The sequence below is a fragment of the Kitasatospora sp. NPDC048722 genome, assembly GCF_040650235.1.
In the GTDB taxonomy this organism is placed as follows: Bacteria; Actinomycetota; Actinomycetes; order Streptomycetales; family Streptomycetaceae; genus Kitasatospora.
The window spans coordinates 1-43,101 of record NZ_JBEZGX010000069.1; the positions used below are offsets into that span (position 1 = coordinate 1).

The window sequence follows — 43,101 nt, forward strand, 5'->3', positions numbered from 1 at the left end:
CTCGGCGGCTGGACCCTGCCCGAGCTGGCCTTCCTCTACGCCACCGCGACCTTCTCGCTCGGCGTCGCGACAGCCCGGCGGACGGCCCCGGGGTCCGAGCCCGGTGACGCCGTCACCGGGCGGGTCTCACCGGATCCCCTCGACCGCCACCTGCGCCGCCCGGGCCAGTTCCCGTCGGGCGCCCCAGCGGGTGGGCTGCGGCTCGGGGGCCGGGATCGGCGGCAGGAACGTCACCTCGGCGACGAGTCCGCGCACCGCGACCACCCGGGCGAGCGAGGTGAGGAGTCCGTCCTCGCCGACGAAGGCCGGCGCGCTGGTCGGCCGCCCGTCAGCCAGTCGGTAGCGGATCGTCACCGGCTGGACGAAGGCACCGGTGTCCACGGCGGCCTGGAAGAGCGCCGGACGGAACCGCCCGCTCTCCCGTCCGCACCACGTCGACCCCTCCGGGAAGACGATCACCGGGTGGCCGGCGCGCAGCTCGCGGGCGACCGCCCCGACCGTGTCCGGCAGGGTGCGCAGCCGGTCCCGGTCGAGGAACACCGTGCCGCCCCAGGCGACCAGCGGCCCGAGCACCGGCCAGCGCCGGACCTCGGTCTTGGCCAGCGAGCGGCCCGGGCGCCCGGCGGCGATCAGCGGGATGTCCAGCCACGACACGTGGTTGGCGACCACGAGCATCCCGCCGCCGACCGCGCCGGTGGGTTTGTCGAGGCGGACGGTGACGCCGAGCGAGCGCAGCAGCGCGCGGGCCCAGAGCCGGATCATCCGGTCCCGCGGCTCGTGCGGGAGGAAGCGGACCGGCAGGGTGAGCACGACGCCCGCGACCACCGCCGCCAGGCAGAGCGCGAGCCGCAGCGCCCGCCGGAGGCGCGGAACCTCCGGCGAGGTCTCGACGAGGCAGGTCTCCGGGCGGCAGGGCGCGGTCGGCAGCCAGACGCTCATGCGCCCGCCTCTCTCCCCGCCTTGGCGACCGGGAGGTGCCCCCACCGCTCGCTCACTTCGGCCCGGCCGACGGCAGGCCGGGCACGCCGGCGAGGAAGTGCCGCAGGTAGCGCGGGTCGGTGCGCTCCAGGGACAGCAGCACGTAGAGGTCGGCGCAGTCGAAGTCCGGGTCGTGGGCGGGCTCGCCGCAGACCCAGGCGCCGAGGCGCAGGTAGCCGCGGAGCAGCGCCGGCAGGGCGCCGCGCTCGGCGCGGGGCACGCCGGTGGCGTCCCAGCGCCGGTGCGGGGTCACGCGGTACTCCTCGGGGGCCAGGTGCCTGGCGCTGACGGCGTCCCAGACGCGGGCGGCGGTGGCGCCCCGGTCGTCGAGTGGGACGGAGCAGCAGCCCCCGAGCCAGGTGTTGCCGGTCTCGGCCATGTAGCGGGCGATGGCGCCCCACATGAGGTTGATGACGGCGCCGTTGCCGCGGTGCTCGGCGCTTATGCAGGAGCGGCCGACCTCGACCAGGCCGGGGCGGACCGGGGTGAGCGCCGAGAGGTCGAACTCGCCGTCGGAGTAGAGCCGTCCGGCCCGGCGGGCGGCCTCGGGGCGCAGCAGCCGGTAGGTGCCCACGACGGCGCCGTCCTCGCCCTCGCGGACCAGCAGGTGGTCGCAGTACTCGTCGAAGGGGTCGACGTCGAGGCCGGCGACCGGGCTGTGCAGGACGGCGCCGAGCTCGTCGGCGAAGACCTGGTGGCGCAACCGCTGGGCGGCGCGGACGTCGTCCTCGTCGCGGGCGAGGGCGACGGTGTAGACGGGCGCGGGCCGGGGGTCCTGGCGCTGGGCGGGCACCGCCGGGGCGTCGTGGGTGGGGGCGACTGCGGTCGGAGCGTACGTGGGGACGGTGGTCATGGCGGACCCTCCAGGGCAGCACGGGCGGCGGCGCCGCGGTTCTCGTGGCGCCGGCCCGGTCCGCACGCGCTGGGCACGGGCGCGAACCGGTCACCGGTATGTCTGTCCGAGTCGGCTGGAATTCACGTTGCCGTTCGGCGGAGGGCAGATGTGCAGCTGTTGAATGGGACCACCCTTGCCCGGTGGTCATCTGCGGGGCACCTGCGGGTCGTTCGGCGCTCGCCGGGTGGGGGTGGACACGACAGGGCCCCGCCGAGTACGCCCGGCGGGGCCGTCGGTCGGGTGTTCGCGGGCGCGGTCAGTACGCCCGCCAGCCCTCCGGGTCCACGCCGCCGGGGACGGCATCGGCCGGGCCGTACGGTTCGCGGGTGAGCACGAAGGAGCCGAGGTCGAGGTGGCTCACGCTGCCGTCGGCGGTGCGGACGGCGCGCAGGGTCTCGCCGGCGTAGTAGTTGTCGAGCCCGGTCCAGGTGCCGTCCGGCTCGGCGCGGAAGCGCGAGTTGCGGTGGCCGCCGCCGAGCGGGCCGAGTTCGAGGCCGCGGTCGGCGGTGAGCCGCAGGACGTGCGGGGCGGCGCCCCAGTACCAGGGGCCGGTGAGCGCGAGCAGGTCCTGGTCCACCTCGGGCAGCGGGCGCCAGGGCGCCGGGATCCGCGGCTCGTGCTCGGCGGTGATGGCGATCAACTGGGCGGCCAGCAGCGGGGTGTTGGTGCCACTGGTGGCGTTCGCGAGGGCGAGGGCCGCGAGGCCGTCAGGTGCGCTGACCCACAGTCCGGCGGTGAATCCCGGCATCGAGCCGCTGTGTCCGTACAGCACCCGGCCTTCGTGGCGCAGGAGTTGGAGGCCGAGGCCGTAGGCGGTGGTCCAGTCGGGGTTGTCCGGCGCGACGGCGGGGCGGCGCATCTCGGTGATCGTGTCGGCGGCGAGCACCTTGTCGTCGCCGACGGTCAGGAAGGCGGCCCAGCGGGCCAAGTCGGAGGCGGTCGACCAGAGTTGGCCGGCCGGAGCCATGCGCCCGGTGTCGGTGAGGGGCTCGGGGACCATGACGTCGGCCCACGGGTGGACGGCGAAGCCGCCGGCGTGCGGCTGCTCGGGAAGGAGCGTGGTGCGGTCCATGCCGAGCGGGGACAGCACCTCGCGCCGCAGCGCGGCGTACCAGGGCTCGCCGCGCAGCTCCTCCACCAGGGCGCCGAGCAGGGCGTAGCCGGGGTTGGAGTAGTGGTGGCGGCGCCCGGCCGGGTGCTTGAGCGGCTTCTCCGCTTCGAGCAGGTCGCCGAGGGCGGGCCGCAGGGCGCCGTCGGTCCGCTCCCACCAGGGGCCCGGCGTCTCGGCGGCGAGTCCGGCGGAGTGCGCGAGCAGCTGGGCGATCGTGGCGTCGTCGGCAGGAGTGCCGGGCAGGTGGCGGGCGAGCGGGTCGGCGAGGTCGAGCAGGCCCTCGTCGCGCAGCCGTAGCACCAGGACGGCGATCATGGTCTTGGTGAGCGAGCCGATCCGGTACTGGACGTCGAGGGTCGGCGCGTGCCCGTCCACCATGCTGCGGGCCCCGCTCCAGACCGGGCGGCCGTCGCGCACCACCGCGGCGACCAGGGATGGCGTGCGGCCCTCGGCCTGGGCCACGGCGGTGCGGTGGAACAGGGCGCGGCGGGTGGTGGGCAGCAGCCCCTCGGGCAGGTCCGTCATGTGCTCTTCCGGAGTACTCATGATCGGACAGTAGTTCAGTCCGGTGAACCGCTCAGGTGATTAACGGTCGTCCGCGGAGCGGCCGTACCGGTGCTGGAGGCCCTACCTCCACCGGGAGGCGTCCGGCCCGCCCGGCAGCGGCGGGAGTCCGGGCCGGTGCAACCACGCGTCGAAGAGGTCCGTGAGCGACGCCTCGGTGTAGCGGGAGGCGTGCCCGACCAGGTCGGCGGTGGCCACGACGCCGTGCCGGTGGATGCTCAACCAGTCCTTCAGCATCCCGAAGAAGGCGACGTCACCGAGCGCGCACCGCAGCGCGTGCACGGCGAGGCCGCCGCGCTGGTAGAGCCGGTCGTCGAACATGAGCTTCCGGCCCGGGTCGGCGAGCCGCAGGTCCTGCGGGAACCCCGCCAGCAGCGCGTGCGCGGCGGCGGCGTGGGTGGCGGCGGCCGGGCCGCCCGCGTGCTCGGACCAGAGCCACTCCGCGTACTTGGCGAAGCCCTCGTTCAGCCAGATGTGCCGCCAGTCGGCGATCGTGACGCTGTTGCCGAACCACTGGTGCGCGAGCTCGTGCGCGACCAGCCGCTCCCGCTCCCAGCCGCTGCCGAGGTGGTTGGTGCCGAACGTGGCGACGCCCTGCGCCTCCACCGGGACGTCCAGTTCCTCGTCCGCGACGACCACCGCGTACTCGCCGAACGGGTACGGGCCGAACACGTCGGTGAAGTACGCCATCATCGCGGGCTGGCGGCCGAAGTCCCGCGCGAACGAGGCCGCCAGCCGCTCGGGCACGTACCCCGTCTGCGGCACCGCCGGGCGCTCGGTGAGCGGCACCGGCAGGTAGTGGCCGATCGAGACCGTCACCAGGTACGACGAGGTCGGCGCGCTCTGCTCGTACACCCAGGTCGTGCTGGACGCCCGGGTGGTGCGGGTCAGCAGCCGCCCGCTCGCCACCACCGTGAACGGCGACGGCGTGGTGACCGCTATCTGGTAGGTCGCCTTGTCCGCCGGCCGGTCGTTGCACGGGAACCACGAGGGCGCGCCGACCGGCTGGCTGGCCACCAGCGCGCCGTCCGTCAGCTCCTCCCAGCCCAGGCCGCCCCACGGACTGCGCACCGGCCGCGGGTTGCCGCTGTAGTGCACCTCGACCGTGAACGCCGCGCCCGCCGTCAGCGCCTTCGCCGGACGAACCCGCAGCTTGCCGCCGCGATGGGTGTAGCGGGCGGCCTTGCCGTCCACGAGCACCCGGCCGATCCGGAACTCGGCCAGGTCCAGCGCGAACTCGCCGAGCGCCGCGTTCGCGACCGCGCTCAGCCGGGCCGAGCCGCCGAGCCGGTTGGGCCCGGGCCGGTAGTCCAGTGCCAGCTCGTAGCGGTGCACCCGGAAGCGGTGGTCGCCGCTGTTCGGGAAGTACGGGTCCGGTGCCCCGGCGGCCGCCGGGACGTGCTTGGGCTTCACGGGGTCGTGGTGCGCTTCCTGCGGGCCGGGACTGGTGGTCATGACGTGGGCTGCCACGCCTCGATGGGGTTGCCCAGCCACCGCGTGTCGGCGGGGACGGACTCGGCCCGCATCACCAGCGAGGCCGGGCCCAGCGTGCTGCGCTCGCCCACCGTGCTGCCGGGCAGCACGATCCCGCCCGGGCCCAGGGTGGCGCCCTCGCGGAGGACCACAGTATCCATCCGCATGATCCGGTCGTGGAAGAGGTGGGTCTGCACGACGCAGCCCCGGTTGATGCTCACCCCGTCCCCGAGGGTGACCAGGTCGGCCTCCGGCAGCCAGTAGCTCTCGCACCACACGCCGCGTCCGACCCGCGCACCGAGCGCGCGCAGCCACAGGTTGAGCAGCGGCGTGCCCGGGACCGCGCCGACCAGCCACGGCACGGCCAGCACCTCGACGAAGGTGTCGGCGAGCTCGTTGCGCCACACGAAGCCGCTCCAGAGCGGGTGCTCGACCGCCCGGAACCGGCCGACCAGCACCCACTTGGCCAGCACCGCGACCGCGCAGGCCACGCCGCCGGCCGCCAGCAGGACCGGGCCCGACAGCGCCGCGGCCAGCAGTGCCGACGAGCCGGCCAGCCGGGACAGCGCCGCGACGGTCAGCACGCCGAGCGCGCCCGAGGCCAGCACCGGCACCACCCGGGCCAGCTCGACCAGCCCGCGCGCCCACAGCAGCCGGGCCGGCGGCTCGTACGTGAGGCTCTGGTCCGACTCGTCCGCCGAGCGCGGCAGCCGCATCGGCGGCATGCCCAGGTACGAGCCGCCCTTCTTGGCCTTCTCCGGCGTCGCCGACAGCACCCCGACCAGGCCCCGCTTGGGCACGGCCCGCCCGGGCGCCGTCATCCCCGAGTTGCCGAGGAACGCCCGCTCGCCGACCTTCGCCTCGCCCAGGCGCACCCAGCCGCCGCCGAGCTCGTACGGCGCCATCAGGGTGTCGTCCGCGAGGAAGGCCCCGTCGCCGACCGTCGTCAGGCTCGGCAGCGCCAGCACCGTGGACACCTCGGCGCCCCGGCCGACCCGCATCCCGAGCGCCCGCAGCCACAGCGGCGTGACCAGGCCCGCGTACAGCGGGAACAGCACCTCGCGGGCGCGGTCCATCAGCTGGGTGACCGTCCACGCCTGCCAGCCGACCCGGCCGTGCAGGGCGTGCACACCCGGGACGAGACCGGCGCTCAGCAGCCGGACGGCGGCCACCAGCTGCGCCGCGTACACCGCGCCGTACGCCAGGGTCGCGGGCACCAGGCCGAGCAGGGCGCCGCGCACGGCCGCGCCGAGGTCGTCGCCGGGGCGGACGAACAGGGAGAGCAGCGCGAGGGCGGCGGCCGCCGGCAGTACCGGCAGCAGGGTCAGCGCCGCCCCGCTGGCGCCGTACATCGCGGACCAGCGGGCCCGGCGGGCCGGGCGCTCCTTCGGCCACGCGCGCTCCGCGCGGCCCAGCTTGACGGCGGGCGCCCCGCCCCAGAGCTGGCCGGTCGGGACCTGGCCGGTGACGCTGGAACCCGGCACCACCTGGGCGCGCTTGCCGATCCTGGCGCCCGGCAGCAGCGTCGACCGGGTGCCGACCACGGCGCCGGAGCCGACCTTGACCTGGCCGACCTCCAGCCGGTCCCCGTCCAGCCAGTAGCCGCACAGGTCCACCTCGGCCTCGACCGCGCAGCCCCGGCCCAGCTTGAGCATGCCGGTGACCGGTGGCTGCGAGTGCAGGTCCACCTCGGGCGCGACCTTGGCGCCCAGCGCGCGGGCGTAGTGCACCAGCCAGGCCCCGGACAGCTCCGTCGCGCCGCTCGCCTCGGCCAGCCGCTCGGCGGCCCACAGCCGCAGGTGGGTGCTGCCGCCGCGCGGGTAGCTGCCGGGGCGCAGGCCCCGCAGCAGCAGCCGGGCGCCGCCCGCCGCGATCGCGAGCCGGCCCGCCGGGGTGTACAGCACGAGCGCGCCCGCGCCGACCGCCCACCAGGAGGCGGTGGGTGCCCACGGGTGGTCGCCGAGGTGGGTGAGGAGGTTGCCGGCCGCCAGCAGGGCCACCGTCCAGCGCAGGCCGACCACGGTGAACAGCGGGAACATCAGGAGCAGCTGCAGCAGCTTGGCCCTGGTCGGCACCGGGCTGATCGTCCGGGCCTCGCCGCCGTCGGCGGCGGTGCGCTCCAGGTGCCGGGCCAGCTTGCGCAGCGTCGGGTTCTGGTAGATGTCGAGGACGGCCGCGCTCGGGTAGCGGGTGCGCAGCAGCGTCGTGAGCCTGGCCGCGGCCAGGCTGCCGCCGCCGATCGCGAAGAAGTCGTCGCGCGGGCCGCCGACCGTGACCCCGAGGATCTCGGACCACTGCTCGGCCAGCCAGGCCTCGGTGCCGTACAGCTGCTCGGTCGGGCCGGCGGTCTCCAGGTCGGGCAGCGGCCAGGGCAGGGCGTTGCGGTCGACCTTGCCGGACGTCCGGGTGGGCAGCGTGTCGACCGGTGCGAGCAGCGGGACGAGCGCGGCGGGCAACTCGGCGCGCAGGCGCTGGACGGCCTTCTCGCGGTCGAAGGGCTCGTGGGTGTCCTGAGTGTCCTGAGCACCGTCTGTGCCGTGGAGGACCAGGTAGCCGACCAGCAGCTGGTTGCCGCCGCGCGCGGTGCGGACGGCGGCGGCCGCGCCCGCGACGCCCGGCAGCGCCTGGAGCGCCGCGTCGACCTCGCCGAGCTCGATCCGGCGCCCGCCGAGCTTGATCTGCTCGTCGGTGCGGCCGAGGAACAGCAGCCCGGCCGGATCGGCCTGGACGAGGTCCCCGCTGCGGTAGGCGCGCTCCCAGCCCATCGAGGGCAGCGGCGCGTACTTCTCGGCGTCCTTCTCCGGGTCCAGGTACCGGGCCAGGCCGGCGCCGCCGATCACCAGCTGGCCGGTGCCGCCGGGCGCGACCGGCTGCCCGGCCTCGTCGACCACGACGAGGTCCCAGCCGTCCAGCGGCAGGCCGATCCGCACCGGGCCGTCGCCGGTCAGCAGCGCGGCGCAGGCCACCACGGTCGCCTCGGTCGGGCCGTAGGTGTTCCACACCTCGCGGCCCTCGGTGACCAGCCGCTGCACCAGCTCGGGCGGGCAGGCCTCGCCGCCGAAGATCAGCAGCCGTACCTCGTTCAGCGCCTCGGCCGGCCACAGCGCGGCGAGCGTCGGCACGGTGGAGACCACGGTGATCTCCTGGTCCGCCAGCCACGGGCCGAGGTCCGCGCCGCTGCGCACCTGCGAGCGCGGCACCGGCACCAGGCACGCGCCGTGCCGCCAGGCCAGCCACATCTCCTCGCAGGAGGCGTCGAACGCGACGGACAGGCCCGCCATCACGCGGTCGCCCGGGCCGATCGGCTCCTCCTGCAGGAAGAGCGCGGCCTCGGCGTCGACGAACGCGGCGGCGTTGCGGTGGGTGACGGCGACGCCCTTCGGGCGGCCGGTGGAACCCGACGTGAAGATGATCCAGGCGTCGTCGGCCGGGGTGGGACGGCGCTCCGGCGCGGGCGCGCGCTCGGCGGTCGTCGTGAGGACCCGCTCGGCGCCCAGGACGCCGGCGACGGCGGCCTCGCCGAACACCAGCTGCGCGCGCTCGTCCGGGTCCTCGGCGTCCACCGGGACGTAGGCGGCGCCGGCCGCGAGCACGGCCAGGATCGACACGTACAGGTCGTTGGTGCCGGACGGCACGCGCACGCCCACCCGGTCGCCGGGGCCGATCCCGGCGGCGGTCAGGCGGCGGCGCAACTGCTCGACCTCGGCGGCCAGGGCGCGGTAGCTGAGCACCGTGCGGCCGTCGTCCAGGGCGGGCTCGTTCGGATGGCTGCGCACGGTGGCGTCGAGGACGTCCACGAGCGTGCGCGCGGCCGGCGCCGGGCGGCCGGGGAAGACGGCTCGGGCCGAGGTGTCGCGCTGGTCCGGCTGGTTCGGTTCGGCCGGTTGGTTCGGTTCACCTGTCATGGCAGCCCGTGACTCCTTGTCCTCGCCGTTCCACTCCGGGGCTGGAATGGACAACCGACCGATGGTAGCTCGGGGGTGCGGTGGGTGACGGTGGCGCTACTGGCCGGTAGCAGGAGCAACTCGGCTGTCAGTGGCCGCATCTGACTGTGCATCAGTTGCTAACTGATGGGTTGTGGCGTTGATGTGATGGATCGTCAGCCGTTTTGACGGATCGTCAGGTGAAAATCGGCGTCGTGAGGCATGCCACACGGACTGCTGCTCTGTTCGGGTGGCGGGCCCGGGATTTTCGGCCGGATCGGGGGTTTTCCGGCCGCTGCCCGGGCCCGCCGTGGGGTGCGGGTGGCGGAGTGGCGCGGGGCGGGTTAGCGGAAGAGGGGGAGGTGTTCCTCCAGGAAGGCCGGGAGGGTGCGCGGGACGCGCCCGGTCAGGCGGGTGATCGTCGGGTCCGGCTCCTCCTTCCGGAGCACCGCGAGCCGCTGGATCTCCACCACGTGGGTCGCCAGCCACTCCGGCATCCCGGCCCTCGTCACCAGGTGGGCGCGCAGTTCCTCGGGGGACAGGTCGACGTAGTGGACCGGCCGGCCCAGCAGCTCGCCGATCAACCCGGCCAGCTCCGGATGGCTGTACGCCCGTCCGCCGGTGAGCTCGTACGTGCCGCCCGCCAGCTCCGGCCGGGTGAGCACGTCCGCGGCGATGTCCCCGATGTCCCGCACGTCTATGTAGTTGCAGCGCGCCCGTTCCATCGCGCCGTGCACCACCCCGGCCGCGGCTATGCCGGGCGCGAGGAGGAGGAGCTTCTGCATGAACGCGTAGGGCCGCAGGATGGTCGCCGCCATGCCGGAGGCGCGCAGGTGTTCCTCCACCCGGTGGTGTCCGCGCGAGACGGCCACGGGGGACAACGGCTCGGCGGCCGGGGCGGAGATCTTCACGACGTGCTCGACGCCGCACTCCCTGGCGACCCCGATCGTGCGCAGCTCGTGCTCGACCTGGTGCGGGCCGTTGGCCATCGTGAGGAACAGCTGGTGGGCGCCCCTCAGCGCGTTGCGCAGCGACTCCGGGTCGGCCGCGTCGGCGAAGACCGGCTCGACGAGGGGGCGGGAGCTCGCGTCGAGGTCGCGGTCGAGGGAGGTCGTGAGGCGCTCGGGGTCGCGGCTGAGCGCTCGGACCGGCGCGCCCAGGACGGCGAGGCTGCGGAGGGCGGCTCCGCCGGTGGCGCCTGCTGCGCCCATGATGACGATCACGAGGTCTGCCTTTCGGGGTGGCGGGTGGGGTCGTTCCGGTGCTGCGGGGTGCGGTGTGGGCGGCAGGCGCGCCAACGGATGGTGATGAGGGTCGCGGCGATCGCCGAGGACAGCGGCAGGTCGACGGGGAGGCGGCCGGGCCAGGCCTGGTCGGCCAGCGCGGGAATCCGGGGCAGCCAGTGCGCTCCGGCGAGGCCGATGGCCAGGGCCGCGGCGGCTGCGGTGACGGCGAGGACGATCGCGACGGCGGCACGGGGTGCGCGGGCCGCCCAGGCATGGGGCGGGCGGCGGCGCAGGCGGGCTCCGATGAGGGCTGCGACGACGGCCGAGGTGCCGGCGATCGTGGTGACCGCGGCGATCATCAGCTCGGGTCGGTGCGTCGCGGCGCCGCCGACGCCGGCCATCAGGGCGGGCATGACGTAGGCGGTCAGGACTTCTCGACGGAGGACGAACGGCGGGGGTGCGCCGGGGGCCTTCTTGGTCATGGGGTTCCTGTTCTGCGGGGAAGGGCATGTGATTAGGTGGCTAATTATGTGGGCGCGAGATGGTTAGGTAGCTAAGCATTTGGGAATGGGTGTGGGTGGGGCTGGGGGCGGGGGCGGCGTGGAGGTCAGTCGGTGGTGAGCGTGTCGATGCCCTCGACCACGCGGGCCAGGAGGTCGAGGAACGTCGTCCGTTCCTCGACCGAGAGGCCGCCGACCATGGCCTGCATCCGGGCGTAGTGCTCCGGTGCGAGGTCGCGCAGTCGCTGTGCCCCCCGTGCGGTGAGGATCACCACGTTGCGGCGCCCGTCCTCGGTGGACGGCCGGCGGGCCACCAGGCCCTCCCGCTCCAGCCCGTCGACCAGCCCGGTCACCGTCGCCCGCGAGACGCCGAGGCTCTCCGCGAGCTGGGACGGCGACTTCTCGCCGCCGTGGTCCTCCAGGTCGGCCAGCAGCCGGTACCGGCCGGTGGACAGTCCGAATCGGCCGAAGTGCACCTCGCCCGCCTGTCCGAGCCGGGCGCCCGCCGCCATCAGCCTGGCCGCCACCAGTACCGCCTGCGGGTCGGCCGTGAGGCCGTAGCGGGCGATCTGGCGGCGTGCCTGGTCCAGCGTGGGGGCGCCGTGGCTGGCGTCGGGGTGCTGCGTCATGGATTTAATATGGCGGCTAATCAGTTCTCCGGTCAAGCCCGGGCGGGGTGCCTTGCCTCGGTGGCACTACGCGGGGCGTGAGGTGGGGGTGATGCGGGGCGGGGTCCAGTCGGAGTGCTTCAGTACCGTTCGGACCATCGCGCCGGGCGGGGTGAGCCGGATCGCCGCGTTGCGCAGACCGGCGGCGACCGGGCTGGGGCGTTCTCACCGTTGGCAGCCTGAAAATCACCCGTCACGCCCCTCTCCGTGGCCACCCCCTCCGCCACCCCTCCCGCAGTGCACCCTCTCGCTGGGGTGGGTTCGGGGAGGGGGTGGTTGAGGGGGGTGGTGGTGCGGGGGCGTTGGTGTGGGCGCTGGTGTTCGACCGGCTCGTGGGCGGTGGCGAAGTCGGGGAGGACGAGATCCGCGGCCTGGTCACCGCCGCGCTGCGCGCCTGAGGTGTGTCAGGAGGCGGTGACTTCTATCTCGTGGACTTCGTTGCGTGCCCCTGAGGGCGGCTGAACCCGACCGGCGCTGTCGGTCGCCCGGCTGCGGATGCGGTGCGGGCCGGGGGTGAGGTGGTGGGTGAGGGCGAACCGCTGCCAGGTGGGGTGGGTGCCGCGTGGTTCCAGGGTGGCTTGCTGCCACGGGCCTTCGTCCACGGCGATCTCGACGGTGGTGACGTCCGTGTAGCTCCAGGTGCGGCCGGCCAGCTCGGTTGTTCCGGCAGGTACCTGACGGGGGGTCAGCAGTTTGCTGTTGACGTCGATTTCGCGGGCCGGGCGGGGTGCGGTCTCACCCGGCAGGGTGCGGGTGTAGAGGCGCGTGGTGAACAGGTGGTCCGGGCGCTCCGCGGCGAGCACGATGCGGGTCAGCCACTTGACCGAGTTGGTGGTGAACATCCGGGGTGCCACCGCGCGGACCGGGAAGCCGTGCTGGGGCAGAAGCGGTTCGCCGTTCATCCGGTGGGCGACGAGGACTTCGGCGCGTGCCTGCTCCAGAGGGAGGTCCTTGAGGTAGGCGATGTCGTGCTCGTCGGCGAAGCTGCCGGTGTCGGCGCCCTCCAGCCAGATGTGCCTGGCTTCGGGACGTGGGCCCGCCAGGTCCAGCACGGTGGACAGCGGGACTCCGGTCCAGTCCAGGTTCGCGACGGCGCGGGTCGGCACGTCGGGGTGGAGCGGGTTGCCCAGGCACTCGTGGACGGCGGTGAGGTGGGCCTGGGGGAGGGCCAGGAGGGTGGGGAGGTCGAGCTCCAGGGGGCGGTCGACCAGGCCCTCGACCGTCAAGGTCCAGGAGGAGGCGTCCAGTTCGGGGTGCTTGCCGAAGTGCGTGCGGACGAAGACGCGGTCGACCGGGGTGATGAAGCGGTCGGGGGTCGTCGGGTCGACGGGGCGGGTGTGCTGGGTCACGTGTCACGACATCCTTGGTCGGGCGGTTCGAAGGCGCACGTTAACCGAACGGTGAGGGCGCGTCAGGTCATTTCGGCGGCGAAGCCGGCCGGCGGCAGGCGTCGGCCCGATCGAGGAGCGCGGCTGAGCGGATCGAGGACCTCGTCGGGCCGCCCGGCGTGAACGCCGTCCGCCGACCACTCGCCGAGGACGGCTCCCCACGGCCGATCGACGAGTAAACCGACCGTCAAGTCCGGCTATTCACAGAATAATTCGCAGCTGATTTACGGGGCCACAAGGTCTTCACACGGAGATCACGGGCTGACAGGCTGGGGCCGCCCTTGCATCCCGGAGGAGGTTCCTTGTCCCGCATATCCACGCTGGCCGGAGCGGTCACCTGTGCTCTCGCCCTGGTCACCGGCAGCGCCGTGGCCGCGTCCGCCGCGCCGATCGACCCGGCGCCGGGGGCGGCAGAGGCGAAGGTCGACCCCGTCGCCTGGACACCGTGCAACCCCGACCCGACCAAGCCGGACCCGGGCATCTACGACTGTGCCGTCTACCCGGTGCCGCTGGACTACGACAATCCGAACGGCGAGAAGGTCGGCATCGCGATGATGCGCCGTCGGGCGAGTGACCCGTCGAAGCGGATCGGGTCGCTGTTCATGAACCCCGGCGGCCCGGGCGGCAGCGGCTACCTGTGGGCCACCACCACCCGCTTCGGGGCCGAGGTCCAGTCCCGCTTCGACCTGGTGGGCTTCGACCCGCGCGGCGTGGCCCGGAGCAACCCGCTCAAGTGCTTCAAGACGCAGGAGGACGCGGACGCCCTCCAGGCCCGGCTGGTCGGCGTGCCGCTCACCAAGGCCGAGATCAACCAGACCCTGGACGCCGACCAGGACTACACGGACGCCTGCAGCAAGAACGCCGGGCCGCTGATCGAGCACATGTCGACCATCAACGTGGTCCGTGACCTGGACCGGATGCGCCGCGCCGTCGGCGACTCCCAGCTCACCTTCGCCGGCTTCTCGTACGGCACCCTGATCGGCTCCACCTATGCCGCCATGTACCCGAACAAGGTCCGGGCGGTCATCGTCGACGGCAACGTCGACCCGGACCTGCGCCTGAGCGACGGCATGGAGTACGACCGGCAGCGCGCCGGCGGCTTCGAGATCGCCCTGGACGAGTTCCTGAAGCGCTGCCAGACCGCGGGCGCCCCGCGCTGCGCCTTCGGCGAGGGCGACACCCGGGTGAAGTTCGACGGGCTGCGCGACCGCCTGCACAACGGCCCGGTCACGCTGGCCGACGGCAGCAAGGTCACTCTGAGCACCTTCACCGACCAGGTCGCCAACGCGCTGTACTCGCAGTCCCGGCTGGCCGGCCTGGCCAAGCAGCTCCAGGCGCTGTACCAGGCGGTCCAGAAGCCCGCCGCGGCCGCGCTGCTGGCTCCGAAGGCCGCGGGCGAGGGCGACGCGAGCGGGCTCGCGGTGGCCGTGCCGCACGCGCTGCGCGAGGCGCCGGCGGACTCGGAGTACGCCGGCGACGACTCGTACCTGGCCGTCAACTGCCAGGACAAGCCGTACCCGTCGAACGACCGGGCCTTCGCCAACGCGGCCCGGAAGTGGGAGAAGGAGTCGCCCACCTTCGGCCGCTACCAGGCCTTCGACGCGCCGGCGTGCGCGAGCTGGCCGGCCCCGGCGGTCGACGCCGAGCGCTTCGCCGGCCCGTGGGACCGCAAGACCGCGAACACCGTGATGGTGATCGGGAACCTCTACGACCCGGCCACCCAGTACAAGTTCGCGCAGCGGATGCAGCAGGAGCTGGGCAACGCCGTGCTGGTCAGCGTCGACTCGATCGAGCACTGCGCGGTCGGCCGCAGCAAGGCGCTGAACGAGCTGGTCACCCGCTACCTGGTGGACCAGAAGGTGCCGGCGGCCGGTCAGCTGCTGAAGCCGGACCTGGACCCGTTCCCGGCGGTGTGACGACCTGAGCGTGCGGCGGCCGGCGGACATTCTCCGTCGGCCGCCGCATTCGTGCCGGCGGAATCGATTGATTCGTGGGAGGAACGAATCCGGTCGGTCGTGGAAGGGGATTCTTTCCACCGTGCGCAGTCGGTTTTCGCGCCCGGGGGTGATGGACAGGTGGCTGGGAGTGCGGGCGGCGGAGGTGTGGCGCAGGGTCGACGTATGACTGGTGTTGTGGTGATGCTGGAGCTCGAACCGTCCACGGAGGTCCTGGACGCGGGTGAGGTCGACCTGAGTGCGCGGGTGCGGTTCGTCCATGCGGCGGCCGCGGACCCGGACGTGCCCGAGGACCCGGGTCCCGTCACCTTCTGCGGGCTCGACACGGCCGGCCTGGAGCGCGAGCCCTACCGGCCGTCCGGGCCCGGCGAGCCCTGGTACCCGCCGTCCCAGCGGACCCGGCGGTGCCGTGAGTGCGAGGCGGCGCTCCAGGCGCTGTGACGGACTAGTCGGCTTCGACGATCCTTCCGTCGCTCAGCTCGATCACCCGGTCGGCGAGTTCCATCAGCGTCTGGTCGTGGGTGGCCACCAGCACGGTGACGCCCTCGCTGTGGACGACGGCGCGCAGCAGCTGCATGATCGCGCGGCCGGTCTCCGAGTCGAGCTGGCCGGTGGGCTCGTCGGCGATGATCAGGCCGGGTTCGTTGGCGAGGGCGCGGGCGATCGCGACGCGCTGCTGCTGCCCGCCGGAGAGCTCGCCGGGCCGCTGGTTGGCGTGCTCGGCGAGGCCGACGAGCGCGAGCAGGGCACGGGCACGCTCCTCGCGCTCGGCGGGGGCCGTCTTGCGCAGCCGCATCGGCACGCCGACGTTCTCCGCGGCGGTGAGCATGGGGATCAGGCCGAAGGACTGGAAAACGAACCCGATCCGCTCCCGACGCAGTGCCAGCCGGCCGTCCTCGTCGAGTTCGCCGAGGTCGGTGCCGTCGAGGGCGATGGTGCCGCCGGTCGGTGCGTCCAGGCCGCCGACGAGGTTGAGCAGGGTGGTCTTGCCCGAGCCGGAGCGTCCCTTGAGGGCGGTGAGTTCGCCCCGGCGGATCTCGAACGAGACGCCGCGCAGCGCGTGGACCGTCCGCTCGCCACTGCCGAAGCTCCGCCGGAGGTCGGTCACGGCCACCATCGGCGCGGTGGCGGTGACGTCCGGTTGCTGCGTCATGTGACGTCTCCCTTTCGTTATCCGATTGTCGAACCCGCGGTCGCGGTTTGTGCGTTGACGTCCCGCGCGGACCGAATTCCTGAACTGTGCATGGCGTACTGACGATGCATGGAGTCGTGGTGCAAGGAATTTGCTCACTACTTACCTGATTTGCGCAAGTCCCTTCCGTTCCTTGAACGAATCTGACAGCATCGTCCGCTATCCGGCGAGCATGCGCCGTGGACGTACGGGGGAGGAACTCGATGCTCGGCTTCGTCGTGCGCCGGCTGCGCGGACGGCTGCCGCTGGCCGCCGCCGTCCTGCTCACCGTGCTGATCACGACGGCCGTGCTGACGGCGCTCGTCGCGTTCAACCGGAGCGTCGGCGATGCCGGACTGCGACAGACGCTCCAGGGCCCCGGGCACGCCCGGACCACCGTCCTGGTGACCGTCGAGCACGGCCTCGACCGGCAGGCGAAGGACGACCCCGCGCTCGACGCCTACCGCTCCGCGCTCTTCGGCTCCCTGCCCGTGCAGACCCGGGGCATGCTCCGCAGCCGTTCCTACGGCCTGCCGGGGACCGGCGACTCCGACGGCACGGCCAAGGCCGACCTCACCGTCCTCGCCGACCTCGACCGCGGCCGGGTGCGCCTGCTCGCCGGGGCCTGGCCGGCCGCCGCCACGGGGCCGGTCCAGTCCGCGGCCCCGCAGGCGGCCGTCCCGCAGACCACGCTGACCCGCCTCGGCCTCGCCCCCGAGGCCCTGCCCGCCGATGTCAGGCTGGACGACCGCTCCTCGGGCACCCCGTTGACCGTCCGCATCACCGGTGTCTACCGCGCCCTCGACCGGACCGACCCGTACTGGCGCCTCGACCCGCTCGGTGGCCGGGAGGTCGCCACCGGCGGCTTCACCACCTACGGACCGATGCTCGTCGACCGCAGCGCCTTCACCACGGGCGGACTCCCGCAGGACGGTCGCGGCTGGCTGCTCGACGCCGACTTCGCGGGCGCCGACGAGCCCGGCGCGAAGGCCGTCGGCGACCGTGCCCAGGGCCTCGCGGACCGCCTGCGGGACAGCACCGGACTCCAGGCGACCACCGAACTCCCCGACGTGATGCACGAATTGGCCTCCGGCCTGCTGGTCGCCCGGTCCACCCTGCTGATCGGTGCCCTTCAACTGAGCGTCCTCGCCGCCGCGGCCCTGCTGCTCGTCGTCCACCTGATCGCCTCCCGGCAGGAGCACGAGAACGAACTGCTCGCCGCCCGCGGTGCGTCCGGAGGCCGGATCGGTGCCTTCACCGCCGTGGAGTCGCTGCTGCTCGCCCTGCCCGCCGCCGCGCTCGCGCCGCTGCTCACCCCGTTCCTCGTCCGCGCCCTCGCCGGCCGGGTGACCCTTGACACCGGGATCAGCTGGACGCTGTGGCCGATCGCCGCCGCCTGCGCCCTCGCCTGCGTCCTGCTCGCCTCCGTGCCCGGCCTGCTGCGCGGCGCCGGCGCCGCCCTGCGCGCCCGCACCGGCCGCCGCCAGGCGCTCGTCGCCGGCGTCGCCCGCAACGGCGGCGACCTCGCCGTGCTCGCCCTGGCCGTCCTCGCCTACCAGCAACTCGTCCAGTACGGCGGTGGGTTGTCCACCGACTCCAGTGGCCGCCTGGGTGTCGACCTGCTGCTCGTCGCCACCCCGACGCTGGCGCTGTGCGCGGGCACCCTCGTGGTGCTGCGCCTGCTGCCGCTCGTCGCGCGCCTCGGCGCCCGGATCGCCGCGCGCGGCCGGGGCCTCGGCCCCGCCCTGGTCGGCTGGCAGCTCGCCCGCCGGCCCGGGCGGGCCACCGGGCCGGTCCTGCTGCTCGTGATGGCGGTGTCCACCGGCGTCCTGGCGCTCGGCCAGCACGCCACCTGGTCCGCCTCCCAGCGCGACCAGGCCGCCTTCGGCACGGCCGGCGGCCTGCGCATCGCCGACTCGCAGACCTCCCTGATGGGCCAGGCCGGCCGCTACGGCGCTCTGCCCGGCGGCGAGCGGCTCGTCCCGGTGCTCCGCGAGGAACAGCCGCTGCCGAACGGCACCGGCCAGTTCCTCGCGGTGGACAGCTCGGCCTTCGCCGGGCGCGTCCCGGTCCGCACCGACCTGCTCGCCGGGCACTCCCGTCAGGAGCTGTTCGGCCCGCTCGCCCAGCCCGCACCTGGCGGGGTGCAGGCCGGGATCCCGCTGCCGGGCAAGCCGTTGCGGATCGACGCCGAGGTCTCCGTGGGGCAGCAGGACCTGGGGATCCGTCGACCCGACGGGACACCGGTCGACCCGGTCCGCCCCGAGGCGCGGCTGATGCTGCGTGACCGCTACGGGATCACGTACAAGGTCGCGCTCTCCACGCTCCCGCTGCGCGGAGACGTCCGCGCGACGGCCGACCTGAGCAAGCTCGTGGACGCCCCGCTCGGCTCGCCCGCCGCGCCGCTGACCCTGGTCGGTGTGCTCGTGTCCTTCGGCGACCGCACCGAGGGCGAGCTGACGGTCAACCGCCTCGCCGTCTCCGACACCGCCGACGGCCCGGCGGCACCCGTTCCCGTCCCGGCCGGGTTCGGCTGGAGCATGACCGCGCCGAGCGTCGCCAAGGGGTCGGAGAAGCCGGGCCCGGCCGCCGAGCTCGCCGCTGGACCCGCCGGTCCCGCAACGCTGTTCACCGTCCGGTTCCGATTCGCCGGCGGTCACGGCGAGACACTGCGCGCCGCCCTTGCCCCGGCCGGGGCCACCGACCCCACCGACTTGACCGGCGTCGCCACCAAGGCCTACCTGACCGCCGCGGGCGCCTCGGTCGGCGACACCCTCAGGGTGCCGCTGGCCGGGACCGTCCTGCCGGTCAAGGTCACCGCCGCCGTCGACGCGCTCCCGGTCGTCGGATCGAGCGCACTCGCCGTCGACCTCGCGACCGCCTCCCGCCTGCTCGCCGCCCAGGGGCGCGAACTGCCCAACCGCGCCGAATGGTGGTTGCCCGCGACCGGCCCCGGTGACCGCGCCCCCGCCGAGGCCGCCGCCGCGCTGCGCGCCGCCCCCGGCGTCCAGACCGTCCAGCTCTCCGACGAGACCGCCGCCGGCCTGCTGGACGACCCGGTCGGGGCGGCCCCGCAGAGCGCCCTGATCGCCATCGCCGTCGCCACCGCCGTCCTCGCCGCGATCGGGTTCGCCGCCGCCGTGGCCGCCTCCACCCGCGAGCGCTCCCGCGACTCCGCCCTCCTGCTCGCCCTCGGCACCCCGCGCAAGCACGTGACGCGAACCGCGGCCGTCGAGCAGGCCGTCCTGGTCGCCCTCGGCGGGGCCGTCGGGCTCGGCCTCGGCACCCTGCTCGTCCACCTGATCGTGCCGCTGGTGGTGCTCACCCCCGCCGCCCGCCGCCCGATGCCCGAGGCCCTGATCGAGCTGCCGGCCGGCCAGGCCCTCCTGCTCGCGGCCGCCATCGCCCTCGTGCCCCTGCTGTCGGCCTTCCTGGCCGGACGCCGCCGTCGAGACGTGGCCGCCCGGCTGCGCCACGTGGAGGAGATGTGACCACCCAGGCCGGCACGACCGTGCCCCGCCCCCGCGCCGGCCGGCGCCCCGCGCCCTGGGTGCGGACCCGGCTGCGCTCGGCGCCGCTGGCCGCGCTGCTCATGGCCGCGCTCGCCTTCGGCACCGTCCTGCTGGCGGCGGCCTTCCCCCGAGCCGTCGACCGCGGCGCGGACGGCGCGCTCCGCCAGTTCCTGCGCGACCGCGGCATCGCGGACACCAAGGTGCAGGCCGCTTCCGGCCTGCACGGGGGCGAAAGCGCAGCCGAACTCGACCCCGTGATGCGGAAGTTGGCCGACCGGATCGGCCGCGACGTGCCGCTCGCCTCCTCCGGGCGGGTCTACGGCAGCACGGTCCGCGGCCGCGAGATGAAGAACCCGGGCCTGGCCCACCTCAGCGAGGCCAATCCCCAGCTCGACCTGATGTACCTGCACGGAATCACCGACCACGCGACGCTCACCGACGGCGCCTGGCCCGGTCCCCCCGTTGCCGGCCACCCGCTGCCGATCGCGCTCAGCACGGCGGGCGCCGGGACCATCGGGATCAAGGTCGGCGATGTGCTCGACAACGGCGAGAACCTGAACGGGCCGGTCCGCACCCAGGTCGTCGGCCTGTACCGCGCCGACGACGAGGACGACCCGTACTGGGACGGCCTGGCGTGCCCGACCCGGGCCTGCGCGACCGGCGCGGCGTGGCAGACCGGCGGCATCGTCGACGGCTCCGACCTCGACGGGCTCCTCGCCTGGGGCAGCAACGACAAGGAGGCCCGGAACTTCTGGCGCCTGCCCCTCGACACCGGTGGGGTCCGCGCCGACCGGATCGGCGAACTGCGCACCGCCGTCAGCGCGTACGTCACCGGGCGGGGCGCCGGCGAGCTCGTGACCGAGACCGGCCGCGGGGACCTGCGCATCGCGTCCTTCCTGCCCGACGTCCTCACCCGGGCCCAGGCCCGCTACGAGGCCGCCGCGCCGCTCGCCGCGATCGGCCCGGCGGGGGTCGCCGGCGTGGCCACCGTGGTGCTGTGCCTGTCCGCCGCCCTGATGGCCGACCGGCGCGCCGCCGAACTGCGGCTGCTCCGGGCCCGTGGCGGTTCCCGCGGTGGTGTGCTGCTGCGGCTGCTCGGGGAGGGCGCGGCGACCGTCCTGCCCGCCGCCGTGCTCGCCACCACGCTCGCTCTGGTGCTGCTGCCCACCCCGCGCTGGGGCACGGCCGTGCTCGCGGCGACCGTCACGAGCCTGCTGGCCCTGCTGGCGTTCCCGGCCCGGGCCGCGCTGCTGTGGTCCCGGCCGAAGGCCCCCGGCGGCTGGCGCCGGGTGGTCGGTGAGCTCTTCGCCCTCGTGCTCACGGCCGGTGCGGTGGCGGAGGTCCGCCGGCGCGGCGTCGCCCCCGTCGGCACCGGCGTGGACCCGCTGCTGATCGCCGCGCCGCTGCTCCTCGCGCTCTCCGGCGGCGTGCTGCTCGCGCGCATCCAGCCCGTCGTGGTCGGCTGGCTCGCCGGTGCCGCTGCGCGCGGCCGCAGCCTGATCGGCTTCCTCGGTCTGGCCCGCGCGGCCCGCGACAGTTCCGGCCGCCGCCGGCCGTCCGTTCTGCCGCTGCTCGCGGTGCTGATCGCCGTCACCACCGCAGGCTTCGGCGCCACCGTCCTCAGCGACGTGGACGGCGTCCGGACGCACGCCGCCCGGCTCGCGGTCGGCGGGGACGCGTCGCTCACCCTCCCCGTCGGTCCCACCCTCCCGGAGGACTTCCCCCGGGTTGCCGCGGCACTTCCCGGAGTCCGGGCGGGCACCGGGGTCTGGACGGACAGCCAGGCCTTCCTCATCGGCACCCGGGAGGGCTCCGCCCAGGTCAACCTCGTGGTGGCCGAGCCCACGGCGTACGCCGAGATCGCCCGCACCATCGGGGCCGGCACGTTCGACCCGGCCGTCCTGGCCGGCACCCCCGGCGGCACGGACACACCGGTGCCCGCCCTGTTCAGCAGCGCCCTCGTCCCGAAGGTCTCGGACGGCCCGGTCCGGTTGCGGCTGCCGAGCGGCAGCGAGCTGCTCCTGAACGAGGCGGCCGGCGTCGACGCCACCCCCGCCCTCCTGGACTCCTTCAAGCCCTTCGTCGTCGTGCCCGTCGGCCCGGCCGCCGCCCGGCTGCCCGAACTCGGCCGGGTCAACGCCTGGTTCGGCGTCGGCGACATCGACGACGGGCAGTTCACCGCACTGGTCCGCGACAAGGGGGTCACCGGCGCCACCGGCCTCGTCAAGGTGATCCGGGAAGCGGCCGAGGCCGCCGGCCATGACCCGCACGCCCTGCCAGGTGGTTACACCGTGCGCACCAGTGCCGAGGTGGCCGCCCGCCTGGCCGCCGACCCGCTCCAGCGCTCGGCGCAGCGGCTCTTCTGGGCCGCCGTCGCCGCGGCCGCCGGATTCGCCCTGCTCGCCGTCCTGCTCACGCTCTTCCGGGCCGCCCCCGAGCGCGGCGCGATGCTCGCCCGGCTGCGCACCCTGGGCCTGCGGCCGCGCCAGGGGCTCGCGCTGATCCTCGCCGAGGCCCTGCCCCAGACCCTGGCGGCGGCCCTCGGGGGCGCGCTCGTCGCGCTGGCGGCGGTCGGCCTGCTCGGGCCCGCGTTCGACCTGTCGGCCCTGGTCGGCGCGCCCGTCGGGGAGAAGCTGACGCCCGCCCTGCTGCCCGTGCTGCTGCCCACGGCCGGGCTGACGCTGATGGTGTGCGCGGGCGTGGTGGCGGAGACCTTCGTCTCCGGGAGGCGCCAGCTCGCCGCCGAACTGCGGGCGGGGGACCAGCGTTGAACGGGCGTGCACGTGACGTGACCGTCGAGACGATGACGACGACAGGAGACCAGCGGTGAAGAGCACCCCCCAGGAGCGGACGGCCGTCGCGGTCCCCACCCTCCAGGAGCTCCAGCAGCGGGCCCTCGCCGCGGCCTCGCCCACGGCGTACGGCGCCGGCGCGGCCATCGTGTGCGACCGGCTGGTCCGCATCTTCAGCGCCGAGGGGATCGAGGTCCAGGCCCTCCAGGGACTCGAACTCACCATCGCCCAGGGCGATCTGGTGGCCCTCGTCGGTGCCTCCGGCAGCGGCAAGTCCACCCTGCTCACCATCCTGGCCGGCCTCGACGTGCCGACCGCCGGGACGGCCACCGTCGCCGGCTGCGACCTGCTGGAGATGCCCGCGCGCGAACGCCTGCGCTACCGGCGCGAGGTGGTCGGCTTCATCTGGCAGCAGACCGCCCGCAACCTGCTGCCCTTCCTCACCGCCGCCGAGAACATCGCCCTGCCGATGCAGCTGCGCGGCCGTCGCGGGGGCGGGAGCTCCCGGAAACAGGCGGGTCGGGTGGCCGAGTTGATGGAGGCACTGGAGATCGGTGACCTCGCCCACCGCCGCCCCGACGAGCTGTCCGGCGGCCAGCAGCAGCGCGTCGCCATCGCCGTCGCGATGGCCAACAACCCGCCCGTCCTGCTGGCCGACGAGCCCACCGGTGAACTGGACTCCGAGACCGGCGCCGTCATCTTCGAGGCCTTCCGCACCGTCAACCGCGAACTCGGCGCCACCGTCGTGATCGTCACCCACGACCCGATGGTGGCCGGCGAGGTCCGCCGCACCGTCGCCATCCGCGACGGCCGGACCAGCAGCGAGGTGCTGCGCCGCACCGTCACGGACGAGCACGGCGAGGAGTCGGTCAACGAGCGCGAGTACGTGATGCTGGACCGCACCGGGCGGGTCCAGCTGCCCGTCAAGTTCCTGGAGGCGCTGGGCATGGAGCACCGGGTGGCGGTCGACCTCGCGGCCGACCACATCGAGGTCCGGCCGGACGACCTCGCGGGGCACTGACCGACGGACCCGGAAGCCCGTTCCTAGGTCTCGCCGCCGCCCATGCGCTGGAAGAGCCCGCTCCGCTCGGCCTCCTCGCGGAGGTCGGGCGCATCCTCGGCGCGTTCGCCCCGGGCGGCCGCGGTGCAGAGGGCGAAGACGAGCAGGGCGCTGCCGGCCACGGCGAGGATGCCGAGTGCGGTCAGGACGCGGAGCCAGGTCACGGAGGTGCCTCCTGGGGACGGTGCGAGGGAACGCCGCCGGAGATTTATCGGCACATCGGTCCGCACGGACGAGTGTCCACCTGCGGTTGTTCCCGCCGAGCACCGCGCGAGAGGTCGCCCGCGCGGGCGCTCGAAGCATCGAGAGGGCGCGTCACACTCCTTCGCGCGCCCCCAGAACGGCGGACGCGTACCCCGGGGTGCCGTCCACCAGCGCCCGCAGCACCGCCAGGTCCGGCTTGCCCGTCCCCGTCAGCGGGATCTGCGGCAGGACCAGGATCGACGTCGGCGCGCTGAGCGGACCGCTCCGCTCCCGCACCCACCGGTGCAGTTGGTCCTTCGTCACCCGCGCGCCCGGCGCCGTCGTCACCGCCGCGTGCACGCGCTCCAGCAGGTCCGGCCCGGACGTCGCGAACATCACCGCCTCCCGGACGTCCGGGTGCGCGAGCAGCGGCCCCTCGACGTCCCGCGGGTACACGTTGTGCGCGTCCACGATCGCCATCGGCTCGCACCGGCCGGCCACCGTCAGGTAGCCGGCCGCGTCCAGGCTGCCGAGGTCCCCGGTGCGCAGCCAGCCGTCCCGCAGCACCTCGGCGGTGAGCTCCGGGTCCCGCCAGTAGCCCTCCATCGCCGTCGGCGTACGGACGTGGATCTCTCCGGTCCCGCCGGGCGGCAGCGGCGTGCCGTCCTCGTCCAGGACGCGCACCTCGGTGTCCGGGTACGGGCGGCCCGCGGTGCTGAGGAGCCGCGGGTCGAGGTGCTCGTCCGGCGCCAGCCGCGCCACCGGGCCGCACTCCGTCAGGCTGTACGTCTGGTGCAGCACCCGCCCCAGGCGGCGCGTCGCCTCCGCGAGCCGCCGCGGGGCGGCCGGGCCGCCGGTGTACGTGACGCGGCGCAGGCTGCCGACGTCCGTCCGCGACAGCATCGGGTGGTCCAGGACCCGGTACAGCAGGTGCGGCGGCAGGTAGACGCGGGAGACCGCGTGCTCCTCGACGGCGGCCAGGACGTCTTCCGCCGAGAAGCCGTCCTGGAGCACCACCGAACCGCCCGCCGCGAGCGCGAGGTCCGCCGACGTCCCGCCGCCGTGGCCCAGTGGCGTGCACAGCAGGAACACCGACGCGGCAGGCAGCTCGGGCCTCGGCGGGCGGGCGAAACGGCGCACCACGCCCTTCGGCCGTCCCGTCGTGCCGCTCGTGAACCGCACCGCCATGACGTCCTCCGGCCGCCCCCGGGGCGCGAGCGCGGCGGGGGACAGCGGTGCGGCGTGCTCCAGGAGGTCCGTCCCGAGGTCCGTCGGGCCGAGCGCGAACACGCCGGCGGCGGGGAGCGCCCGGGCGATGTGCGCGGCGGCCGTCCCGAAGCGCGCCGGGTCGAACACCAGCGCGTCGGTGCCGGCGAACGCGGCCGTCGCGACCTGCTCGGCCACCGGCCGGTCCAGGTGGAGCGCCGCCACCCGGCAGCCGAGCACGTTGGCGGCCAGCCGCACCAGCACCGTCTCCGGCCGGTTCCCGGCCAGCACCGTCACCCCGTCCCCGCGCCCCAGCCCGGCGCCCTCCAGCGCACGCGCCAGGCGGTGGACGGCGTCGAGGCACTCCTGTCCGGTCAGGGCGCGCTCCCCGCAGCGGATCGCCACCCGCCCCGGATCGCGCGCCAGTCCCGCCAGCACCAGCCCGGTGTACGTCGCGGTCACGTTCGGCCTTCCTGGTTGTCGATGACCGGCTCGTCGGTGACCGGTCGTCGATGATCTGACGCACCATCATGTCGGTAGCCGGCGCCGTGGTGGCGCGCGGGGCTGTTATGGTTCCCGGTCGAGCACGAACGGGGGCCGGATGGGCAGCACGACGGACGGGACGCCGGTGTCGCCGCGCGGAGTGGTCGACCTGCGGGGCGTGGACGGCCCGGGGTTCACGGTGCGGTACCCGGCGGGCGCGGTCGTGGTCGTCTCGGGGCTGCCCGGCGCGGGCAAGAGCACGCTGCTGCGGCGCTGGTCGGCGGCGGGTGCCGTCGCGGTGGTCGATCCGAGGGCCGTCCACGAGGCGTGCGAAGCCGTCATGCCCGCGTGGCTGCCGTACGCCGTCTACCGGCCGTGGGCCCGGCTGCGCCACGGGCTGCTCCTGAGGAACTCCGTCCGGCGGGGCGGCCCGCTGCTCGTGCACGACTGCGGCAGCCGTGCGTGGATGCGGCGCCGGCTCGCGCGCGGCGCCGGCCGCCGGGGGCGCGAGTTGCACGTCGTCCTGCTCGACGTCGGCGCCGCCGCGGCCCTGGACGGCCAGCGTGCCCGGGGCCGGTACGCCTCCGCCCGGGTCTTCGCCCGCCACCTGGTCGGGCTGGCCCGGCTGTCGGCGGCGCTCGACCGCGGCGATCCGATCCCCGAGGCGGCGTCCGTGCTCCGGCTCGACGCGGTCTCGCGCTCGCGCGCCACGGTGGTGCGGTTCGGCGGCCGGGGCCTGTAGCGGAACAGGGCCGGGTGGTCCCCTTCGTCGACTCCGTGCGGGTCCCATCGCATGATCGACGTATCCCGCTGGGGCCGGGCGGGGACGGCCCCTCGGCGGTCGCGGTCGGCTGGTCGGGGTGGAGGCCGAGCGGGCGCAGCGCATCGGCGGGCAGGCGGACGTCGTACCAGCCGTGCCGGCGCCCGTCCGCGTCCCGCCCGCAGATCGGGTTCACGAGGAAGTCCTTCGCCGGCCAGGGCATCCAGTCGATGCCCCGCTCGCGCAGTCAGGCGCGGACGGCCTCCATCGGGTGGGGGCTGTCCGGGAGGTTCTGGTAGGCGACGATGGTGATCCACCGGGGATCGGCTGCGGTCATGCGGTCCAGGGTAGGCTCGTGGGCCTTCGCGGGGGAGGGGATTGCGGGATGGGCGACGGTGGTCGACGGCGCGTGCCGGAGCGGGCGGTGGCAGCCCGGCGGGGGGCTGCTGCGCGCGGGTTCTCGAAGAGCCGTACGTCCGAGGCGGGGCCTCCGTTGGCCGTCGCGGCCGCGGGCGGGCGGGCGGTGTGAGCGCCGGGAGCGGGACGGGCTCGGTCGACGGGCTCCGCCTGTTCCACCTGGCGCACCCCGACCTGGATCCGGCCGAAGTGCCGACCACGCCCACGAGTTCGGTGATCCTGGCCACTCGGAAGGACACTCGCAAGGACCCGAAGGACCGGAAGGAACGAATCCCATGGTGATGATCGAGACGCCCCGCCTGATCCTGCGTCGCTGGCGCGAGGAGGACGTGGCCCCGATGGCGGCCATCAACGCCGACCCCGAGGTGATGCGGTGGATCGCCGACGGCCGGCCGCTGGAGGAGGCGGACACCCGCCGCTTCACCACGCTGGTCGAACAGCGGTGGGAGGAGGAGGGCTTCGGCCTGTTCGCCGTCGAGGTGCGCGGGACCGGCGAGTTGGCGGGCTTCACCGGCCTGGCCGTCCCGCGCTTCCTGCCCGAGGTGCTCCCGGCCGTCGAGGTCGGCTGGCGCCTGGCCCGCACCTTCTGGGGCCGGGGCTTCGCCACCGAGGCGGCGCGGGAGGCCGTCCGCTTCGGCTTCGAGGACTGCGGCCTGGACCGGATCGTCAGCATCGCCCAGGTCGGCAACACGGCGTCGGAGCGCGTGATGGACAAGCTGGGCATGCGCGTGGAACGCGAGACGACCACCCCGGCCACGGGCCGCCGCGTGCGCGTCCACGAGCTGACGCGGGAGGAGTACGACGCCCGCTGAGCGCGGCGAAAACCTCTGGCCGCGGCAGGCCGGCCACCCCTACGCTCCCGTGCGGAAGGCCGAGGACAGGGGACGTGATGAGCAGGGCCGGGATCGTACGCGGGGTCAACGAGTTGGGCGCGCGGTGGGCCGGGCACGCCCTGGCGGAGGGCCGGCAGACGCTGCTCGTGCCCGCCGGCGTGTGGCCGCTGCTCGGGCTGGTGGCGCCCGCGGGCAGCCCGGCCGTCCGGCGGGACTTGGAGGACGCGCTCGGGCTGCCGGCCGAAGCCGCCGCGGACCGGGCGCGCCGACTGCTCGGCCTGCTGGACGAGGTGCCGGGCGTCTCGGCCGCGCTGGGACTGTGGACGGCCCAGGGGGTGCGGCCCCGGCCGGAGTGGCTGGCAGGTCTCCCGGCCGACGTGGTCGGCCGGCTGACCGGGGACGGCGAGCGGGACCGCAAGGCGCTCGACGCCTGGGCGTCCCGCCGCACGGACGGGCTGATCGACGCCATGCCGGTCGAGGTCGACGACGACACCCGTCTCGTGCTGGCCAGCGCCCTGACCGTCCGGACCGAGTGGATCCGCCCCTTCGACGTCGGCGGTGGGGTGGACGGCGACGCGTGGGGCCGCGAGGTCGAGTACCTGTCGCGGTACACCTCCCTGCTCGACCGGGCGGCTGTCGCCGACACCCCGGCAGGGCCGGTCACCGAGGTGCGGGTGCTCGGCAAGAACGACATCGACGTCCACCTGCTCCTCGGCGAACCGGACGCCCCGGCGGGCGCCGTCCTCGCCGCCGGCTTCGGCATCCTGGCGCACCGCCACCCCCGGGTCACCGCCGACCGCCTGCCCGCCGGCACCCCGGGCCCGGGGCTCACGATCGGCTGGCAGCGCAGCTACCGGCGCGAACCGGTCCTGGGCGTCTGCGTCCCGCAGTTCACCGTCGAGGCCGACCACGACCTGCTGGAGCGCCCGGACCTCTTCGGCCTCGCGACGGCGCGCCTCCCGTCCGAGACCGAGAGCCGCCTCCCGGGCCTCTCCGGCGACGACGAGCCGTTGTACGTCTCCAGCGCGCGCCAGACCGCCACGGCGAGCTTCGGCCCCCGCGGCTTCCGGGCCGCGGCCGTCACGGCGCTGGGCGCCGCGGTGGGGTGCGGCGCCGACCTTCCGCCGTACCGCGTCCGTCACGTCCGGGCGGAGTTCGGCCGCCCCTTCGGCTTCCTCGCCGTCCACCGCACCACGGGCCTCGTCCTCGCGGCGGGCTGGGTGACGGACCCGGACGACTACAAGGACCCGTGGGCCGACTTCCTGGACCCGGACGACGAGATGCCCGAGTGACCCCTGGGGTCGGCCGGGCGGTCCTGCGAGACTGGGGGCGGCAGAAGATCGTCCGCTGAGAGAGGTCGCCCCGCATGTTCGGTAGTGCTGCTGTCGAGAGTCCGTGGTTCCGGCGGTTCAGTCCGAGTGACTCGGCGCCCGCGCGGGTGGTGTTCTTCCCGCACGCGGGCGGGGCCGCGAGCTTCTTCCTCGACTACGCGACCGCGCTGGCGCCGCACGCCGACGTGCTCGCGGTGCAGTACCCGGGGCGGCAGAACCGGTTCGCGGAGCCGGGGATCGACTCGGTGGCGGAGCTCGCGGAGCGCGTGTACCGGGAGTTGCGGGCCTGGGCGGACCGGCCGTTGACGTTCTTCGGCCACAGCCTGGGGTCGGCGGTGTGCTTCGAGGTCGCCCGGCGCTTCGCGCGGGACGGGGTGGCCGGGCCGGAGCACCTGTTCGTGTCGGCCGGGCGGGCGCCGTCGGAGCCGCGGGACACCGAGGTGCACCTGATGTCGGACGACGGGCTGCTCGCCGAGATCGGGCGGCTCGGCGGCACCGACCAGCGGCTGCTCGCCGATCCGGAGCTGCGCGCGCTGATCCTGCCGGCGCTGCGGGCCGACTACACGGCGATCGAGACGTACCGCTGCGCGCCGGAGGACACCGTGCCGCAGCCGATCACGGCGCTGGTCGGCGACGCCGACGACCGGGCGACGGTCGCGCAGGCGCGGCCGTGGGCCGGGCACACCACGGGCGGGTTCGACCTGCGGGTCTTCCCCGGCGGGCACTTCTACCTGACCGACCAGGCCCCGGCGGTGCTGGACCTGCTCGTCGCGCACCTGCGTGGCCGGTCCGGTTCGGGCTGGTGACGGCGCCCTACTGTTCGACTACTGTGCGCACCTGACGTCCAGTCGGTCGAGTCGCCCGGGAGGCGTGCATGCGTCGGATCGCCGTCGTCGGAGCGGGCCAGGCCGGGCTGCAGCTCGCGCTCGGGCTGGTCGCTGCGGGTTACGAGGTGACGCTGGTCGCCGAGCGCACGCCCGAGCAGCTGGTCGGCGGGCGGGTGCTGTCCACGCAGGCGATGTTCGGCCCGGCGCGGCGGATCGAGGCCGCGGCCGGGCTCGACCTGTGGGCCGTCGACGCGCCCGCCGTCGACACGCTCACGATGGTGCTGGCCGTGCCACCGGGCGTGCGGGCGCTGGAGATCGCCGCGACGCTGGACGAGCCCGCGCAGTCCGTCGACCAGCGGCTCAAACTGGCGCGCTGGCTGGAGCTGCTGGCCGAGCGCGGCGGCCGGGTCGAGTACCGCACGCTCGACCGGGACGGCCTGCGCGCGCTCGCCGAGCGGCACGAACTGACGGTGGTCGCGGCCGGGCGCGGCGGCCTGGCCGGGATCTTCGAACGCGACGCGGCCCGGTCGCCGTTCGACCGGCCGCAGCGGTCGCTGTCCTGCCTCTACGCGCACGGCGTCGGCGCCCCCGACCCGGCCGTCGAGCCGCGCGCCCGGATGTACGCGCTGCCCGGCCTCGCGGACCTCTACCTCCAGCCGGCCCTGACGCTGTCCGGGCCGTGCGCGATCCTGCTGTGGGAGGCGGTGCCCGGCGGGCCGCTGGACGCGTTCACCGACGCGCCCGCACCGGACGTCCAACTGGCCAGGATCCGCGCCCTGTTGGCGGAGCACCTGCCCTGGGAGGCGGAGCTCTGGCGGCAGGCGGAACCGACGGACGCGGGGGCGGGTCTGTTCGGGGCGGTCACGCCGACGGTGCGGCGGCCGGTGGCCGCGCTGGGCGGCGCGCGGGACGTGCACGTGCTCGGCATCGGCGACGCGGTCGTGGTCAACGACCCGATCACCGGCCAGGGCGCCAACAGCGCCGCCCGCGCGGCCGACGCGTACCTCCGGGCGATCGTCGAGCACGGCGACGCGGCCTTCACACCGGCCTGGATGGCGGCGACCGCCGAAGACTTCTGGCGGCAACACGCCCGGCACACCGTGGAGTTCACCGCCACCATGCTCACCGCGCCGGAGCACGTGCAGGTCGTGTTCGCGGCTGCCGCGCGGCACGAGGCGGTGGCCCGCCGGCTCGTCAACACGTATCCGGAGCCGAGCGACCACGCGGAGTGGCTGGCCACGCCGGAGCTGACGGCGGCGTACCTGGCGGCGGTGGGCGTGCACGGTCGGTGACCGGTCCGGCCGCACTCGCTGCTGCCCGCTCTTGCCGGCGCGGGCCCCACGGGTCGACGCTGGGAGGAGACGGCGGAGGAGGCAGGTCGTGGAGCGTGCCGCGAGCGGCCACCGGACCGTGCCGCACACGGCGGACCTCCGGGTGGAGGCGTGGTCGCCGACGGCCGAGGGCTGCATCGGCGAGCTGGTCCGCGCCGTCGTCGACAGCTTCGCCGACCTCACCGCCGCCGACCCCGCCGGCGAGCGCGCCTGCACCGTCGTCGCGGCGAGCGACGCCGACCTGCTCGCGGGCGTCCTGGAGGAGGTCATCTACCGCATGGACGCCGACGGCGAACTCCCGACGGCGCTCGCCCTCGGTGCCATCCACGACGCGGACGGCGGCCGGACCCTGGAGGTGCGCTTCCGGATGGCCGACACCGCCACCGCCGCGCTCGTCGGCGCCGTACCGAAGGCCGTCTCGCTGCACGGCCTGGACCTGCGGTCCGGCCCCGGCGGCTGGACTGGCCGGGTCACCGTCGACGTCTGAGAGGTACCGGCCGTGGAGATCGCACTCACCGAGGAGGCCCGCCACCGCTGGCGGATCGACCGGACCCCGCCGATGCGCGTGCCCGGCGTCGTGTTCGCGAGCCGCGAGCTGCTGCCGCAGGCCGCCGGGGACAAGGCCCTCGAACAGGTCGCGAACGTCGCGACGCTGCCCGGGATCGTCCGGGCCTCCTTCGCGATGCCCGACGTGCACTGGGGCTACGGCTTCCCGATCGGCGGTGTGGCGGCGACCGACGTCGAGCAGGGCGGTGTCGTCTCGCCGGGCGGGGTGGGATTCGACATCTCGTGCGGCGTCCGGCTGCTGGCGGCCGGCGTCGGCCGGGACGAGGTCGACGCGGAGCGGCTGCGCCGGCTGATGGACCTGCTCGACCGGACCGTCCCGCGCGGCCTCGGGCGCGGCGGCCTGTGGCGGCTGGACGGACCGCAGGAACTGGACGAGCTGCTCGTCGGCGGCGCCCGCTACGCCGTCGAGCACGGCCACGGCGTGCCGCGCGACCTGGAGCGCTGCGAGGACGGCGGGGTCCTGGCTGGCGCGGCGCCGGGCGAGGTGAGCACGCGGGCCGTCGAGCGCGGGCTGCAGCAGGTCGGCAGCCTGGGTTCGGCGAACCACTTCCTTGAGGTGCAGGCGGTGGACGCGGTGTGGGACGCCGAGACGGCGGAGGCCTTCGGACTGCGGCCGGGGCAGGTCTGCGTCATGATCCACTGCGGGTCGCGCGGCCTCGGCCACCAGGTCTGCACCGACCACGTCCACGCCATGGAGCGCGAGCTGCACCGCTACCGGATCGACGTCCCGGACCGCCAGCTCGCCTGCACCCCGGTCGACTCGCCGCGCGGCCGGGCGTACCTGGGCGCCATGATCGCCGCGGCCAACTACGGCCGGGCGAACCGGCAGCTGCTGTCCGAGGCGGCCCGCCGCGCCTTCGCGACGGCCCTCGGGGCCGGACTGGAGCTCGTCTACGACGTCTCGCACAACCTCGCCAAGCTGGAGACGCACGACGTGGACGGTGTCGCCCGGCGCCTGTGCGTCCACCGCAAGGGCGCCACCCGCGCGCTCCCGCCGGGCGACCCGGACCTGCCCGCCGACCTCGTCCGGGCCGGCCAACCGGTGCTCGTCCCGGGCACGATGGGCACCGCGTCGTACGTCATGGTCGGGTTGCCCGGCAACGACGCGTTCCACTCCGCCTGCCACGGCGCCGGGCGGGTGTGGAGCCGGCACCAGGCGCTGCGGACGGTACGGGGCGAGACGCTGCACGGCGAGCTGGAGGCGCGCGGGATCGCCGTGCGGCCCGCCTCCTACCGGGCGCTCGCGGAGGAGACGCCGGAGGCGTACAAGGACGTGGACGCGGTGGCCGCCGTCACCGAGGACACAGGGCTGGCGCGCCGGGTGGCCCGGCTGGTGCCGCTGGGCGTCTGCAAGGGTTGAGCGCTGTTCCTGGGCGCGGTGCCGCTGGGCGTCTGCAAGGGTCGAGCGCCGCTTCCGTCCGGCGGTGTTGCTCGACACTCTCCGCGGGGAAGGCTTTGATGGCCCGGGGTCGGGCCCGGTCGAGGGCCGCGGGGCCGCGAGCGGAGGTGCGGGTCATGCCCAGCAGCAGACCGGTGATCGAACTGCGCGAGCTCACGAAGCGGTACGGCGCCACCGTCGGCATCGACCGGCTGGACGTCGAGGTCGCGGCCGGGGAGGTCTTCGGCCTGCTCGGGCCGAACGGCGCGGGCAAGACGACCACGCTGCGGTGCCTGGTCGGGCTGCTCCAGCCCTCCGGCGGCCGGGTGCGAGTGCTCGGCCTCGACCCGGTGGCCGACCACCGCCGGCTCGCGCCGTCGATCGGCTACCTGCCCGGCGAACTGCGGCTCTACCCCGAACTCACCGGGCAGCAGACGCTCGACCTCCTCGCCGCGCTCCAGGGCGCGCCGGTGCCCCGCCAGCGCGAGCTGTGCGAGCGGCTCGCCCTCACCCGCGCCGACCTCGGGCGGGCCGTGGGGGAGTACTCGCGCGGGATGAAGCAGAAACTCGGGCTCGTCCAGGCGCTCCAGCACCGGCCAGGCGTCGTGGTGCTGGACGAACCGACCGAGGGCCTCGACCCGCTCGTCCAGGAGACCTTCTTCGAACTGCTCGCCGAGGAGACCGCCGCCGGGCGGACCGTCCTGCTCTCCAGCCACGTCCTGCCCGAGGTGCAGCGCGCGTGCGAGCGGGTGGCGATCGTCCGGCGCGGGAGGCTGGTGACCGTCCGCTCGGTCGCCGAGCTGCGCCAGGCGCGGGCGCGGCGGGTGCGGCTCGTCCTCGCCGACGGGCGGGGCGCCCGTCCGCTCGGCGCCGCCGGCCGGTGGTCCCCGCGGTGGGAGGGGCAGCGCGTGGAGCTGGTGGTACCACCGGACGAACTCGTCGCGACGGTCAGGGAGTTGCTCGGGACATTGCCGGTGGCGGACCTCACCGTCGAGGAGGCGGGACTGGACGAGGCGTTCCTCGACCTCTACCGCAACTCCGAGGACCCGGAGGAGCGGCCGTGATCGCGCGCACCGTCAACCGCCGCCTCCCGCTGGTCTGGCTCGCCCTGCACCGGCGGCGCCGGATGCTGCTCGGGCTGCTGCTCGGCATGGTCGTCTTCGAGACCCTGATCACCGTGATCACCAGCACCGTCCCGCCCGGCGACCTGTTCGGCGCCCGCCGCACCCCGCCCGGCGCGTTCAAGGCCTTCAGCGGCTCCAACGGCGACGTCTCCATCGCCAGTTACCCGGGGCTGCTCGGCGCCGGACTCACCCACCCGTTCTGGATCGCGCTGCACCTGACCGTCATCGGCGCGCTCGGCGCCGCCGCCGTCGCGGCCGACGTCGAGTCCGGCACCATCGAGCTCCTGATGACCCGTCCGCTCTCGCGGCGCCGCCTGCTCGCCGAACGGGCCGGCGCCCTCGTGGCGGCGTCGGTCCTGCTCAACGCGGCGGCGACGCTGACCATCGCGCTCGGGGTCGCGTTCTCGCCGACGCTGCGCGCGGCCGTGCCCGAGGGCGGGGTGTTCGCGGCCGGACTGATGGGCTGCGCACTGGCGTTCAGCCTGACCGGCCCGGTGCTCGCGGTCTCGGCGTTCAGCCGCCGCCGCTCGCACGTGATCGGCGCGGCGGTGGCCCTCGGCGCGGTCGGCTTCGCGCTCAACTTCATCGCCCTGGCGTGGTCCCCGGCCGCGCCGTTGCGGTACGTGAGCCCGTTCCACTACTACGCGCCCGGCGACGTCCTGGCCCACGGGGGCGTGCCGTGGCAGTCGCTGGGCGTACTGGTGGGCGTGGGCGCGGTCGGACTGCTCGCCGCGTTCCGGCTGCTGGAGCGGCGGGACCTGGCGATCTGACGCTCAGACCTGCGGGCCGGCGGCGCCGGGCGAGCCGGAGCGGGCGGCGTGTGCGGCGATGGCCTCGGCGGCGGCGGGTGGGAGACCGAGATGCCGCGCGAGGCAGTCGGGGCCGTGCCCCTGGAGCGCGAACAGGTAGGCGGTCTGCACGCGGGCGTCGTACGCCACGTCGGGGGACGTGGTGGCGGCGAAGTCGCGGTGGTCGAGCAGGTACAGGCGCGCGGTGCCGTCCTGCAGGGTCAGCCGCAGCCTGCCGCGGACCACGGGGGCGTCGGCGGGCCGTGCGGTGAGCGGCGGCAGGTGCGGGGACGTGCGGCGCAGGCCGCGCAGCAGGCCGGCTCCGCGGGCGGGGGTGTGCAACGGGGAGAAGTGCGAGAAGGACAGGCGGGTCATGGCGAACCTCCGACGGCCGGGGCCGGGGGGGGGAGGGCGCGCGCGAGCGGACCGACTGGCGTCAGCGCGCGCCGGGGCGGGGTACGGAAAGCGGGGAACAGGGCCGACTGTGGCCCGGACTACTACTGGAGTCCATCTCTCTCGCCTCCCTCCCGGTCGGTGCCGCTACGAACCACCGGAAGAATAGTCCCCTTGTGTGAACTGACCGCCGATCTTGACGGAACCCTGGCGAAGGGGGCTCAGCAGGCATGCGCGGCCGCGACGAGACGCTCGCGGACCAGGGCGACGTGCGGATTGGCGGAGGCGGCGGGGCGCTGCACCAGATAGGCGGTGTTGATCGGCGGATCCTCCGGCCGGTGCAGCAGGCGCAGCGCGCCCGAGGCGAGTTCGGCGCGGCACAGGTAGCTCGGCAGGACGCTCCAGCCGGCGCCGGCCGCCGCCGCGTTGACGACCGCCCGCAGGTCGGGGGCGGTGACGGCGGCGCGGGCGTGCAGACGCTCGCCGAACACGTGCCGCCAGTACCGGCGGGCGATCGGGAGGTCCGCGGCGTAGCTGAGCAGCGGGACGTCCGCGAGGGCGGCGGGCAGCTCCCGGCCGTCCAGGCGCTGCGCCCAGACCGGTGCCGCGACGAGGACGAACTCCTCGTCGGCGAGCGGTTCCGCGTGCAGCGTCCGGCCGCGCGGGCGCCGGGTGGCGACGACCAGGTCGTGCCGCCCGGCGCGCAGCTCGGCGAGCAGGGGGTCGGTGAGGCCGGTGGTCACGCGCAGCTGGACGCCCCCGGCGACGAGCGGCGCGAGCGCGGGGAGCAGGACGGTGCCCAGGTACTCGGCGGGCCCGGCGAGGTGCACGGGCTCGGGGGTGCCGCCGGCCCGTTCGCCGGTGGCTTCGGCGAGCCGGTCGAGGGGGTCGGCGAGGCGGGCGGCGAGGTCGTCCGCGTACGGCAGGGCGGCGACGCCGCGGGCGCCGCGCTCGAACAGCTCCCGGCCGAGCCGCTGCTCCAGGGCGCGGATCTGCGCGGTGACCGTCGACTGGGACAGCCCGAGCCGGTGGGCGGCGGCCGTGAACGAGCCGGCGCGGTGGACGGCGAGGAAGGTCCGCAGCTGGTTCAGGTCCAGCGGGCCGGAGCCATGGGTTTCCCGATCGCTCATGGACGCGAGCCTACGGGACGGCGATGGCCGGGGCGCGGTCCGGAGCCATCGGATTCCCGATACCGGACATCGCGACGGCCATTGGTGGGCGATGCCGCAGCGCGTCTAGCGTCGGGCCGTGAGCACTCCGGCGGAGGACCGCCGGAGCGTGGGACCACAACCCTGGAGACTGCACCATGGCCACCATCCTGTTCGTCGTGACCGGCGCCGACGTCTGGACGCTGAACGACGGCACCGCGCACCCGACCGGTTACTGGGCCGAGGAGGTCCTCGTGCCGTACCGCGCCTTCACGGCGGCCGGTCACCAGGTCACCGTGGCCACCCCGGGCGCCGTGGTGCCGGTCGCCGACCGGGCGAGCGTGCCCGACGCGGCGACGGCCGAGGCGATCGCCGCCGTCGCCGAGCTGCGGCGGCCGGTGAAGCTGGAGGACACCGACCCGGCCGACTACGACGCCGTGTTCTACCCCGGCGGCCACGGCCCGATGGAGGACCTGGCGGTCAGCCCCGAGTCCGGCCGGCTGCTGGCCGGGGCGCTCGCCTCCGGCCGCCCGCTCGGCGTCGTGTGCCACGGCCCGGCGGCGCTGCTGGCCGCGCGGACGGAGGACGGCGGCTCGCCGTTCGCCGGCTACCGGATCACCGCCTTCAGCAACGAGGAGGAGCGCCAGGCGGGCCTCGCGGACAAGGCGCCGTGGCTGCTCCAGGACCGGCTGGTCGAGCTGGGCGTGGACTTCGCCGCGGGCGAGCCGTGGGCGCCGCACGTGGTCGTCGACCGCAACCTGGTGACGGGCCAGAACCCGGCGTCGTCGGCGGGGGCGGCCGAGGAGCTGCTGCGCCTGTTGGGCTGATCTGCGCGGCTGGTCACGGGAGTTGATCGGCCACGGGGGACTCGCGGTACCGGCGGCGCCCGCCCCACAGCGGTCGGGCGCCGCCGGTCCGCTTCCGTCACCGTATCGAGCCTCCGCGGACGCCGGAGGCACCGACCCGCCGCCGGGAACTACCGGATGTCGCGGACGAAGACGATCGCGTCGGCCCCGCCGGTGGTGACCGGGTCGAGGGCGGCATAGGTGTGGTCGGCCGGGATGCGCGGCGTCAGGTGCGGTGTGAAACGCGCGAGTCGGGCCGGGTCGAGGACGGACCTGTCGTGCGGGAGTGTCGACAGGAGCCCCTCGATCGTGTCGGCCGGCGGGACGTCGGAGCCGCGGCTGCCGAAGGTGGTGGCCGCGTAGGCGTACCGGTCGCCGAGACTGGTGCCGACGATCGCGCCCGCACTCCACCACCGGGTGAGCCGGCCGGCGAACCGCATGCTGCTCTCCTCCCGCTGGAGGTGGGCGTTGTGGGCGAACGCGAGCGTCGGGCCGCGGTGCTCCTCGCGGCGGAGGACGGCGTCGAGGTTGTCGGCCATCATCGCGTCCCGGCGGGACAGGAGCAGGGCGATGCGGGCGGGGCCGGGGTCGGCCATGGCGGCGTGGTAGCGCAGGAGCCCGATGGCGGTGCGGGCGTGCAACTCGGCGCGCCAGAAGGCGTCGGGGGAGGTCGCGGCCGTCAGGTGGGGAGCGTGCGCGGTGAGGAGAGCGCTCAAGTCATCTGCCATCACGCGCAGTTCACGGGCCTCGGGGGTCCGTCCGACGGACTTGGCCGGGTCCGTCATGATGGCCTCGTCCGTCCAGCGGCCGTCGTCGCCGAGGAGGCCGTCGAGGCCCGCGCGGTCGCAGGGTGGGTCCAGGTGGGCGGCGACGTAGTCGTACAGCGCGGTCAGGGACGGGCGCGGGCCGGCGGCGCCGGTGATCTCCAGCGGGCCGTCGAAGCCGTAGAAGCGGACTCGCTCCGCGTGCGGGTGCAGCTGGTTGAACTCGTGCATCCAGCGGATGAGTTCACGATTGGCCGGAGACGCGCCGAAGCCATGGCTGAAGCCGTGGGCGACGGCGTCGTCGAGCGTGCCGACGCCGTCGGTGACGTACGCGTCGACGACGAGACCTGCGAGGCAGTCGCTCTCGACGGCGATCGAGCGGTAGCCCTCGTGCTCGACGAGGTGGCGGAACAGCTCGTTGCGCAGCTCGGGGAAGGCCTCGACGCCGTGGGTGGGCTCGCCGAGGCCGAGGAGGCGGGTGGCGGGGGAGAGGAGCGCGGTGAGGGCGTGGCCGGAGAAGGGACGGGCCGCGTCCCGGATCGATGCGGTCATGACGTCAACCGTATCGTTGAAGCCTCGGTGTAGACTTTTCCGCCGTTTCTCGCGGGGAGATGGGAGCGAAGTCTCAAAATGAAGTTGCGGCCCGTCGATCTGGCGCGTGAGCACGGCCTGTCCACGCAGGCGGTGCGCAACTACGAGGAGGCGGGTTTCCTGCCGCCGGCCGGGCGCACGCCGAGCGGCTACCGCGTCTACGGCCCGCGCCACGCGTCGGCGCTCCGGGCGTTCCTGGCGTTGCTCCCCGGGCACGGCCACGCGACGGCGGGGGCCGTGATGCGGGCCGTGCACGCGGGCGAGGTCGACGAAGCGCTGCGGCTGATCGACGCCAGTCACGCGCAACTGGCCGGTGACCGGGCAACGTTGGACGCGGTGGAGGAGGCGCTGCACGACCTCGTCCCGGCGGCGGGCCTCGAACCGGCCCCCGGCCCCGAACCGGCCCCCGGCCCCGAACCCGGCGACACGTTCATCGGCCCGCTCGCGCACCGCCTCGGTCTGCGCCCGGCGACCCTGCGCGCGTGGGAGCGCGCAGGCCTGGTCGTGCCCCGGCGCGACCCGCGCACCGGCTACCGCGTGTACGCCCCCGCCGACGTGCGCGACGTGCTGCTGGCCCACCAGCTGCGCCGCGGCGGGCACGGCCTGGAGCGCATCGCGCAGGTGCTGGAACGCGTCCGGACGGCGGGCGGACCGGAACCCCTCCAGGCGACGCTGGGCGAGTGGCGCGAGCGCCTGACGGTGCGCGGGCTGGCCCTGCTCGCGGGCGCGGCGGCGCTGCACGCCTACCTGGCCGGCGGCTCCGCGGGCGGCGAGTAGGTGCCCGGTGAGCAGGCACCCGGCTCGTGGGCGCCTGTCGGGCGCGTGATCGGCGGGACCTGAGCGCGCGACGTCCTCGCCGCCGTCGACCGGTACCTGGACCGGCTGTTCGACGTCCGCGCGGAGCCGGTGCCGGCACACGGCCGACCGGGGAGCCGGGTCGGCCGGCGGGTGACGGCGTGGCAGGCTGGCGCCGTACCGACCCACCGCCGACCCACCGCTGACGTACGGCCGACGCACCGCCGCAGCCCGTGACCAGGAGCCCCGCCATGGACCGCCCGACCGCCGCCCTCCGCCTCGACGCCACCGCCTCCGGGCACCCGGCGGGCATCCTGGACGCCGCCGAGCAGGCCGAGCGCCGCGGCATGGACCGGCTGGTCGTCGCCGAGACCGCGTACGACCCGTTCCTCCAGCTCGCCCGCGCCGCCGACCGGACCGAGCGCATCGAGCTCGCCACCGGCATCGCGGTCGCCTTCGCCCGTACCCCGATGACCCTCGCCTACCAGGCGTGGGGCCTGCACGCGGCCTCTGGTGGACGGGCCGTCATCGGGCTGGGTTCGCAGGTCAGGACACACATCGAGAAGCGCTTCGGGATGCCCTGGGACCGCCCCGCCGCACGCATGCGCGAGTACGTCCACGCCGTGCGCGCGATCTGGGACAGCTGGCAGACCGGTGCGCGGCTGCGCTTCCGCGGCGAGTTCTACACGCACACGACGATGACCCCGGTCTTCTCGCCGGACCCGGTGCCCGGCGGGGTGCCCCGGATCCTCCTGGCCGGCGTCGGCCCGCTCATGACCCGCACGGCCGGCGCCGTCGCGGACGGCTTCCTCAGCCACCCGTTCTCCTCCCCCGCCTACCTGACCGAACAGGTCCTGCCCGGTCTGACCGAGGCCCGGACGGCCGCCGAGGCGGAGGGCGCCGCGTGGACGGCGCGCCCGTTCGAGATCGCCGGGAGCGTCCTCACCGCCACGGGGCGGACGGAGGAGGAACTGGCCGCCAACCGCGCCGCCGTCCGCGAGCGGCTCGCCTTCTACGCGTCCACGCCCGCCTACCGCCCGGTGCTCGCCCAGCACGGCTGGGAGGACCTCCAGGAACGCCTGCACCCGCTCTCGGTGCGCGGGCGCTGGCAGGAGATGGCCGCCATGATCGACGACGAGGTCTTCGACGCCTTCGCGGTGTCCGGCCCGGTGGAGGACGTCGCCCGCGAGATCACCCGCCGCTACGCGGGCCTCTTCACCCGGCTGTCCGTCAGCCTCCCCGAGGACGCCGACCCGGCGCTGGGGCTGGACGTCCTGGCGGCGGTGCGGGCGCTGGGGTGAGGACGCCGGGGTGAGGGCGGGGGCCGGGGGTCAGCCGGTCTTCCGCAGCACCGCTGCCTGGGTCACGACGCCCGCCCGGCTGACTCCGTAGTGGATCGTGCCGTCCGGCTCGATGACGAGCGTGCGGCGGTCGGTCGCGTCGCCGCCCGTGCACGCGCTGCCGGGCGTGCCCCGTACCAGCCGCGAGGTGTAGGTCAACGAGATCGACGAGGCCTCGACGAGCGTCCACACCGCCTCGCACCGGACGGCCCCGCTGTCGAGGCGCGAGCCCGTGCTCTGGTCGCCGATGCCGCCCGGGCCGACCGTGAGGGTGACGACTCCGGCCGGCGTGTTGTCCGAGTGGACGGCCTGGCCGCTCCAGGTCCCGAGGTAGGCGGCCGGCACGACGTTCCGTCCGGCGCCGCCGGCGGGGACCCCGGGCGCCATCGTGTTGGTGACCGGCGCGGATCCGGTGGTGGACGTCTGCGCCTCCTGGTGCGTCAGCGCGTACCCGGCGGCGGCGATCAGCAGTACGACCAGCACCACGAGCACCAGGACCAGCCGTACCCGCCGCCGGGGCGGAGGCGGGTACGGCGTCGGGCCGTAGACCGGGACGGGCTGGGGCGGGAGGGGGCGCCACTCTCCCGTGGGGGCGGGGCGCGTCGGGGTGGTGGGGTGGTGGCGCGGCACGGTCGGGGCCGGGCCCGGTGGCGGCACCGTCGGCCTGCGCGGTGTGGGCGTCGGGCGGGGCGTCGGCTCCGGGCGGGGCGGTGCCGACGCCGGTCGGGGCGGCACGGCGTGGGTCGTCCCGGTCCGGTCCGCCTCCAGGTCCAGCAACTGGGCGGCCGCCCGTCCGATCGCGGCCGCCACCGGGGCCGGCAGCCAACTCCCCGTGGCCAGGTCCCTGGTGGCCTCCCGGTCGTCGTCCAGCCAGGCGCGCAGCAGCTGCGGCGACGGGCGCGCGGCCGGGTCCTTGGCGAGGCAGCCGAGCAGGTTCCGGCGCAGCGACTCGTCCACCAGCAGGAGATCGGGGTGCTCGTAGACGGCCCGGAACAACACCGCCGGGACCACCCCCTCTCCGTACGGGAGCACACCCGTCGCCGCGTACGCGAGCACGGCACCGAGCGAGAACACGTCACTCGCCGGCCCGACCTTGCTCCCCCGGGTCTGCTCCGGCGACATGAATCCGGGCGATCCGACCGTGTAACCGGGCCTGGTGAGGCTCGTGTTGGCATCCAGGGCGCGGGTGATGCCGAAGTCGATCAGGCGCGGGCCGTCCGGAGCGAGCAGCACGTTGGACGGTTTGACGTCCCGGTGCACCAGCCCGAGCGCGTGCACGTGGGCGAGCGCTTCCGCGAGCCGGACACCGAGCGCCCGCACCGACGCCCCGGGCAGCGGACCGAACTGCCGCACGGCGGCGCTCAGGGACGGTCCGGCGACGTACCCGGTGGCCACCCACGGCCGGTCGCCCTCGGTGTCCGCGTCCAGCACCGGCGCCGTCCACTCCCCGCCGACCCGCCGGGCGGCGTCCACCTCCCGCCGGAACCGCGCCCGGAACTCCCGGTCCCCGGTCAGCTCCGGGCGCACCACCTTGACGGCCACCGTCCGTCCCCGCGCCGACCGCCCGAGGTACACCCGCCCCATCCCGCCCGCCCCGAGCCGGCGCAGCAGCCGGTACTCGCCCACCCGCCGCGGATCGTCATCCTCCAGCGACTGCATGTGCCACGCTCCCCTCGGCCCGCCCGGAGGCACACGCTACCGGCCCCAATATCAGGGCGTGGCAGGGTTGTTGTCACAGCTCTGCGACCACGGCGGATGAGGCTCCCCGACCTGCCGGTACGCTGGGCCGATGCTGCTCCCCACCGTCCCGCGCACACGGGTGCGGTCCGTCGCCAGGCCCGTCATGGACACACCCTTCGGCGTGGTGACCTTCACGACGACGATCGGGGACACCGCCCTCCCGCCGCTGCCCGACGAGCTGTTCGACCTGCCGGGCGGGAGGACGGTCGCGCGGTGGAGACACCACGCGGCGCGCGTCGAACTGCTGCTGACCCCGTACGACCCCGAGCTGGACCCCGAGGTGTGGGGCCCGCTGACCGACTGCCTCGCGGCGGTGTGGCGGATCGACGCCGTGTCGCCGCCGGGAAGGGTGACCTTCTCGGCGGGACTGCCCGCGCGGCTGCCGGACGGCGCCGACGCCGGCTGGGACGGCGGACAGGGCCTGGCCGCGATCACGGTGGACGACGACACGACCCGCCTCACCCTCGGCGGCCACGACGAGGAGGGGATCTGCCACGCCGCGGCCACCACGGCCGCAGCGCCCCGTCGCTGGGCGGGATTGATCAGGGAGGTCTACCGGAACTCCTGCACCACGTGGGGCGTCGACTTCGGCGACCACCACGGCATGACCTGGACCCTTCCTCCGCTGGAGGCCGGCGACCACTGCGAACTCCCCGTGGTCGCGGCCTGGACCTCGGTGGAGGACGAGACGGAGAACACCTGGTACGCGGTCGGTCCGTCCTCAACGGTGTTGCTGCATCAGGTGGTTGAACAAGGTGGAGAACGTCCGCCGCTACTTCAAGCCGTTCCCGGAGGCGATCGCTGATGTGACCAGCCTGCTGGCCCCGGCCCCCCGCAACGCGGCCGCCAACCGGCTGACCCCGCGGGTGCGGGGAGGAGGGAACAGCGCGAACGCGGCGAACTCGTGGTCGGCGATCGTTCCTCTCACCCTGCCCTACCGTCTACCCGGCACGAGTCCGTTCTCGAAGGCGATGATCGCCAGGTGGACGCGGTCCCGGGCCTCGAGCTTGGCGAACAGACGCGCGACATGGGTCTTCGCGG

The 43,101-nt window shown here is 75.0% G+C and carries 35 protein-coding genes and 1 pseudogene; 19 read left to right on the forward strand and 17 right to left on the reverse strand.

Annotated features, from left to right (window positions below; all coding sequences use genetic code 11):
• Positions 1-126 precede the first annotated feature (126 nt).
• The 8 genes from AB0C76_RS34925 to AB0C76_RS34960 all read right to left on the reverse strand — a co-directional run bounded on the left by AB0C76_RS34925 (position 127) and on the right by AB0C76_RS34960 (position 11,299).
• On the reverse strand, positions 127-939 hold the full coding sequence (locus AB0C76_RS34925; RefSeq protein WP_359973431.1) for a lysophospholipid acyltransferase family protein: 813 nt from the start codon (positions 937-939) through the stop codon (positions 127-129).
• A 52-nt stretch (positions 940-991) separates the two neighbouring features.
• A complete protein-coding gene (locus AB0C76_RS34930) occupies positions 992-1,831 on the reverse strand; it encodes a GNAT family N-acyltransferase (protein ID WP_359973432.1) in 840 nt (279 codons plus the stop codon).
• Between the two features lie 298 nt (positions 1,832-2,129).
• On the reverse strand, positions 2,130-3,509 hold the full coding sequence (locus tag AB0C76_RS34935; RefSeq protein WP_359973495.1) for a serine hydrolase domain-containing protein: 1,380 nt from the start codon (positions 3,507-3,509) through the stop codon (positions 2,130-2,132).
• 102 nt (positions 3,510-3,611) lie between these two features.
• On the reverse strand, positions 3,612-5,003 hold the full coding sequence (locus AB0C76_RS34940; RefSeq protein WP_359973434.1) for a M1 family metallopeptidase: 1,392 nt from the start codon (positions 5,001-5,003) through the stop codon (positions 3,612-3,614).
• Positions 5,000-8,926 (reverse strand): Pls/PosA family non-ribosomal peptide synthetase, encoded by a 3,927-nt coding sequence (locus tag AB0C76_RS34945; protein ID WP_359973436.1) that lies wholly within the window; start codon positions 8,924-8,926, stop codon positions 5,000-5,002. The genes AB0C76_RS34940 and AB0C76_RS34945 overlap by 4 nt, the downstream gene beginning before the upstream one ends.
• Positions 8,927-9,288: 362 nt before the next feature.
• Positions 9,289-10,155 carry an NmrA family NAD(P)-binding protein gene (locus AB0C76_RS34950; protein ID WP_359973438.1) on the reverse strand — a complete coding sequence of 289 codons (867 nt, stop codon included), beginning with the start codon at positions 10,153-10,155 and terminating at the stop codon, positions 9,289-9,291.
• An 8-nt stretch (positions 10,156-10,163) separates the two neighbouring features.
• Positions 10,164-10,652, reverse strand: a complete 489-nt coding sequence (locus AB0C76_RS34955) for a hypothetical protein (protein WP_359973440.1) — start codon at positions 10,650-10,652, stop codon at positions 10,164-10,166.
• 125 nt (positions 10,653-10,777) lie between these two features.
• Positions 10,778-11,299 carry a MarR family transcriptional regulator gene (locus AB0C76_RS34960; protein ID WP_359973442.1) on the reverse strand — a complete coding sequence of 174 codons (522 nt, stop codon included), beginning with the start codon at positions 11,297-11,299 and terminating at the stop codon, positions 10,778-10,780.
• A gap of 311 nt (positions 11,300-11,610) precedes the next feature.
• Here AB0C76_RS34960 and AB0C76_RS34965 point away from each other — a divergent pair, with 311 nt between their 5' ends.
• Positions 11,611-11,736 carry a hypothetical protein gene (locus AB0C76_RS34965; protein WP_359973444.1) on the forward strand — a complete coding sequence of 42 codons (126 nt, stop codon included), beginning with the start codon at positions 11,611-11,613 and terminating at the stop codon, positions 11,734-11,736.
• Between the two features lie 6 nt (positions 11,737-11,742).
• Here the strand turns inward: AB0C76_RS34965 and AB0C76_RS34970 are convergent, their stop codons facing one another.
• On the reverse strand, positions 11,743-12,687 hold the full coding sequence (locus AB0C76_RS34970) for a molybdopterin-dependent oxidoreductase (RefSeq protein WP_359973446.1): 945 nt from the start codon (positions 12,685-12,687) through the stop codon (positions 11,743-11,745).
• A 341-nt stretch (positions 12,688-13,028) separates the two neighbouring features.
• Here AB0C76_RS34970 and AB0C76_RS34975 point away from each other — a divergent pair, with 341 nt between their 5' ends.
• Positions 13,029-14,642 carry an alpha/beta hydrolase gene (locus AB0C76_RS34975; protein WP_359973448.1) on the forward strand — a complete coding sequence of 538 codons (1,614 nt, stop codon included), beginning with the start codon at positions 13,029-13,031 and terminating at the stop codon, positions 14,640-14,642.
• Between the two features lie 204 nt (positions 14,643-14,846).
• Complete coding sequence (locus AB0C76_RS34980) at positions 14,847-15,122, forward strand: hypothetical protein (RefSeq protein ID WP_359973450.1); 276 nt, start codon at positions 14,847-14,849, stop codon at positions 15,120-15,122.
• 4 nt (positions 15,123-15,126) lie between these two features.
• Here AB0C76_RS34980 and AB0C76_RS34985 read toward each other — a convergent pair whose 3' ends face one another.
• Positions 15,127-15,834, reverse strand: coding sequence for an ABC transporter ATP-binding protein (locus tag AB0C76_RS34985; RefSeq protein ID WP_359973452.1), 708 nt, complete (start codon positions 15,832-15,834; stop codon positions 15,127-15,129).
• Positions 15,835-16,076: 242 nt separating this feature from the next.
• Here AB0C76_RS34985 and AB0C76_RS34990 point away from each other — a divergent pair, with 242 nt between their 5' ends.
• Genes AB0C76_RS34990 through AB0C76_RS35000 form a run of 3 tightly spaced genes read left to right on the forward strand, consistent with a single transcriptional unit; the run spans position 16,077 to position 23,177 of the window.
• Complete coding sequence (locus AB0C76_RS34990) at positions 16,077-19,343, forward strand: FtsX-like permease family protein (RefSeq protein WP_359973454.1); 3,267 nt, start codon at positions 16,077-16,079, stop codon at positions 19,341-19,343.
• Entirely contained in the window at positions 19,340-22,135 is a 2,796-nt protein-coding gene (locus AB0C76_RS34995) for a hypothetical protein (protein ID WP_359973456.1), read from the forward strand. Before AB0C76_RS34990 ends, AB0C76_RS34995 begins: the two co-directional genes overlap by 4 nt.
• A 55-nt stretch (positions 22,136-22,190) precedes the next feature.
• Positions 22,191-23,177: an ABC transporter ATP-binding protein gene (locus AB0C76_RS35000; RefSeq protein WP_359973457.1), complete on the forward strand. Its 987-nt coding sequence runs from the start codon at positions 22,191-22,193 to the stop codon at positions 23,175-23,177.
• A gap of 23 nt (positions 23,178-23,200) precedes the next feature.
• On the opposite strand, the gene AB0C76_RS35005 is transcribed toward AB0C76_RS35000, so the two are convergent.
• Both AB0C76_RS35005 and AB0C76_RS35010 read right to left on the reverse strand, forming a co-directional pair.
• A complete protein-coding gene (locus AB0C76_RS35005) occupies positions 23,201-23,380 on the reverse strand; it encodes a hypothetical protein (protein ID WP_359973459.1) in 180 nt (59 codons plus the stop codon).
• 151 nt (positions 23,381-23,531) lie between these two features.
• Entirely contained in the window at positions 23,532-25,067 is a 1,536-nt protein-coding gene (locus AB0C76_RS35010) for an AMP-binding protein (RefSeq protein WP_359973461.1), read from the reverse strand.
• Between the two features lie 139 nt (positions 25,068-25,206).
• On the opposite strand from AB0C76_RS35010, the gene AB0C76_RS35015 reads away from it, so the two are divergent.
• The 9 genes from AB0C76_RS35015 to AB0C76_RS35055 all read left to right on the forward strand — a co-directional run bounded on the left by AB0C76_RS35015 (position 25,207) and on the right by AB0C76_RS35055 (position 34,426).
• Positions 25,207-25,830, forward strand: coding sequence for an AAA family ATPase (locus tag AB0C76_RS35015; protein WP_359973462.1), 624 nt, complete (start codon positions 25,207-25,209; stop codon positions 25,828-25,830).
• Positions 25,831-26,540: 710 nt separating this feature from the next.
• Complete coding sequence (locus tag AB0C76_RS35020) at positions 26,541-27,077, forward strand: GNAT family N-acetyltransferase (protein ID WP_359973463.1); 537 nt, start codon at positions 26,541-26,543, stop codon at positions 27,075-27,077.
• Positions 27,078-27,154: 77 nt separating this feature from the next.
• Positions 27,155-28,390 (forward strand): serpin family protein, encoded by a 1,236-nt coding sequence (locus AB0C76_RS35025; RefSeq protein ID WP_359973465.1) that lies wholly within the window; start codon positions 27,155-27,157, stop codon positions 28,388-28,390.
• Positions 28,391-28,464: 74 nt separating this feature from the next.
• Positions 28,465-29,235, forward strand: coding sequence for an alpha/beta fold hydrolase (locus tag AB0C76_RS35030; RefSeq protein ID WP_359973467.1), 771 nt, complete (start codon positions 28,465-28,467; stop codon positions 29,233-29,235).
• Between the two features lie 68 nt (positions 29,236-29,303).
• Entirely contained in the window at positions 29,304-30,548 is a 1,245-nt protein-coding gene (locus AB0C76_RS35035) for a styrene monooxygenase/indole monooxygenase family protein (RefSeq protein WP_359973469.1), read from the forward strand.
• 88 nt (positions 30,549-30,636) lie between these two features.
• A complete protein-coding gene (locus tag AB0C76_RS35040) occupies positions 30,637-31,074 on the forward strand; it encodes an archease (RefSeq protein WP_359973471.1) in 438 nt (145 codons plus the stop codon).
• A gap of 12 nt (positions 31,075-31,086) precedes the next feature.
• Positions 31,087-32,514, forward strand: a complete 1,428-nt coding sequence (locus AB0C76_RS35045; protein ID WP_359973473.1) for an RtcB family protein — start codon at positions 31,087-31,089, stop codon at positions 32,512-32,514.
• A gap of 155 nt (positions 32,515-32,669) precedes the next feature.
• Entirely contained in the window at positions 32,670-33,596 is a 927-nt protein-coding gene (locus tag AB0C76_RS35050) for an ABC transporter ATP-binding protein (protein WP_359973475.1), read from the forward strand.
• Positions 33,593-34,426 (forward strand): ABC transporter permease subunit, encoded by an 834-nt coding sequence (locus tag AB0C76_RS35055; protein WP_359973477.1) that lies wholly within the window; start codon positions 33,593-33,595, stop codon positions 34,424-34,426. The genes AB0C76_RS35050 and AB0C76_RS35055 overlap by 4 nt, the downstream gene beginning before the upstream one ends.
• A 3-nt stretch (positions 34,427-34,429) precedes the next feature.
• On the opposite strand, the gene AB0C76_RS35060 is transcribed toward AB0C76_RS35055, so the two are convergent.
• Together AB0C76_RS35060 and AB0C76_RS35065 are read right to left on the reverse strand one after the other, a co-directional pair.
• Complete coding sequence (locus AB0C76_RS35060; protein WP_359973479.1) at positions 34,430-34,819, reverse strand: hypothetical protein; 390 nt, start codon at positions 34,817-34,819, stop codon at positions 34,430-34,432.
• Positions 34,820-35,058: 239 nt separating this feature from the next.
• Positions 35,059-35,967: a LysR family transcriptional regulator gene (locus AB0C76_RS35065; protein WP_359973481.1), complete on the reverse strand. Its 909-nt coding sequence runs from the start codon at positions 35,965-35,967 to the stop codon at positions 35,059-35,061.
• A gap of 176 nt (positions 35,968-36,143) precedes the next feature.
• On the opposite strand from AB0C76_RS35065, the gene AB0C76_RS35070 reads away from it, so the two are divergent.
• On the forward strand, positions 36,144-36,812 hold the full coding sequence (locus AB0C76_RS35070; protein WP_359973483.1) for a type 1 glutamine amidotransferase domain-containing protein: 669 nt from the start codon (positions 36,144-36,146) through the stop codon (positions 36,810-36,812).
• A gap of 149 nt (positions 36,813-36,961) precedes the next feature.
• On the opposite strand, the gene AB0C76_RS35075 is transcribed toward AB0C76_RS35070, so the two are convergent.
• The gene (locus tag AB0C76_RS35075; protein WP_359973485.1) at positions 36,962-38,146 is read right to left on the reverse strand and encodes an erythromycin esterase family protein; all 1,185 of its coding nucleotides are present in this window, start codon (positions 38,144-38,146) and stop codon (positions 36,962-36,964) included.
• 78 nt (positions 38,147-38,224) lie between these two features.
• On the opposite strand from AB0C76_RS35075, the gene AB0C76_RS35080 reads away from it, so the two are divergent.
• Both AB0C76_RS35080 and AB0C76_RS35085 read left to right on the forward strand, forming a co-directional pair.
• Positions 38,225-38,962 carry a MerR family DNA-binding transcriptional regulator gene (locus AB0C76_RS35080; protein ID WP_359973487.1) on the forward strand — a complete coding sequence of 246 codons (738 nt, stop codon included), beginning with the start codon at positions 38,225-38,227 and terminating at the stop codon, positions 38,960-38,962.
• A gap of 269 nt (positions 38,963-39,231) precedes the next feature.
• Positions 39,232-40,281: a TIGR03617 family F420-dependent LLM class oxidoreductase gene (locus tag AB0C76_RS35085; protein WP_359973489.1), complete on the forward strand. Its 1,050-nt coding sequence runs from the start codon at positions 39,232-39,234 to the stop codon at positions 40,279-40,281.
• A 30-nt stretch (positions 40,282-40,311) separates the two neighbouring features.
• Here AB0C76_RS35085 and AB0C76_RS35090 read toward each other — a convergent pair whose 3' ends face one another.
• A complete protein-coding gene (locus tag AB0C76_RS35090) occupies positions 40,312-41,979 on the reverse strand; it encodes a serine/threonine-protein kinase (protein WP_359973491.1) in 1,668 nt (555 codons plus the stop codon).
• 130 nt (positions 41,980-42,109) lie between these two features.
• Between AB0C76_RS35090 and AB0C76_RS35095 the strand changes: the two genes are divergently transcribed.
• Positions 42,110-42,865, forward strand: coding sequence for a hypothetical protein (locus AB0C76_RS35095; protein ID WP_359973493.1), 756 nt, complete (start codon positions 42,110-42,112; stop codon positions 42,863-42,865).
• 129 nt (positions 42,866-42,994) lie between these two features.
• Here the strand turns inward: AB0C76_RS35095 and AB0C76_RS35100 are convergent.
• A pseudogene (locus AB0C76_RS35100) lies at positions 42,995-43,101 on the reverse strand (DNA-binding response regulator); the annotation flags it as partial.

Bases quoted from the DNA above. Each gene is read 5' to 3' on its own strand.
- AB0C76_RS34925 (WP_359973431.1), bottom strand. From the start codon at position 939: ATGAGCGTCTGGCTGCCGACCGCGCCCTGCCGCCCGGAGACCTGCCTC.
- AB0C76_RS34930 (WP_359973432.1), bottom strand. From the start codon at position 1,831: ATGACCACCGTCCCCACGTACGCTCCGACCGCAGTCGCCCCCACCCAC.
- AB0C76_RS34935 (WP_359973495.1), bottom strand. From the start codon at position 3,509: ATGACGGACCTGCCCGAGGGGCTGCTGCCCACCACCCGCCGCGCCCTG.
- AB0C76_RS34940 (WP_359973434.1), bottom strand. From the start codon at position 5,003: ATGACCACCAGTCCCGGCCCGCAGGAAGCGCACCACGACCCCGTGAAG.
- AB0C76_RS34945 (WP_359973436.1), bottom strand. From the start codon at position 8,926: ATGACAGGTGAACCGAACCAACCGGCCGAACCGAACCAGCCGGACCAG.
- AB0C76_RS34950 (WP_359973438.1), bottom strand. From the start codon at position 10,155: ATGGGCGCAGCAGGCGCCACCGGCGGAGCCGCCCTCCGCAGCCTCGCC.
- AB0C76_RS34955 (WP_359973440.1), bottom strand. From the start codon at position 10,652: ATGACCAAGAAGGCCCCCGGCGCACCCCCGCCGTTCGTCCTCCGTCGA.
- AB0C76_RS34960 (WP_359973442.1), bottom strand. From the start codon at position 11,299: ATGACGCAGCACCCCGACGCCAGCCACGGCGCCCCCACGCTGGACCAG.
- AB0C76_RS34980 (WP_359973450.1), top strand. From the start codon at position 14,847: ATGACTGGTGTTGTGGTGATGCTGGAGCTCGAACCGTCCACGGAGGTC.
- AB0C76_RS34985 (WP_359973452.1), bottom strand. From the start codon at position 15,834: ATGACGCAGCAACCGGACGTCACCGCCACCGCGCCGATGGTGGCCGTG.
- AB0C76_RS34990 (WP_359973454.1), top strand. From the start codon at position 16,077: ATGCTCGGCTTCGTCGTGCGCCGGCTGCGCGGACGGCTGCCGCTGGCC.
- AB0C76_RS35015 (WP_359973462.1), top strand. From the start codon at position 25,207: ATGGGCAGCACGACGGACGGGACGCCGGTGTCGCCGCGCGGAGTGGTC.
- AB0C76_RS35020 (WP_359973463.1), top strand. From the start codon at position 26,541: ATGGTGATGATCGAGACGCCCCGCCTGATCCTGCGTCGCTGGCGCGAG.
- AB0C76_RS35025 (WP_359973465.1), top strand. From the start codon at position 27,155: ATGAGCAGGGCCGGGATCGTACGCGGGGTCAACGAGTTGGGCGCGCGG.
- AB0C76_RS35030 (WP_359973467.1), top strand. From the start codon at position 28,465: ATGTTCGGTAGTGCTGCTGTCGAGAGTCCGTGGTTCCGGCGGTTCAGT.
- AB0C76_RS35035 (WP_359973469.1), top strand. From the start codon at position 29,304: ATGCGTCGGATCGCCGTCGTCGGAGCGGGCCAGGCCGGGCTGCAGCTC.
- AB0C76_RS35050 (WP_359973475.1), top strand. From the start codon at position 32,670: ATGCCCAGCAGCAGACCGGTGATCGAACTGCGCGAGCTCACGAAGCGG.
- AB0C76_RS35060 (WP_359973479.1), bottom strand. From the start codon at position 34,819: ATGACCCGCCTGTCCTTCTCGCACTTCTCCCCGTTGCACACCCCCGCC.
- AB0C76_RS35065 (WP_359973481.1), bottom strand. From the start codon at position 35,967: ATGAGCGATCGGGAAACCCATGGCTCCGGCCCGCTGGACCTGAACCAG.
- AB0C76_RS35070 (WP_359973483.1), top strand. From the start codon at position 36,144: ATGGCCACCATCCTGTTCGTCGTGACCGGCGCCGACGTCTGGACGCTG.
- AB0C76_RS35075 (WP_359973485.1), bottom strand. From the start codon at position 38,146: ATGACCGCATCGATCCGGGACGCGGCCCGTCCCTTCTCCGGCCACGCC.
- AB0C76_RS35080 (WP_359973487.1), top strand. From the start codon at position 38,225: ATGAAGTTGCGGCCCGTCGATCTGGCGCGTGAGCACGGCCTGTCCACG.
- AB0C76_RS35085 (WP_359973489.1), top strand. From the start codon at position 39,232: ATGGACCGCCCGACCGCCGCCCTCCGCCTCGACGCCACCGCCTCCGGG.
- AB0C76_RS35090 (WP_359973491.1), bottom strand. From the start codon at position 41,979: ATGCAGTCGCTGGAGGATGACGATCCGCGGCGGGTGGGCGAGTACCGG.
- AB0C76_RS35095 (WP_359973493.1), top strand. From the start codon at position 42,110: ATGCTGCTCCCCACCGTCCCGCGCACACGGGTGCGGTCCGTCGCCAGG.